The 57,671-nt window shown below is 35.0% G+C and carries 50 protein-coding genes and 1 pseudogene (1 of these 51 running past the window's edge); 9 read left to right on the top strand and 42 right to left on the bottom strand.

The features are described 5' to 3' along the window. The 15 genes from HOY35_RS09130 to nrdD all read right to left on the bottom strand — a co-directional run. On the bottom strand, positions 1-128 hold the 5' end (the start) of the coding sequence (locus HOY35_RS09130; protein ID WP_172212723.1) for a pyruvate carboxylase. It extends 3,298 nt beyond the left edge of the window; 128 of the gene's 3,426 nt are visible here — the first part of the coding sequence; its start codon is at positions 126-128; the stop codon falls past the left edge of the window. A gap of 413 nt (positions 129-541) precedes the next feature. Then, positions 542-1,747, bottom strand: coding sequence for an FtsW/RodA/SpoVE family cell cycle protein (locus HOY35_RS09125; protein ID WP_172212724.1), 1,206 nt, complete (start codon positions 1,745-1,747; stop codon positions 542-544). Then, complete coding sequence (locus tag HOY35_RS09120) at positions 1,747-2,025, bottom strand: DUF1507 family protein (RefSeq protein WP_172212725.1); 279 nt, start codon at positions 2,023-2,025, stop codon at positions 1,747-1,749. Before HOY35_RS09120 ends, HOY35_RS09125 begins: the two co-directional genes overlap by 1 nt. A 163-nt stretch (positions 2,026-2,188) precedes the next feature. Beyond that, positions 2,189-2,335 carry a 50S ribosomal protein L33 gene (gene rpmG / locus HOY35_RS09115; protein WP_172212726.1) on the bottom strand — a complete coding sequence of 49 codons (147 nt, stop codon included), beginning with the start codon at positions 2,333-2,335 and terminating at the stop codon, positions 2,189-2,191. Beyond that, positions 2,335-3,540, bottom strand: a complete 1,206-nt coding sequence (locus HOY35_RS09110; protein ID WP_172212819.1) for a multidrug efflux MFS transporter — start codon at positions 3,538-3,540, stop codon at positions 2,335-2,337. Before HOY35_RS09110 ends, rpmG begins: the two co-directional genes overlap by 1 nt. Continuing rightward, a complete protein-coding gene (coaE, locus tag HOY35_RS09105) occupies positions 3,540-4,130 on the bottom strand; it encodes a dephospho-CoA kinase (RefSeq protein ID WP_172212727.1) in 591 nt (196 codons plus the stop codon). The genes HOY35_RS09110 and coaE overlap by 1 nt, the downstream gene beginning before the upstream one ends. A 40-nt stretch (positions 4,131-4,170) precedes the next feature. Continuing rightward, entirely contained in the window at positions 4,171-4,998 is an 828-nt protein-coding gene (mutM, locus tag HOY35_RS09100) for a DNA-formamidopyrimidine glycosylase (RefSeq protein ID WP_172212728.1), read from the bottom strand. Positions 4,999-5,022: 24 nt separating this feature from the next. Next, positions 5,023-6,114 (bottom strand): undecaprenyldiphospho-muramoylpentapeptide beta-N-acetylglucosaminyltransferase, encoded by a 1,092-nt coding sequence (gene murG / locus HOY35_RS09095; RefSeq protein WP_172212729.1) that lies wholly within the window; start codon positions 6,112-6,114, stop codon positions 5,023-5,025. Positions 6,115-6,230: 116 nt separating this feature from the next. Then, on the bottom strand, positions 6,231-7,601 hold the full coding sequence (gene murD / locus HOY35_RS09090; protein ID WP_172212730.1) for a UDP-N-acetylmuramoyl-L-alanine--D-glutamate ligase: 1,371 nt from the start codon (positions 7,599-7,601) through the stop codon (positions 6,231-6,233). 142 nt (positions 7,602-7,743) lie between these two features. Next, on the bottom strand, positions 7,744-8,247 hold the full coding sequence (locus tag HOY35_RS09085) for a type II toxin-antitoxin system Phd/YefM family antitoxin (RefSeq protein WP_172212732.1): 504 nt from the start codon (positions 8,245-8,247) through the stop codon (positions 7,744-7,746). A 24-nt stretch (positions 8,248-8,271) separates the two neighbouring features. Next, positions 8,272-8,973 carry a hypothetical protein gene (locus HOY35_RS09080; protein WP_172212734.1) on the bottom strand — a complete coding sequence of 234 codons (702 nt, stop codon included), beginning with the start codon at positions 8,971-8,973 and terminating at the stop codon, positions 8,272-8,274. Between the two features lie 11 nt (positions 8,974-8,984). Beyond that, complete coding sequence (locus HOY35_RS09075; RefSeq protein WP_172212736.1) at positions 8,985-9,557, bottom strand: HTH domain-containing protein; 573 nt, start codon at positions 9,555-9,557, stop codon at positions 8,985-8,987. Positions 9,558-9,697: 140 nt separating this feature from the next. After that, positions 9,698-10,450, bottom strand: a complete 753-nt coding sequence (recO, locus tag HOY35_RS09070; RefSeq protein WP_172212738.1) for a DNA repair protein RecO — start codon at positions 10,448-10,450, stop codon at positions 9,698-9,700. Positions 10,451-10,457: 7 nt separating this feature from the next. Then, complete coding sequence (gene nrdG, locus HOY35_RS09065; RefSeq protein WP_172212740.1) at positions 10,458-11,057, bottom strand: anaerobic ribonucleoside-triphosphate reductase activating protein; 600 nt, start codon at positions 11,055-11,057, stop codon at positions 10,458-10,460. 128 nt (positions 11,058-11,185) lie between these two features. Next, a complete protein-coding gene (nrdD, locus tag HOY35_RS09060; RefSeq protein WP_172212742.1) occupies positions 11,186-13,378 on the bottom strand; it encodes an anaerobic ribonucleoside-triphosphate reductase in 2,193 nt (730 codons plus the stop codon). A gap of 261 nt (positions 13,379-13,639) precedes the next feature. On the opposite strand from nrdD, the gene HOY35_RS09055 reads away from it, so the two are divergent. Beyond that, positions 13,640-14,713 carry a M42 family metallopeptidase gene (locus HOY35_RS09055; RefSeq protein ID WP_172212744.1) on the top strand — a complete coding sequence of 358 codons (1,074 nt, stop codon included), beginning with the start codon at positions 13,640-13,642 and terminating at the stop codon, positions 14,711-14,713. Positions 14,714-15,846: 1,133 nt separating this feature from the next. Here the strand turns inward: HOY35_RS09055 and HOY35_RS09050 are convergent. The 14 genes and pseudogenes from HOY35_RS09050 to rimM all read right to left on the bottom strand — a co-directional run bounded on the left by HOY35_RS09050 (position 15,847) and on the right by rimM (position 33,925). After that, positions 15,847-18,816, bottom strand: a complete 2,970-nt coding sequence (locus HOY35_RS09050; RefSeq protein WP_172212746.1) for a BspA family leucine-rich repeat surface protein — start codon at positions 18,814-18,816, stop codon at positions 15,847-15,849. Positions 18,817-18,879: 63 nt separating this feature from the next. Beyond that, positions 18,880-19,317 (bottom strand): hypothetical protein, encoded by a 438-nt coding sequence (locus HOY35_RS09045; protein ID WP_172212748.1) that lies wholly within the window; start codon positions 19,315-19,317, stop codon positions 18,880-18,882. Positions 19,318-19,551: 234 nt separating this feature from the next. Next, positions 19,552-20,658, bottom strand: coding sequence for a site-specific integrase (locus tag HOY35_RS09040; RefSeq protein ID WP_172212750.1), 1,107 nt, complete (start codon positions 20,656-20,658; stop codon positions 19,552-19,554). A gap of 1,085 nt (positions 20,659-21,743) precedes the next feature. Next, positions 21,744-22,234 (bottom strand): annotated as a pseudogene (locus HOY35_RS13495) (DDE-type integrase/transposase/recombinase); the annotation flags it as partial. 143 nt (positions 22,235-22,377) lie between these two features. Next, the gene (locus HOY35_RS09035) at positions 22,378-22,740 is read right to left on the bottom strand and encodes a hypothetical protein (RefSeq protein WP_172212752.1); all 363 of its coding nucleotides are present in this window, start codon (positions 22,738-22,740) and stop codon (positions 22,378-22,380) included. A gap of 131 nt (positions 22,741-22,871) precedes the next feature. Continuing rightward, positions 22,872-24,254, bottom strand: a complete 1,383-nt coding sequence (locus tag HOY35_RS09030) for a cell wall metabolism sensor histidine kinase WalK (RefSeq protein ID WP_172212754.1) — start codon at positions 24,252-24,254, stop codon at positions 22,872-22,874. Continuing rightward, positions 24,251-24,910 (bottom strand): response regulator transcription factor, encoded by a 660-nt coding sequence (locus HOY35_RS09025; protein WP_172212756.1) that lies wholly within the window; start codon positions 24,908-24,910, stop codon positions 24,251-24,253. Before HOY35_RS09025 ends, HOY35_RS09030 begins: the two co-directional genes overlap by 4 nt. 65 nt (positions 24,911-24,975) lie before the next feature. Beyond that, complete coding sequence (locus HOY35_RS09020; protein WP_172212758.1) at positions 24,976-26,187, bottom strand: ABC transporter permease; 1,212 nt, start codon at positions 26,185-26,187, stop codon at positions 24,976-24,978. An 18-nt stretch (positions 26,188-26,205) separates the two neighbouring features. Next, positions 26,206-26,865, bottom strand: coding sequence for an ABC transporter ATP-binding protein (locus HOY35_RS09015; protein ID WP_172212760.1), 660 nt, complete (start codon positions 26,863-26,865; stop codon positions 26,206-26,208). Between the two features lies 1 nt (position 26,866). Then, positions 26,867-28,093: an efflux RND transporter periplasmic adaptor subunit gene (locus HOY35_RS09010; protein WP_172212762.1), complete on the bottom strand. Its 1,227-nt coding sequence runs from the start codon at positions 28,091-28,093 to the stop codon at positions 26,867-26,869. A 1,095-nt stretch (positions 28,094-29,188) separates the two neighbouring features. Next, on the bottom strand, positions 29,189-29,494 hold the full coding sequence (locus tag HOY35_RS09005; RefSeq protein WP_172212764.1) for a hypothetical protein: 306 nt from the start codon (positions 29,492-29,494) through the stop codon (positions 29,189-29,191). A gap of 807 nt (positions 29,495-30,301) precedes the next feature. Continuing rightward, complete coding sequence (locus tag HOY35_RS09000) at positions 30,302-32,194, bottom strand: metallophosphoesterase (protein ID WP_172212766.1); 1,893 nt, start codon at positions 32,192-32,194, stop codon at positions 30,302-30,304. A 497-nt stretch (positions 32,195-32,691) separates the two neighbouring features. Continuing rightward, positions 32,692-33,414: a tRNA (guanosine(37)-N1)-methyltransferase TrmD gene (trmD, locus tag HOY35_RS08995; protein WP_172212768.1), complete on the bottom strand. Its 723-nt coding sequence runs from the start codon at positions 33,412-33,414 to the stop codon at positions 32,692-32,694. Then, positions 33,404-33,925: a ribosome maturation factor RimM gene (rimM, locus tag HOY35_RS08990; protein WP_172212770.1), complete on the bottom strand. Its 522-nt coding sequence runs from the start codon at positions 33,923-33,925 to the stop codon at positions 33,404-33,406. Before rimM ends, trmD begins: the two co-directional genes overlap by 11 nt. Positions 33,926-34,245: 320 nt before the next feature. Here rimM and HOY35_RS08985 point away from each other — a divergent pair, with 320 nt between their 5' ends. The 6 genes from HOY35_RS08985 (at position 34,246) to HOY35_RS08960 (ending at position 41,053) form a co-directional block, all read left to right on the top strand. After that, entirely contained in the window at positions 34,246-36,102 is a 1,857-nt protein-coding gene (locus tag HOY35_RS08985; RefSeq protein WP_172212772.1) for a cation-translocating P-type ATPase, read from the top strand. Positions 36,103-36,898: 796 nt separating this feature from the next. Next, positions 36,899-37,309: a hypothetical protein gene (locus HOY35_RS08980; RefSeq protein ID WP_172212774.1), complete on the top strand. Its 411-nt coding sequence runs from the start codon at positions 36,899-36,901 to the stop codon at positions 37,307-37,309. Between the two features lie 376 nt (positions 37,310-37,685). Continuing rightward, a complete protein-coding gene (locus tag HOY35_RS08975) occupies positions 37,686-38,357 on the top strand; it encodes a response regulator transcription factor (protein ID WP_172212776.1) in 672 nt (223 codons plus the stop codon). Then, positions 38,354-39,475: a HAMP domain-containing sensor histidine kinase gene (locus HOY35_RS08970; RefSeq protein WP_172212778.1), complete on the top strand. Its 1,122-nt coding sequence runs from the start codon at positions 38,354-38,356 to the stop codon at positions 39,473-39,475. Before HOY35_RS08975 ends, HOY35_RS08970 begins: the two co-directional genes overlap by 4 nt. Then, complete coding sequence (locus tag HOY35_RS08965) at positions 39,450-39,980, top strand: hypothetical protein (RefSeq protein ID WP_213173268.1); 531 nt, start codon at positions 39,450-39,452, stop codon at positions 39,978-39,980. The genes HOY35_RS08970 and HOY35_RS08965 overlap by 26 nt, the downstream gene beginning before the upstream one ends. 305 nt (positions 39,981-40,285) lie before the next feature. After that, positions 40,286-41,053, top strand: coding sequence for a hypothetical protein (locus HOY35_RS08960; RefSeq protein WP_172212782.1), 768 nt, complete (start codon positions 40,286-40,288; stop codon positions 41,051-41,053). A 574-nt stretch (positions 41,054-41,627) separates the two neighbouring features. Here HOY35_RS08960 and HOY35_RS08955 read toward each other — a convergent pair. The 11 genes from HOY35_RS08955 to upp form a co-directional block, all read right to left on the bottom strand. Continuing rightward, the gene (locus tag HOY35_RS08955) at positions 41,628-41,885 is read right to left on the bottom strand and encodes a KH domain-containing protein (RefSeq protein WP_172212784.1); all 258 of its coding nucleotides are present in this window, start codon (positions 41,883-41,885) and stop codon (positions 41,628-41,630) included. Between the two features lie 11 nt (positions 41,886-41,896). Continuing rightward, positions 41,897-42,172 (bottom strand): 30S ribosomal protein S16, encoded by a 276-nt coding sequence (rpsP, locus tag HOY35_RS08950; protein ID WP_172212786.1) that lies wholly within the window; start codon positions 42,170-42,172, stop codon positions 41,897-41,899. 107 nt (positions 42,173-42,279) lie between these two features. After that, complete coding sequence (locus tag HOY35_RS08945) at positions 42,280-44,559, bottom strand: InlB B-repeat-containing protein (RefSeq protein ID WP_172212788.1); 2,280 nt, start codon at positions 44,557-44,559, stop codon at positions 42,280-42,282. 577 nt (positions 44,560-45,136) lie between these two features. Next, positions 45,137-46,834: a proline--tRNA ligase gene (locus HOY35_RS08940; protein ID WP_172212790.1), complete on the bottom strand. Its 1,698-nt coding sequence runs from the start codon at positions 46,832-46,834 to the stop codon at positions 45,137-45,139. 130 nt (positions 46,835-46,964) lie between these two features. Then, positions 46,965-48,224, bottom strand: coding sequence for an RIP metalloprotease RseP (gene rseP, locus HOY35_RS08935; RefSeq protein ID WP_172212792.1), 1,260 nt, complete (start codon positions 48,222-48,224; stop codon positions 46,965-46,967). A gap of 5 nt (positions 48,225-48,229) precedes the next feature. Further along, positions 48,230-49,372 (bottom strand): 1-deoxy-D-xylulose-5-phosphate reductoisomerase, encoded by a 1,143-nt coding sequence (locus HOY35_RS08930; protein ID WP_172212794.1) that lies wholly within the window; start codon positions 49,370-49,372, stop codon positions 48,230-48,232. 9 nt (positions 49,373-49,381) lie between these two features. Next, a complete protein-coding gene (locus HOY35_RS08925; RefSeq protein ID WP_172212796.1) occupies positions 49,382-50,173 on the bottom strand; it encodes a phosphatidate cytidylyltransferase in 792 nt (263 codons plus the stop codon). 34 nt (positions 50,174-50,207) lie between these two features. Then, positions 50,208-50,966 carry an isoprenyl transferase gene (locus HOY35_RS08920; RefSeq protein ID WP_349627501.1) on the bottom strand — a complete coding sequence of 253 codons (759 nt, stop codon included), beginning with the start codon at positions 50,964-50,966 and terminating at the stop codon, positions 50,208-50,210. A gap of 210 nt (positions 50,967-51,176) precedes the next feature. After that, on the bottom strand, positions 51,177-51,461 hold the full coding sequence (locus tag HOY35_RS08915; RefSeq protein ID WP_249641518.1) for a LapA family protein: 285 nt from the start codon (positions 51,459-51,461) through the stop codon (positions 51,177-51,179). A gap of 710 nt (positions 51,462-52,171) precedes the next feature. Next, positions 52,172-52,618, bottom strand: coding sequence for a CoA-binding protein (locus HOY35_RS08910; RefSeq protein ID WP_172212798.1), 447 nt, complete (start codon positions 52,616-52,618; stop codon positions 52,172-52,174). A 37-nt stretch (positions 52,619-52,655) separates the two neighbouring features. After that, entirely contained in the window at positions 52,656-53,285 is a 630-nt protein-coding gene (gene upp, locus HOY35_RS08905) for a uracil phosphoribosyltransferase (RefSeq protein ID WP_172212800.1), read from the bottom strand. A 160-nt stretch (positions 53,286-53,445) separates the two neighbouring features. Between upp and tyrS the strand changes: the two genes are divergently transcribed. Next, complete coding sequence (tyrS, locus tag HOY35_RS08900) at positions 53,446-54,711, top strand: tyrosine--tRNA ligase (RefSeq protein WP_349627502.1); 1,266 nt, start codon at positions 53,446-53,448, stop codon at positions 54,709-54,711. Positions 54,712-55,430: 719 nt separating this feature from the next. Here tyrS and HOY35_RS08895 read toward each other — a convergent pair. Next, a complete protein-coding gene (locus tag HOY35_RS08895; RefSeq protein WP_172212804.1) occupies positions 55,431-56,279 on the bottom strand; it encodes an aldo/keto reductase in 849 nt (282 codons plus the stop codon). A gap of 90 nt (positions 56,280-56,369) precedes the next feature. Next, complete coding sequence (locus tag HOY35_RS08890; RefSeq protein WP_172212806.1) at positions 56,370-56,918, bottom strand: cysteine hydrolase family protein; 549 nt, start codon at positions 56,916-56,918, stop codon at positions 56,370-56,372. Positions 56,919-57,029: 111 nt separating this feature from the next. Between HOY35_RS08890 and HOY35_RS08885 the strand changes: the two genes are divergently transcribed. Beyond that, the gene (locus HOY35_RS08885) at positions 57,030-57,422 is read left to right on the top strand and encodes an Lrp/AsnC family transcriptional regulator (RefSeq protein WP_172212808.1); all 393 of its coding nucleotides are present in this window, start codon (positions 57,030-57,032) and stop codon (positions 57,420-57,422) included. Positions 57,423-57,671 lie beyond the last annotated feature (249 nt).

The raw sequence follows: 57,671 nt of genomic DNA, 5'->3' as shown, positions 1-57,671 counted from the left end.
TTAAAACGATGAACTGAATACTCATCTTCTTGGGCATAAACAGCGACCGTCTTAATACCTAACTCACTACATGCTCTAAATACTCGAATTGCGATTTCGCCACGATTGGCGACTAAAACTTTTTTCATCAAGTGTACTCCTCCACAGCATTTAATATTTAAGGGTAATCGTAATAGTAAATATAAAACTAAATTTAAATTAACACAAACAATAAACTCTGTTTTTGATGTTTTATTTATCAAAAATAATTTACTACATTAATTAATAACTAAAAATTTTATAAAAATTACGATTAATTAATTATAAGCAATCCAATCTTGAACGTCGTCAACTCAGGCTGATATAATCATTAATTTCATTGCTTTTTCTATTTTATCAAACTTATTATGAAAATGTTTAAATTTTCCGAAAATTTAGCGAAAAAAAAAATGGGCTGTTCGTTTTTAACAGTCTGCAATGTATAATTAATAATTTAAAATTAATCTGCTTCTGTATTTCAAAAGACAGCTGATGTAATTACTACATCAGCTGTCTTTTATAATTAATATTCATTATTAATATAACCACTATTATAGAGAATTCTCTCTTTCTTTTCGCTAGCCGATATATTTAAAACAAAAGCGACTGCGACCCCCAGAACCAGTAGATTATTTCCACCCTGTGACAGAAATGGGAAGGTAACACCTGTACTTGGAATTAAGCCAGAAATACCACCCAAATTAATAAATAGCTGAATCAGGAACATCCCGCCAATACCAATTGCCATCATCGAATTGAACGGATCGTAGCTTCTGATACCGACTTGAATAATTCTTAATATCAGAAAAATCAGAATAACTAAGATTAATATGCCACCTAATAAGCCCAGCTCCTCAATTACAATGGAAAAAATAAAGTCTGTGTGCGCCTCCGGTAAATAGCCTTTTTTCTCAATGCTATTTCCTAAGCCGCGACCAAACCAACCGCCATTATTAATCGCATAATAGGAATTGGCGAGCTGCAGCCCATCTCCTTGTAAATCCTTAAAGGGATTAGTAAAGGCATTAAATCGTGCATAGATATATCTTGGGATAAACTTACCATTAGTAATTTCAACAAATTTAATGAAAAAGATACTAAAAACAACGGCAATTCCTGTAGTAAAGTAAGCCCAGCGATAATTAATGCCGCTAGCAAAAACCATTACTAATGTAATTAGGATTAAAATAACTGCATTACCCATATCTGGTTGAATCGCAACCAGTAAAATCATAATACTGGTTAAAACACGCCAATCAGTTAGTTTTAATTTGCCCTTCGTCAACGCAAACATGCCATCATACGCAATATTTTCCTGACGACGAGAAAAAACAAAGGCTAAAAACCATATTAGGATGATTTTCAAATATTCTGCTGGCTGAATGCTGAAGCTTCCGATATATAGCCAGCCAGCTGCACCATTCGTAACCTCTGCAAATAAGCGTGTTAATACTAAGAGAACGCCCTCAACTAGCATTACAATTAACATGACAACTTCATTTTTTAAGAAGGTTAGCTTTAAGCGGTAAACAATAAAAATTAGAAAAAGACTCACAATCCAAAAAAGTGACTGCTTAATGACCGAAGACATTGAATTGGCGCCAACTTCAATCAAATTTGAGCCTGTTGATGAATAAACCATAATCAAACCAATCAAAGAAAGCACAAAATAAGGTACTAAAATAGAATAGTCTAACAAATGTATTTTTTTGATTTTTGAGCTAGGCATTAATCTTCGTACTCCTCATAAATATCATTATACATTTGATTAAGCTGTCTTTCTAATTCAGCCATTAGCTGTTGGCCTTCAGTGCGGGATAGTAGGTTTAGACGTACCGCAAAATCAACCTCCTTTGAAAAACCATACATATGGGTATCTAAAACTTCCTCAAATGCTTTGCATTGTGCAATACAATTAACATTATTTTTATTTTCAATAATTTGTTTAATTTTCTCTGCATCCTGAAAAAGCACTTCGCGAGCTTCAGCCTGATTTAATATTGCCATTATTATAATCCTCCCACTTGATAAAATTACCATATCAAAGGATATCTCATTTTTATCAGTTAATTAATAATTTGTAAATGCTTTAAATGACTTCAATTATACCACATTTCCCACATATAAGATGATTTTTTTAAAAATTAAAGGTTAAATTAAGCTAATTATTTTATACCTCTTGGTGAACGGTCACTTTTCGTTCGTTCGGACAATATTTATTTGTAACTATTTTTTCTTGATTATTTGCTTTATTTTTTGAGCTAATATAATTCACTCGACCACAGCTTGTACATTTCAAATTAATTTTAACCCGCATCAGCTATTAATTTCCCTCTGTTTTAAACGTTTCCCAAAATTGATTATAATTAAGATTACATTAAATAATAAAATAATTGAAGTAGCTATAAAGACACTTGCATAGCCGAAATAGCCTGAAACAATGGAGCCGACTAGCGGCCCCATCACCTGACCAAAATTAGTAAACATTTGGTTATAACTAAAGATACGACTAATCCCGCTTTCTGGTACAATCTTAGTTAAAATTGCATTGACGCTTGGCATTAATGCGCCAGTTCCAAACCCCAATAAAAAGCGTAAGAAGCCTAACTGAAAAGGCGTTTTAACAAAAGCCATCGGCAAAAAGACTAAAAGGCAGAAAACCAAGCCCGCTACTAATAAACGATGGTTACCATATTTGTCACCTAGTCTACCTAAAAAGGGTGATGAAATCATTGCTGAAACACCGACTAGGGAAACAATTAAGCCACTTATAAATAGGATATTTGCTGGATTACCAGAAAGCTCACGAATATAAAGCGTCAAAATTGGTGCGATACTTTGAACGGCAACTTGGATAATTAAACTTGTTATAAATAAAGAAAAAAGTATATTTTTATGTTTGATTTGCTTAAAAATGGCTTTTGTAGACTGTAATTCACTACGTTTAATTGGTTCAAAATCTTCTTGAACCTTAAAAATTGTAAGTAAAAGGACAAGTAATAGCATAAAGCCAGTTATTATAAATACATTTTCAATACCAAAGGTCTGTGCCAAAACACCACCAAGCAATGGGCCTAACAAGGTCCCTCCGACTAAACCAGTAGATAAAGTGCCAAGCGCATAGCCAGACCTCTCCTTAGGCGTCTGCGAGGCAATCAAGGCAGTTGCATTAGGTATGTAGCCCGCAAACAATCCATTCAGTAAGCGCAAAATCAAAAGCCAAGTGACATTCGGAACAAAGGCTAAGCCGCCCATCGTAAAGGTCATAACAAAGCTGGCTCGAATCATCATTAGCTTGCGTCCTTTTTGGTCAGCCAGTCTACCCCAAATTGGCGCAACCAAGCCTGAGGCTAAGGCTGAAATACTAATTGCTAGGCCTGAGTATAATTCTACCCTATCCTTTGGCACACCCAGCTTTTCAATATAAATCGGCATAAATGGCATCACCAAACTAAAGCTTGCACCTGTGAAAAAGGTGCCAATCCATGCAATCCATAAATTTTGTTTCCAATTTACTTCAATTAATACGCCTCCAATCTTTCTAATTCAGCCATAACAGCTGATCTGGTTTCGGTCAGTGATTTTGAATTATCAATCACTACATCTGCTAATGTTGCCTTTACTTCAATCGGAAGCTGTGAAGCGATTCTTTGCTTGGCCTTGAAATCAGCTAAATGATCACGCCGCATCAGGCGTTCCAACTGAATCGACTCTGGTAAATAAACAACCCAAATCTCTTTAAATAAATCCTGATAGCTTTGCTCATATAAAAGTGGAATATCAACAAAGACCAAGTCTTCGCTTTGATGCTTAGCAATTTGATTGCTGATTTCAGAACGGATTAGCGGATCAAGTAATTCGTCCAATTTTTTACGTTCAGCAGCGTCACTAAAAATAATACTGCCCAGTTCGGTGCGATCCAATGCCCCAGCTTCTGTCAAAACACCAGTACCCCATTGCCCAACAATTAATTCTAGCGCTTGACCACCCTTTTGCTGCATTTCAAAAACTATTTGATCCGCATCAATAACCGGATAGTATTCAGCTATAATTTGAGCAACTGTTGACTTACCAGTAGCGATGCCACCTGTTAAACCGACACAATAAACCATAAGACCTCCGTTCATCTGTCAAATATAATCATAGAAATTACTAGGCCTTCAGTTGTTGGCAATGCGGACAAAAATGTGTCCCTCTGCCACCAAGTTTGATTTTTTCAATTGGCGTGCCGCAACGATGACAAGGTAAGCCTGTTCGACCATAAACATTTAATTGCTGCTGAAATTTTCCAGCCTCTCCGAGCGCGTTCTTATAGGTCCGAATCGTTGATCCGCCCATTTCAACAGCAAGAGCTAAAACAGAAATGATTGCATGGTGTAGCTTTTGATATTGCTTATTCGTTAAATGACTAGCTTCAAGCTTAGGATGAAGCTGAGCCTGCCATAAGCTTTCATCCACATAGATATTACCCAGCCCAACTACAACGTTTTGCGCTAGTAAAACAGGCTTTAAAAGACCACGAGACTTTTTTAAAGCATGGCTAAAGTAGCTCAAGGTAAACGCTTCACCTAAAGGCTCAGGTCCGAGCTTTCTCAGATTGGGTTGCTTTAGCGCCATACCCTTATTAACCAATTGTAATCGACCGAATTTTCGGACATCATTATAAACTAGACTTGTACCATCAGTAAAATGAAAGAATACATGATTATGCTTATTTGCTGGGATTTCAGCACGATAATAATCATATTTACCTTCCATTCTCAAATGACTGATCAGCTGGTAGTCAGTTAAATTAATAATTAAAAACTTGCCTCTTCGAGCAACTGATTCAATTTGTTGATTAATTAACATTTCTTTAAATAGAACGGTATCGCCAAGGATTAGGTTATCCCATAAAACCTCAATTGATTGAATGGTTTTATGATGAACTAACTGATTAAGTCCTTCTTTGACTGCTTCAACCTCTGGTAATTCAGGCATTAATAACCTCCTCTTTTTCTGTATCTAGCTAATTAGCTGCTGAACTATCGCCAGCAGCTCAGCTGAGGCCTGAGGATGTCCCTCTGACAAGCAGGCCTCTGACATTTTTTGATATTCATCTTCATCACTTAACACCTGATTAATCAAATCAATTAGGCTACGCCCTGTTAATTCGCTATCCTTAATCATTTTAACAGCGCCAGCCTTCACCAAGCTTTCCGCATTTTTTGTTTGATGATCTGCTGTTACATATGGGCTAGGAATCAAGATGGCAGGCAAGCCTAAGCTTGTAAATTCGGCAATCGTTGTAGCGCCGGCACGACCTACTAACAGACTGGCACTTGCTAAAACATCTAGCATATCGTCAATATAAGGTACAATTTTAACATTACTCAATTGATTTGCCCGTTCGAAATCAGCTTTAAACTCATCAAAATAGCGCTCTCCTGAAGCATACAGCAATTGATAATCAAAGCGATCAAGCTCTGGAATGGCAGCGACAATTGCTTGATTAATTTTCAATGCACCTCTGGAGCCACCGAAAACAACAACCGTTTTACGACTGGCATCAAGTCCATAATTTTCAAGTACCTTTGTTTTTGGCGTTTCGGCCACATCCTGAGCACGAGGATTTCCAGTTAAAATAACCTTTTCCTTTGGAAACGCTACTGCTGCCTCTTTAAAGCTAATCGCAATTCGACTGACGTATCGGCTCAAGAATTTATTGGTAACTCCAACGACACTATTTTGCTCATGAATGATAGTTGGAATTCTTAATTTAGCTGCTGAATAAACCATTGGCGCAGATACGTAGCCACCTGTCCCAATCACAACATCAGGCTTAAATTCTTGAATGATTTTTTTAGCATGATGAAGACTTTTTAAAAAAAGATATACTGTCTTTAAATTTTCTGGGCTAAGAGATCGGCGAAAGCCTTGAATTTCAATTTTTTTAAATGGAATGCCGGCCTTAGGCACTATCTTTTGCTCCAATCCCTTGTCGGTACCCACATATAAAAATACCGTATCAGGATATGTTTTTTTTACATAGTTAATAAATGCAAGTGCTGGATAGATATGTCCACCAGTTCCACCACCCGTAACTAAAATTCGCATATTAATCAATTCCTTTTCTAAAAAGCTCGAGAACTTTCCGCCTAGGCCTAAAAGCAAGGCTGCCTTAGGGCTGCCCATGCTGGCAAAGCTAAATTCTGATGCTGACTTACTTTATACTATAATACTTCCGCTTGCTCTTTATACTTTTCAAAAAGACTAATAAATTCCTCACCTCGAATTTCAAAGGTTTTATACTGATCCCAGCTTGCATTAGCAGGTGATAATAAGATTGTATCCTCAGGTTGAGCTAAGCTGTAAGCATAATCAGTCGCCTCAGTTAAACTAGCAAATTGCTTGACCTGTGAAATACCAGCCTTCTTAGCTGCTTCAGCTAGTTTTTCCTTTGTTTCTCCAAAAACAAATAGACCTTTTAAGCCTCGAATTGCCTCGACTAGCTCATCAAACGAATTCCCTCGATCTAAGCCACCAGCTAATAAAAATACTTTTTCATTATTAAAGCCGCTTAGAGCACGTTCTGTTGCCAAAATATTTGTTGCCTTAGAGTCATTATAAAAACGAATGCCCCTGACTTGTCCCAAGTATTGCGTCCGATGCTTAACCCCACTAAACGTAGAGAGCGTTCTTTTAATCTCTGCATTATCAATACCGATTAGCTTGGCGACAGCAATAGCAGCAAGGGCATTCTCAATATTATGCTGTCCAGGTACACCTAAATCATTTGCTGGCATAATTTTTTCAGCCTTATAAAATAAATTACCAGCCTCAAGATAGGCACCTTCTACACGTTCCACGGTTGAAAACGGAATCACCTGAGCTTGCGCTTTTTCAGCCAGCTGACGCAATTCTGCCTGATTATAATTAATTACTAAAAAATCATCTGAATCTTGATTTTCCTGAATACGCCATTTCGCTGCTACATAGGCTTCGCGCGTACCGTGATAATCTAGATGAGCAGAAAAGATATTGGTAATCACTGCAATATTAGGTCTAAATTTTTGGATACCCATTAATTGAAAGCTCGATAATTCAGTTACCATATATTCGTCTGATTTAACGTTTTCAGCAACAATACTTGCTGGGAAACCAATATTACCGGCAAGCGCTCCAATACGACCACTAGCGTTAATGATCTCGCCAATCATCGTAGTTGTCGTTGTTTTACCATTAGTACCAGTAATTCCGATAATATCGCCCTCACAAACTCGATAGGCAAGCTCAACCTCGGTGATGACTGGCATTTGCTTTTCAATCGCTCGCTTAATCATGGGATTGCTATATGGAATCCCGGGATTTTTGACCATTAAATCAAACGACTCGTCTAATAATTCTAATGGATGAGAGCCTGTAATCACTCGAATACCAAGTGTCATTAAATCCTGCGCCTGTGGATTGTCAGCGAGGGGCTTGCCATCGTTTACTGTTACCAAGGCGCCTAAATCATTTAATAGCTTTGCAGCACCAAACCCGCTTTTAGCGAGACCTAAAACTAATATTTTTTTATTTTTATAATCAGTGATTTGCTTCACAATGACAGCCTCTTTCTTGTTTACTCCATTTAAATTAATTAATAAATTAGTATATCACTAAAATAAAAATCCAGAGCACTCAGCTTAAAAATTAACCAAACTGAGTACCGGATTATTATTATAAATTATTGAACATCATAAATTATTGAACATCGGCAATTCTGAAATGTGTAGCTGACTCTGGAATTAGCGAAAGTAGCAAACACTGTGAACTACTCCGATTGCGATAAGCTAGCTGCTCAGAAGCCATCAGCTCATTTTCCATGAGATTAGTGCCACCATAGCTGGACTTTTTAGTGATGAAGCCTAAGTCAACAAGCTCATCATCTAAGGCTTTCAGTGTAAAAGAATGATGAGAAAACTTTTTAAAAACTTTTTCAGCTTCAAGACTTTTAAAAGTCTTTTCTTTCATAGACTGCTCTGGCGCTACTTCCTTTGATGCCCTTTTAGGTAATTCTAAATCGCCCTGCAGCTGACCAACCAAGATTTCGTATTGAGCTTGGCTAATCATTACACCAGCAACTTTTTCTCGATTAAAAATATAAACACCCGTTTGAGTTTGTTCAGCAATCTTAAATACTTCTGTAGGTGATTTTTTTACATCCGTAATGGATGCCGTCGGTACTTCGAGTTTTTTAAAAGTCATTTTGTATACCCCCATTTCATTCTATCACAAACGCTTACTTTGGAAAATTAAAATCAGCATCTGTGTAATTTTTTTTCGTTCAAATGGACATTCTAGCTGCTCAATAAAAATTTGCTTATCAAATTGAAACTGGCTAAAATTATTTTCGACCTTAGATATTAATAAATCTACTTTATCATCAAAGGGCAGATAAAAAAAATCAAAATTAAAAATTTCGCCATAAATTCGGCTAAATTGATCTATTTCAGACTTTGAGACATACTCCGTAAAACCGATATTAATTTTAGGGTTGATTTTTTCCTGCTCAAAAAGTCGACAATAATGCTTTTGAATTTCAGAAAAGGGCAATTTTAAATGCAGCAATTGCTTACTAGCTTCAAGCCATTGATCTATTCCCTTAATCAATCTATTTTTACAAGTCGTTTGGTGCCCATAAATAAATAGATCAATATGTAACTCATAAAGTGCCTCTTTAAGCTGAGGCCATTGACCTGCAATCGTTTGTGTTAAATTTTCTATTTGACGCGAATGCTGCTTAAACTGAAAAAATTGATAATATTCTCTGAATGCCTCATGCTTTAATAATAATAAAAATAAATACTTCATTTCTTCCAATGATAATTCAAAGCAAATTTGAATTGGCTGTAGCTGCTTTAAAAACTGATTAAAACTGGAATTTTTCTTAAAATACTCTATTGTATGACGCAAATGCTTAATTCGATGCATACACTCTCTTCTTAAAAAAAAATTGCCATCGCTTGCTGATTGACAGTTGGAAAATAATTGACGTTCATTTTAATTTTAATATATTCATAAATTGACTGACTATAGCTATGACGATATTCCATTAAATGAACCTTCATAAAGTCATAAATAAATTTTTGAATACATTCCTCCTTCCCCTTTATGTAACCTCGTTTACAGGTCAGTCGATAGCGTTTTAATTCCTTTTCCAGTTGTAGTAAAAAATCAAAGCCAACAGCGAGGTTACTAGAATCCTGTAATATCATTTGCTTCATATATTCAAAGGCCCTTGAATCATGAATTAATTTTTTTTTTAGAATAATTAACGCAAATTGGTGGTGTACGATAAAATAGACTCTCAAATGTTTGATTTCTAATGAAAATGATTGAATTAAACCTAAAATAATTATTTGCTGCTTAAGTAGCTTAATTTGAGCTCGAACTGTTTTATGACTATAGTCCAAATAATTAGCCAATTTTTCTAAGCTGCTGCTTGAACGATGTGTAAAAAATTCCAAAATTGAGAGCAACTTCAAATTTTCTTTACTACTTGCGAATACTTTCATTACCTTCCCCCTAAAAAATACTTCCCTTTTCTTCAAAAATAATCTAAAAAAATGTTTCCCTTTCCATTTTATTAATCGATTACAACCCTAATCGATTAGCAAATATGATATCATAAAAAATTAAAAAATGACTAGTTGAGTCAGCTCAACCAGTCATTCATATGATCAATAAATTTTTTGCTTTTTAAGCTTAAGCCAACATATTCTCCATAAATTAAATCAATAAAAATTCTAATTTTTTTCTTCATTTCTGGCTTAATTTTTATTTCATTGAGCAACGCTAAATCAACCTTGGCAAAAAGACCTAGAAAATAGAGAATATTCGGATCTTCATTGGCTAAATTGAGACCTTGCTCTTGATGCTTTTGACAAACAACACCCTGTAACGCCCATGAAAAATCAAATGGCTGTGCTATTTTACCACAAATTTGGCAGTGCTCAAAATCAAGATGAATACCGAAGCGTGACAAAATTTGAATTTCAAAAATAAAAGTCACTACCTCCGCATCCATCCCTGCTTCAATTAAGCGGATAGATTCTAATAAGAATGAAAATAAAGCTTGATCGCACAATCGATCTTCAATTGCCATATCAACTAAATTAAGCATATAAGTCACATAGCCTGTTAAAAAAATATCTGATTGAATCTGCCTAAAAAACTTAGTGTCAGAGTGGGTTCTAATAAATGACAAGCCCTGACTATTTAAATTAAGTACAAATTGCGATACCGCCATCGGCTGAATCATATCCTTAGACTGGAAACGGGCGCCATTTCCCCCCTTAACGAAAATCATCTGCTTACCAGCATTAGCAGTAAATATTTTAACTAGCTTATCTTTTTCTTTATAGTCGCGATTATACAAGACAATCCCTAAGGTTTCTATTTCTTTCACATTTCACCTAAATCAGCTTTTCCTTGTGTAGCTGCTCATATTTTTGCTCGCCATCATTTAGCTTATCCCAAATTACAACCTGATGTGCTTTTAACGAACGCTTCACATCGATAATTCTCTGATTGCTTGAGCCTCTAAATTGTAGCATTAAATTCATTTTATCTTTTTCAAAGCGACCATCGACTAAAATATCAATTAGCGAAAGTAATTCTTGCTTGTCGGCCGTTTCTAATTGTAATTCTTCCCAAGTATAACCAGACCAAGACCAAATATCTTTTTCAGGCAATTCTTGTCTGATTCGCTTCACCAAAGGTAAAACGACATCTGTATTTAAAAAAGGCTCGCCACCTAATAAGGTTAACCCCTGAACATAAGGCTCGGCCATATCCTTCATAATCTGAGCCTCAAGCGTGGCATCATAAGGTTTTCCATATCTAAAGCTTTGTGCTGCTACATTATAGCAGCCCTCGCATGCAAAGGGACAGCCTGAAACATATAATGAATTGCGAACGCCTTCACCGTCAACAAAATTAAAAGCCTTATAGTCCGCAATATAATTTTGAGATAAATTCTTACTTTGCCATTCCTGTGGTTTTGGATTACGCATTTAAGCCACCCCTTTATCCTAACTAATACTAATTACTCTCTTAGCTTGAAAAAGGACCGTCGCTTCCAAAAGATAACTAGGAAAGACCATCCAATTTCAAAAAACTACATTTAATTGTTAATTATTAATTACATATTCCCCGTTTTACCAGACATATGCTTCACACGGCTAGAAATTTCCTTATGACGACCATGAACCATTGGTCTCGCCTGAGGATTGCCTAAATAGCCACAGGTTCTCTTTACAACATCTACTGTTTTGGGATCATTATTGCCACAGTTTGGACATTCAAAGCCACGTTCTGTTGGCTTAAAGTCTCCTTCAAAGCCACAGGCATAGCATTTATCTATCGGTGTATTTGTGCCAAGGTAGCCAACCCGATCATAAGCATAATCCCAAACTGCCTCTAAAGCCTTAGGATTTTGTTGTAAAACAGGATACTCACAATAATGAATAAAGCCACCCGAGCAATACTTTGGATAATCCTTTTCAAAATCTAGCTTTTCAAACGGCGTTGGATTTTTTCGAACATCATAGTGGAAGGAATTGGTATAGTATTCCTTATCTGTAATATCCTTAACCAAACCAAATTTTTCAGTATCCAAACGGCAGAAACGATCCGTTAAGGATTCTGAAGGTGTTGAATAGACAGAGAAATGATAGCCATACTCATCGCCCCATTGATCTGCCATTGCTTTCATCAAGCTTAAGATTTCAATCGTAAATTGCTTGGCCTCTGGATTTTGCTCCCATTCACCACCATAAAAGGCAGTTGCGGCTTCATATAAACCAATATAGCCCATTGAAACCGTTGCACGTTTATTTTTAAAGAGTTCATTAACCGACTCAGATTTATTCAAACGTCTGCCAAAGGCACCATATTGATATAAAATGGGCGCATTGGCTGGTGTTGCTTCCTTGCAACGCTCAACACGATAAACTAAAGCATCCTTTAAAACTTCTAAACGCTCATTTAGGATTTTCCAGAATTTTTGCGAATCACCATTCGACTCTAAGGCGATTCTTGGTAAGTTTAGCGTGACAACACCTAAATTCATTCGGCCTGAATTAACCTCTACACCATTACTATCCTTCCAGCCTTGTAAGAAAGAGCGACAGCCCATTGGCACCTTAAAGGAGCCTGTCAATTCGACAATTTTGTCATAGCTTAAAATATCAGGATACATCCGTTTAGTCGCACATTCCAAGGCTAATGCTTTGATATCATAGTTTGGATCAGAAGCTGCCATATTCAAACCACGCTTCAACGTAAAAATTAATTTAGGGAAAATCGCTGTTCGATGTTCGCTACCGAGCCCTTTGATTCTGATTTCTAAAATGGCACGTTGTATTTCACGCTCAAACCACGAAGTACCAAGACCAAAGCCTAATGAAGTAAATGGTGTCTGACCGTTTGAAGTAAATAATGTATTTATTTCATACTCCAAACTTTGCATCGCATCATAGATGTCCTTTTTAGTCTTTGTCCGCGCATAGTCTTCTTGTTTTTCTGGTAAAATCCATTCCTTAGCATCTTCTAAATGCTTTTGATAATTTTTTGCCGCAAAGGGTGCCAATAATTCATCTACTCTATCTGCTGAACAGCCACCATATTGACTAGAGGCTACATTGGCAATAATTTGTGAAATTTGTGCCGTTGCCGTTTGAATGGATTTTGGTGGTTCAACATCAGCGTTTCCAATTTTAAAGCCGTTATTCAGCATCCCCTTAAAGTCGATTAGACAGCAATTTGTCATTGGCGTATATGGATGGTAATCTAAGTCATGATAATGAATTTCACCCTTTTGATGCGCATTTGCTACATGAGGTGGTAACATTTTTAAACCAATTGACTTGCCAACAATCCCTGCCGTTAAATCACGCTGTGTATTAAAAACATCGCTATCCTTATTAGCATTTTCATTGACCACCGCCTGATCCTTAGATATTAATTTACCAATCGTAAAATTAATATCTGTTGCCTTTGAACGTGAAAAATCACGCTTTGTTCGATAATTTATATATTCCTCTGCCAGATCATAATGATTATATTCAAGCAAAACATGCTCAACAATATTTTGAATTTCATAAATTTTGACATTTTTCTCAAAGCGCTCATAAATCTCGGCAACAACTGAATCCGTAATATTCTGAAGCTGCTGATGACGAATTGAATCAACCGACCCAATCGCCGTTTCCAATGCTTTATATAAAGCATCGTAAATTTTAGAGGCATCGAAATCAACTAAACGCCCGTCACGCTTAATTACCTTAATGTCCTTCTCTTCATTTGTTTTTTTTGTTTTCTCTAATATCATCATATCAAAACACTTCTCCCTCTGTTGTACCTCTCTATTCTATAAAATTTCCAAAGAATTTACAATAGGAAATACACTATATATTGTGTTCTAATTTATCAAAACTAAAAAACAAACACTATATATTGATATCAATGCTTTTATTGCTTAATAATGATAACCGCTTCATAAAAATTTAATTACAGATATAATTTAACTAATCACTTATTCATTTATCACAATTTTCCTTTTATTTTTGTTATAATTACAAAAGAGGTGATAGCTATGTTAAATGTAAATTTGCTTGAAAAATTAGTCAATGCCGACGCCATTGCAGGTAATGAAAAAGAAGTTAGAGATATATTCAAAACAGAAGTGATAACTCATTCCGATAATATAATCTATGATGGCCTTGGCTCAATAATTGCACAAAAAGGTAAAAGCGGTAAAAAAATTCTTTTTGCATCTCATATGGATGAGGTTGGATTCATGGTCACCAAAATTACCGAAAAGGGTTTTATAGAGTTTCAAACCATTGGTGGCTGGTGGGCACAGGTTATGCTAGCCCAGCCTGTTAGAATCACAACACGTACAGGGCAAAAAATTAAAGGTGTAACAGGCAGTAAACCGCCACATGTCCTAAGTCCAGAGGTCAGAAACAAGGTTTATGAAATAAAGGATATGTTCATCGATATTGGTGCGTCCTCCAGAAAGGAAGCTGAAGATTGGGGCATTCGTCCTGGTGATATGATTACGCCAGATACAAAATTTGAACGCCTGAATAACAGTAAGCTTTTACTTGCTAAGGCTTGGGACAATCGGATAGGAACCGCAGCTGTTATCGAAGCCTTCAAGCAGCTCAGCCAAGAAAAATTAGAAACACAACTCTTTGTCGGTGGCAATGTCCAAGAAGAAGTCGGACTTCGTGGCGCCACGACTGCGACTCACTTAGTCAATCCTGATATTGCTTTTGCGGTAGATACAGGTACTGCTGGCGATACTCCGGGGATGACTAGCAAGGAGGCTGATAGTATTTTAGGAGCAGGACCACAAATTTTTATTTATGATGCTTCAATGCTACCTCAACGCGAATTACTTAATTTTGTGACTGACTTGGCTGACCAACTAGAAATTCCATATCAGCTAACCGTCATTGCTGGTGGCGGTACTGATGCAGGCAAAATGCATTTGACTAAAAATGGCATTCCAAGTCTTGCCCTTGCCGTACCCGTACGTTATCTACATTCAGCCAACTCAATCATCCACGAGGATGATTATCTAAACCTGATTAAACTAATCGTTGCAATTGGCAAACATCTGAATACCTCAAATATTCATTCAATTTTAAATTATGAATAATAAATAACAAATAAAGCATCCGTTTTTTGAAGAGTAATTCAATTAGCTGATGCTTTTTTGACTCGTGCTGACTAGCAATATTTACATAAGCGCATTAACATGATAATACCCGTGACTCTATAGCCGAAAAGTAATAGTGCTGAAATATATTGATTTTGAAACGATTCAATTAGGACAGAGGTTCGTGAGAAATCGGTTGGAAACTAAAATATAAAATGTGGGAGTACCTATAACCTAATAATTTACTCGAAAAGCACTTGTATTTTTACTAAAGTTAAAACTGATTGCATCGCGAAATGCTCGGCAGTCCAAATAAGCTATAACCCAATAAGACAGCGAAATTGATATTCACTGCCTTAGTATTATGTTTGAATCAATTTTTAAATGGTTCAATTTCAGCTTATTAAAATATTTTGTTAGTGAGTGAACTGTACAAAGACAATTAATTAAAGTAAGAACAGTGTTGTCCGATTATTCAATAGATCTAAATTTTAAAAAAAGAAGTACTTGTTAGAACCGAAAATAATATGCATCTGTTTTATTGACTGATTTTTTATGAAGACGAGAACACTGAGAATAACTATTTTTTTACTAATGCAAAACAATACTCGACTAACAAAAAATCATGCCACCTCATTGAAGAAGTGTACATCTATACAAATTTCTAAACTTTGTTTATATATGTATGACAAAGACAGGGACTTAATCTTGAAAATTATCCTAAAGAGAAAACTTTTTTACTGTTCGCTCCTTTCTCCAACATAGATGCATCAAGCATACGCGACTCTATTTGCAAGTTGTCGGTGATACAATGGGAAAATCTAATCTTATACTTTTACAAATTCGTTATGAAAAAGGCACTCCCAGTGGCAATAGCCGGCGTGCTTGATTTCTATAATCTCACTTTCATAAATCGCTTATATGCTTTTATAACTAATGTTACTAGAAATTTTTGATGAATGCTTTGTTGCAATCAATATTACAATCTAGCATATCTTAAAAATTAGTGTTTATAAGAAAAAATATCGAGATAAATATTAATTCACCACCCAACAAATTTGACTGGATGGCGAATTAATTATGGATTTTGAGTTGTCTTTCTTTTCAACAAGCCTTATTATCAATAGAACTAATTAGTTATTATTTTTTCTATTCTTAAAGCCTAAAGCGACTGCTAAGCCTAATATTAATAATCCAACTAAAATTTGAATATTTGTTTGGATTACATTTGTTTGAGGTAGTTTATCTTTTGAATGAGATAATTGTCCGTCATTATTTAATTTTCCAGAAGAATTATCTACTACTGGATTTTTCTTATAAGTAACTGTAAATGCCATATCTTCGGTACTTCCTGTTACATTTTCAATAACAGAAATAAATAATTGATCTGCAGTATAGCCTCCAATGGTTGGTGAATCTACTTGTTTAAAAGTAGCCTCACTTAATGAAAGCCAATCACCATAAGTATTTAAACCTGTAACATTATCAGTATAAACTGCTCGTTTAAAATCTAAGTTCGCTTTGTAATCATCCAATGCCTGACTACCATCTGAATAAATATAATGAATTATTTGTGTCACACGATGCGTTTCTTCTGATTGACTAATTGCATGCTTTAGATGAACCGTATAAGATTTTACAACACTGGGTTGATCATAAATAATACCACTCGATGGATAATCATCAGAAACTTTAAGATACCCCTTATCTTGATAGAATTGGATTTTAGTCGCTGTTCGATAGGCATCTGTTGTACCATATAAACCCGATAATTCATCAATTGAAAGTACCTCGCCGGTTGTATCATCGATATAAGTAACCGTTGCCTGCTCAGTATTGGGATGATAAGTAACCGTTTGATCAATATCAGCTGTCGTATTGCTTACATTATCAATTGCTGGCATTTCAGAATTATCTGGGGTATAGCCAGTAATCACCGGTGAAACCACTGAATCAAATGTTGTCGTTCCTTCGACTGATTGCCAATCCGTATAGGTAATTTCACCTGTTGCTTCATCTGTCGTTGCGGTTCTCACAAATGAAATTGTATTGACAAAGTCTTCTGCCGCTTTTGAACCATCCGAATATAGATAATGAATGGTACGGGTTACAGTCTTAGTTTCAACTTGATCGGATGTTTTATGCTCTAAATGAACTTCAAAATTTTGGACAGTTCCTGATTGATTATAGACGACACCATCTGATGGATAGTTATCTGAAACAAATTTATAACCAGCAGCCTTATACGTATCAATTGATGGTTTTGTACGGTATTCATCAGTTGTACCATATGATCCTGATAATTGAGCTGTGGAAAGCACATTACCTGTGGTGTCATCTATATATGAAACAGTCGCATGCTCAATATTGGCAGTATAAATAACTGTCGCTTCCTTGTTAAGAGAATCTCCTGTGATACTCTCTATCGCATTTATTTTAGACGGATTAGGTGTATAGCCAGTAATAGCTGGTGATTCTACTTCTAAAAATACTGTATTGGTTTTAGCCTCCCAATCGCCATAGGTCTTGTTATTAGTAACTAAATCTGTAGTAACTGAACGATTGAAATCAAGTGTAGCGGTATAATCATCAAGCGCTTTGTCACCATTGGCATAATCATAATGAATAGTTTGGGTGATTACTTGACTCTCTGTTTCTATTTTTGTGGCATGTTTTAAGTGTACTTCAAATTTTTGAACGATTCCGGATTGATTATAGACGACACCATCTGATGGATAGTTATCTGAAACAAATTCATAACCATTATTTATATAATTATCAATTGATGGCTTTGTACGATATTCATCAGTTGTACCATAGGGACCAGATAAATTATCCGTTGTAATAATAGTATTAGTTGTATCATCAATATAAGAAACAGTCGCCGATTCCTGATTCACAGTCCATTGGGCATAATAAGTCATACCACCTGCAGGCATAGTGATTGAATCTGGTAGCTTCGTACCACCTGTTTTATCAGTATACCAACCGTTGAACGTGTAGCCATCACGAGTTGCTGATTTGACATCTGTCAAATCAATCGTTGCATCAGTTTTACCAGTGATAGAGGTTTGTTCTGTAGTTCCGCCGTTTGCATCAAACTTAATAGTTTGATTGACCGGTTCCCAAACATAAGTATCAAAATCAATAGACCCATTATAATTATTCATCAAATCAGTAGAATGCCACACATTAGAACCAGCGGGATCAATAGCTGTCCCAGTTCCAATATTTCGCCAATTACCAGTATAATCACTTGTCTTAGTAATTTCTGGCAAATTTGAATTTATACCAAATTTAAAATTTTTCCCAAGAGTAAGTTTAAAAGGTAATGTTCCAGTAAATATGTTTGCCATATTAGTCACTTTTGAGGTATCAAAACTTGAAAGATCTAGATCCGTAAGGTTAGGACAATTATAAAACATTCCTCCCATATTAGTCACTTTTGAGGTATCAAAATTTGAAAGATCTAAACTCGTTAAATTAGTGTCTCTAAACATGGACAACATCGAATAAGTGACACTGGATGTATCAAAGGATGATAAATCTAGGTTTTTAAGAGCCTTACAATAATAAAAAAGTGAGCCCATATTAGTTACTTTAGATGTTTTAAAATTTGAAAGGTCTAGTTGAACCAAACTGCTACAAGCTGCAAACATTGATAGCATACTTGTTACATTTGATGTATCTAATAAATTTAAATTTTCAATATTAGTCACATTTTTTAATCCAAAAAAAAGATATTGAGAATTGCTGGCAGCCTTGACATTACCAGCAAAAACAATTCTATTAATTTGATCAATATAACTTTTCCATGGGGATGCGTTTAGAAGATTATCTGAAAACTGTCCCTCATTTATTGTTAAAGTACCTGTAGAATCAATTTCCCACTTACTAGTCCCAAAGGTACCTGAGGCAACTACTGAATTTGCCAATGTCGCTACCGAGAAGGCTGTACTGCCATCATCACTTGCTGATTCTTCTGTTGAAGAAACACCCCCAGAATCATCATTTGCTAATACTGCAGAACTCGATGAAATGAAAACATTTAATAGGATTAATAAAATGCCTAGAACACTTAAAAAAATTTTTTTCTTTTTCATTGATACATTCTCCTTAAATTTTTTAAAAAAACTACAAAATAATTTTAAGCTCAGATCAATAGCTTATATTTTTTTTAGCCAACAATCGTTATAATATTCGACTGAAATAGCTTTTTGAGCTAATTTGCCTTCCACTATTGCTTTTACTTGTTGTTCTTCTATATTACAATCAACGATCATAACTGTTGATGTGTTTCGGTTGTCATCTTCAAATTCAATAATATACTGACTGACATCCTCCCAGTAATCATCAATTCTTTCTGAATTCTTATTTTTTTTCTGAGTTATATAATCGGTAAGGATTTCAACCCTACCAACTTGCTGACAAGAAAGTATTTCACCAATATGCTTCAATGATTTTTTAAAATAATCAGTTACTGTAAGTAAACTCCAGCCCATAGGAAAAATAATAGTTCTTTGATTAATCTTTTTTTCAACTTTTGAAGTAAAATAAATAGTAAACTCTAACCCTTCATCCAAATAAATTCTATTACTAGCCATAGCACCTCTCCATTTGTTATCATAATTTTCTTAGAATATCCAGTTCCAAGTAATAACCGCAAATTAAGCGGTTAGACCATCTTTTGACGGCGAATTGACGGCGAATAATTGATTTGAACCTGCAATAATAAGAAAATAAAAGGATAAATGAAATTAGTTAATCAATGGGCATTTAAAGAATTGGGCAAAAAAAGGGGGGGGGGGCTAAAATGATAGCTGATTTTTTAAAAATTTTTAAGCCATCAGTCTATCCATACGCTTAATCAGTAATTTTCGTTGAATTAATAATGAATTAATATAAATATCTAGAGTCATTTTGGCAGAAGCATGACCAAGTAAGCGACTAATTGAAGCAATATCGCCTTTTGCTTCCATACACCTGGTGGCAAAGGTGTGTCGAAGCTGGTGAAAATGGATATTTAGTAAACCAGCTTTATCGGCGATTTTTTTGAAATGATAGCCTATTAGCCTTGGCTCCATGGGTTTATTATTTTTAACAAATAAATACTCAGAACTACTTTCATGCTTTAATCTATTTAAGATATCAGCTAGTCTTTTTGAAATCGGTATGAGCCTCTGAGAAGTGTTTGTTTTAGTATCAGTTAGTATAAGCATTGTTTTTTTGAATGCATTATTTTTTTGAATGCGTTGATAAGTATGATTCACTTTAATGACCTTATTTTTTAAGTCAATATCGGACCATTTTAAGGCTGCGATTTCCCCAATCCTCATGCCTGTATACAATGCAAATAAGATTGGATAGCCATTTTTATCTTGTAATGCGACACTTTCTAGTTTTTTTTGTTCTTTAAGAGAAATTGCACGAACTGCTTTTTTTTGACTCTTTGGTAAACGTATATTTAGGTTAATATTATGAATGAGATAGCCATTTTGTGCGGCAAAGCTTAAGCATTTTTTTATAATTTGAAAAGTATTGCGAATCGTTGTACTAGAAATCTTCAATTGATTTTTCCATGTATTTACCATTTCCTGAATATGAATATGATTTAATTTTGTAATATCAAATTGTCCAATGATTGGTAACACATAGCGTTCCATTTTATAACAATAAGTTGCATAGGTAGAATCTTTAAGTGTTTCCTGTTGGATCAGTAACCAAGTCTCTACTACTTTTTGAACCTTTTTTCCTTTAGCTGGAATAGTCTTTGTTTCCTGCAAATATTGATTTTTTAATGGCAATAATTTATTACGAACAGCCTTATAACTATATGCATAGACATAACCATAGCGGGCTTTACCATCATTATGACGACCTTTAATATAACGACCTTCCCAACGGCCATCTTTTCTTTTATATATATTTTCTCCTCTGCGACTCATTTTTCCTCCTTGCTTGACGGCGATTTTGACGGCGAATGAATTTACTACAATAACGCCATGTAATATAACCCTCTAACCTTATAAAATAACGAAATGGTATTGACATTAGCCTCATCATTATGTAGCATATAAGAAGAAAATATGTATGGTTTTTATCTTTATCTTGGAACTGGATATTCTAAGATAACAAATTAACAAAAATTAACTAGCAATATTCAATTTATTGAAGCAAAATAAAAAGAGAATTAAATTCACAATTAGATTTTCCTAGTTATATAATTCAAAAATATTTTTAATAATACAATAGTCTGCTGATAAAAGAAAAATCATAAAATTATGTTAATTGATTCTGTTGCAAAGTGCCAATATAAATTCAATTCCAGTCTAAATGGATTATTCAGACTGGAATTTCTAATAATATCTTGATTTCATTACAGTCTGTAAAGCCTATGAGCCTAATTTCTTTTCGGCTTTTTGGGAGCTCAATTCAAATCGAACTGATTTGACTAAAATGATTAATATGAATGTTAGGTGGTCATCTTCGGGTGACTGCCTTTTTTGGTGTTGCTCAAACTAAAATGGATGCTACAGCTATAGAAATACTTCTAAATTAAGCTTCACACTTCATGTCATACAGATTGCCCGATGTGTACCAAAAACAAATCCAAATTCACGGATTTAGTGCTATTGTATTGCGAAACCAGTAAATTTTCCCGGAAATACTGGATTATTCACAAATAGAAGTGTGATTTTATTTTAGGAAGATATGTTTTTTATCATTTATCATTGATAGACATAATCACTGTAATATCTATGTATGGATATAAGACATGTAATATTTCAATCTATATAATTTTTAGAAATTTTATTTAAACAGCAATCATTATAATATTCCTTGGGTGGTGATCCTGCTCAACTCGATTTTTGAATGTTTTCAGATTCAATGTTTTGTATATTAATTCAGCAAAATCTGAACACTAAGTGTACTCGTAATTTACTTATAAACTAATCTATTTTTATAATAAGCTTTTCAATTGTTCAACTTCATCCCACAGGAAAAAGTCGAAGAGTGCAATGGCTCTTCAACTTTCTTTGTATGAAGCAAAACAACCTCAATTCATTTAACCATTGTAACTGCCACATAAGTGGATTGGCGGTTAATCCCTAGGATCGTTTTAGTTTCACCAGACGCAGCACGTTCCAAAATATTATTAGGTTATTTGGATATCTAAGGTTTAACCATTTGGTCCAGAATGCCTTTATCTTTCAGTAAAGGGCAATATTTATCGATTACAATTGATCATGGTTGTCTATAATATCAAATTAGGTTTTTGTGGAAACCGTATTGCAATAGTTTCGCAGCCACATATCAAGAGTCTTTCCATTAGAAACGATGCGCAATACAGATAACAATTTTTCACTCCAACTTTAAGATAGCTTTCGTCAATATACTAGAGTTTCGATAAAGCTTTACGCTTGTTCCAACGATAAATCGTTGTATGATTTACAGGAATACTGCATAACCGCGATAAGTCAAAAAGAAGTGATAGTATAAGCCCGTGGCTTTAATAATGATTCGCTAATTGTACTGTTTTCATTTAAAATACCTTTTCATGTATGCGTCCTCAGTTTTTTAGAAGCTTTAACTGAAATTATATCGTAAAGCAATTTTCAGAAAAGCTTTGCAACATAACCCTTTATTTTACACTCTGGTGAATTTTATTTTTCTACTTCTTCTTTTGATGTTCCTACCTTTGGAAGAGTAGATAAATCAATTTGAGCTTCCTCAAGCGATACATTTTTTGGAAGAGCCACTGATTTATGCCCTTTAAATGTATAAAGGATATAGTCTTTTTGTTCAATCCTTGTTTCTTCTTTTTTTATTACATCCTCTTCAGTAGCATACTGACTCGTATCTCTTGCTTTATCGTTAGAATTAGATGCCTGATTTTCAGTTACTTTTTCTGTGGGAGAGGCTGTTAGATTTTTCGTTGATAATGCTTCTTTTTTTGAAACATTAACCTGGCAACCAGCTAAAGTTAGACCAGTTAATAAAAATAAGATAAATACTTTTGTTTTCACTATAAAACCTCCTACTGTATGCATAAATAATAAAATATAAAAATTAATGTATTGATATACAATCAAGCAATTCATTACAAAATAGTTTTTCCATATTCAAGTAATCTATATGCAGTTTTTAAATTTATTTATTATTTTGTATGATTTTCCTTAAATTCAATTATAAAAATCATGCCATTTTGCTCATCGTTTGGAGTAAATGAGTACGGATAATTGTTCGCATTCAAAATTTGCTTGACGATAAATAAGCCAAGTCCAGTTCCTCCTGATTTACGATTACGCGCATAATCTGGTCTATAAAATGGCTCGAATATTTTATCCAAAAATTCAGATTCTAAAGGCTCACATGAATTTTCAATAGAGAAACAATTGTTATTTAATGTAATATAAATTTCACCATCATCTTTACAATACTGGTAAGCATTCGTAATAATGTTAGATAGTAAGCGTTCTACTTGTTCGTTATTTGCTTCAATACTTACTTCATTTAAATTCAATACAAATTTTTTTTTATTTGTTTCTGAAATAATTTGATAAGGTTCAATTAAATCTTCAACAACTTTCTTTAAAGAAAAATATGTTCTTATCCCTTGTTCACTAAAATGCTCTGCTTTATATACCGATAATATATTGTGGATTAAATTTTGTTGAGTAGATAGTAACTCTTGACAGATTTCAAGGTATTTTTCTCTGTCTTGATAACGTCCTACATTTAGTCGCATCCCTTCCACAATACCTGACATAATGGTAATCGGTGTTTTTAATTCATGAGCAGCACTTTGAACAAAATATTCTTTGTTCCGCTCAATTTCTTCAACTTTTGAAATCTCTACCTCGAGTGCTTCTATCGCGCTTTTTAGCGTGCTATTTAATAAATTAATGTCCTTAGCTAATCCTGCAAGCTCGTCTTTTCCAGAAATATCACATGCCACATTCATTTTTTTCACCATTTTATTCGTTGTTTCAGAAATACTCAAAATACGTTTGGCAGAACTTCTTGAATAAACATACGTCGCTATTGTACCGATAATCAAGGTGATTATTAAAATTACAGGAATCAATTCCAGCATGACACTACTTGCTTCTATTATAGGTTGTGTAAACGTAAATCCACTTAAGAGATATTTATCACCTTTATTATCAACAAACTCTTTGACTACTCTTTCAGCCTCTATTGGACTTTCTGATGAATTAACGATATCGAAAGTATCAATACTCGCTTCCTCTTCTTCTTTGCTCCACTTAATCAACTCACCTGCATACAGCTGATTTCCCTGATCATCAGTTAATATCCAATTAGTATTATTAAAATTATTTTTTAAATAATTAACTGTATCCTTAATCGGTCGTTTTTCAATTTTTCCTATGATATCAGATAGTTCATTTCCAAGAGTCGCACTTTGCTTATGTTGATAATAAATAGGAACCAGAATATAAAAGAAAGTAATTGATGCTATCATAGTAGCCATGATAATAACCATTGTATAAAAAAAATTCTTTTTCCAAATTTTCATCGTACACCCTCAAATTTGTACCCAATTCCTTTGACAGTCGTAATTTTAGCATTTGGTATTTTTTTTCGTAAATTTCGAATATGGTTATCAATAATTCTCGTATCTACAAAATCATCATATGACCACACAAAGTGTATAATACTCTCTCTTGTAACGATGGAATTACTTTTTTTAACAAGGCAAGTAAAAATATCATGTTCTTTTTTGGTTAGTTCAATAGTTTCTCCTTTATACTTGACTTCACAGTTATCAATTATCACTTCAAGCTCTCCAATAACTAGTTTATCTTCTTTTTTCATACTGCGTCTATTTAAAATATTTTCTACTCTTTTTACTAAAATTGTAGGAGAAAAAGGTTTTGCTACATAATCATCAATCTTCTGATTAAAACAGATAATTTGAGTTTGTTCATCGTTCAATGCCGTCAACATAATAATAGGAATATCAGAATTATTACGAATCTCAGTAAGAATCTCCAAGCCACTTTTTCCTGGCAGCATTATATCTAAAATCACTAAATCAAATTTATTTTTGTCGAATCTTTCCATCGCTGTCTGACCATCTAAACAAACAGTGACATTGTAGCCAGCATCAACTAAAAAATCTTGAATCAGTTGACTAATAAGAATTTCATCTTCAACAATCAATACATTCATTATTTATTCTCCTTTGTCCTATGAAATGTTCAGACGAATAATATCTAAATATTATAAAGGGAACACTATTCAAAACGCAATGCTTCGATAGGATTTAATTTTGATGCTTTGATTGCTGGTAATAATCCGAATATAATTCCAATTAAACAGCAGAAGGCTAAACTTCCAAGGATTGCCAGCACAGATACAATATAAGGATATCCTAGTATCATGATAATAACCCATCCTGCAATTATTCCCGTGATAATACCAATCACTCCTCCGATTAAGGTTAATAAGACAGACTCCACTAAAAATTGTTGAAGAATCAACGCTCTCCGTGCACCAAGCGCTTTTTTTACTCCAATTTCTCTTGTACGCTCTGTAACCGATACTAGCATAATGTTCATTACACCGATTCCACCAACTAATAAGGAAATACTAGCAATTCCTGCTAGTAAATAAAAGTTTGATTTGTTAAACTCTTCCATCTGTTGTGTATATTTGTCAAAATTTTCAATACCAAAAACATAATCGGATTTAGGAAAATCTTTATTCAATGTTTGTGCGACTTTAGTGGCTACTAATTGCAAGTCATTTATATTTTGTGTTTGTACTAAGACCGTTGGTTGATTATCAATTGTCTCAAAAATATTGTTCCATTGATCATATGGGACAAAGGCTGTTTTTTCAGAATTATATACTTGATCATTCATTTTTTCTTTGTATATCCCTATTAATTGAAAAGGTACGCCATTAATTTCTATATAGCTACCAATTTGCACCTCTTCAGGCAATTGTTTTTTCATTTCTTCATTTATGATGATTACTTGCTTACGTTGCTTTTGGTCCTCATCACTAATCATATGCCCTTCTAATAATTTTAAATTTTTCATACTGATATAGCTGGACGTTGCTGCTGAAAATTTACCATAAATCGTTTTATTTTTATAAAACGTTGCTTTGTTCACAGCATAGCCAACACCAATGCTTTTTATATGATTAATTGCTTTTAGTTCTTTTATAGATTCTTTTGATATTTCAGGTATATACAACGGTTTTTTTGCTTGACTATTACTCGCTTTCCCTTTATCAAATCTAGATATTTGATCATATAGCACTTCCATTGTGTTATTTGTTCCACCTAGTAATTGTTGTTTCATATTTGCAGTATTTCCTTCTATAATGCTAAAAATGCTAATAATAGCTGCGATACCAATAATTACACCTAGCATAGTTAGAATTGAACGCATTTTATGTGCAAAAACAGAGCGTATTGAAATAAGTAACATTTCCATCTATTTCGTCTCCTATTCTTATTGGATGATACCATCTCGTATCACAATGAGCCTTTCGCAATAATCGGCTATTTCCATCTCATGTGTGATAACAATAATTGTTTTTCCTTTATGGTTTAAATTTTTTAAAATAGCCATAATTTGATCTCCGGTCATCGTATCTAATGCCCCTGTAGGCTCATCTGCCAAAATAATAGGCGCATTTGTAACCAGTGCACGAGCAATTGCTACTCGCTGCTTTTGTCCACCTGACAATTCTGCCGGGAAAAAATTTTTTCGATCAGAAAGACCTACTTCTTCCAACATATTTAGAGCTCTGATTTTTCGTTCTTCTTTTGGAACTTTTGCATAAACTAATGGTAACTCAACATTTTGAAGTGCGGTTAAACGTGGCATTAAATTAAAATTTTGAAAAACGAAGCCGATTTTTTGATTTCGTATATCAGCAAGTTGGTTTTCAGATAACCCTGCAACATTTCGTTCGTCGAGCTCATAGATTCCTTCAGTTGGTAAATCTAAACAGCCTAAAATGTTCATTAATGTCGATTTCCCAGATCCTGAGGGACCCATAATTGCACAAAATTCTCCTTGATTGATTGTAAGCTGAATCCCTTTTAATACAGCAATTTGAGTATCACCCTGTTTGTATGATTTAGAAATATTAGTTAATTTTAACAAGCTAACTAACCTCCATTCCTTCTTTCAATCCTTCTGTAGCTTCAACAATACTATCTTCTTTACTTATTCCACCAGTAATCACTGTCCCTTTTTTACTAATTTTAGCTTCATCAATCGTTATCTCTTGTTTTTTTATTTTTCCATCAACAACCTTCCAAACAAAATATTTTTCCTTATCCTGTCCATCTTCTGTTGTCTTTTCTTCTATTATATATTTTTGGGGGATTTTTAATAATGCTTCATCGTCTGATAATAACTTGACATACACATTCGAACCAATTAGAGGTATATTGTCCGTTTCATCTAATTTAACTGTATAAGGATATTTTGAAAGATTAGGATTCTCTTCCTCTTTTTTATCATCTGATTTTCCATTTTCAGCGACTAAATAGCCAATTTTGGTGATTTTGCCTCTCCAAGTATTTTTAGGATTTTTTCGATCAATAATTTCTACCGGCTGTTGTAAAGAGGCACTTTCTCGATCAAATTCATTAATTTTCCCTTTCACATAAACACTGCTACTATCAACAATTTCAATAAAATTATCACTATTTTTCTCATCATCGGATTTTTCCAAAATTTCTTTATTTAAGCTTTTAATCTGACCATCAGTTGATGCTTTAACAACATTGTTTTCTAATTTTTCAACTGCTGCTTGATACGTTATTTGAGCAGTATCAACAGCTGCTTTGGCATTTGCAATATCATTACTAGCAATCGTGGCTTGCCCTTTTAAATCAGCCAACTCAGATGCTTGATCTGCTGTATACGTTTTACTTGCTTTATTGTATAAGTCCCATTTGATTATTGAATTACTTTCTGCACTAGACAATAATTGTTTTTTTTCTGTTAAAACTGCTTCTGCTTCTTTCATCTCTAGTTCCATACTTACATTTTTATAAGTAAATAGCTTCTGTCCCTTTACAACTGTATCTCCTTCATTTACTGCTAAATCTTCTACGATTCCTTTAGAAGGATCAATTTTTATTTTAGAAATATTATTCGCAGTGATTGCTCCTGCCAAGGTTACTGCTGATTCGTTACCTTGCTCACTTTTTTGAAGTGACTTAACTGAGACTTTTTTAAGTATAGTCTGTGCTTCTTTTTTATCAGCCGATACTACTGAGCTTTGATTGTTAGTTTCATAATAGTAAAAACTTACTATAAAACCGACAGATAGTACGATCACGAATAAAAGTAATATTTTTTTTGATGTTTGTTTAGCCATATCTATCTCCTCAACTATTTCATTTGTTTTTTCTAGTCTTTTTCGTTTTAAAACTAAATTAATCCGAATTGCTAGTTAATTATAAAAACGGAAAACACAATAATTTTTCGGTAGAATCAACTCAAAACTACCGAGAAACGAGTAAATATTCCACGCAAAATCAATCAAAGAATATCCAGCTCTATCCAAACGTTCGAATAATGTACAAATTTATTAGAAAAATCAGTGAATTATATATAAAATTTTTTCTAAAGAAAATTCGTCTTTGATGAAATATCAATCGACAAAAACAGACTGATATAACGATTATTGCTACGAATATGAAAGGATTATGACCGTGGTCAACGCAAAGCAGTATGCGTCAAGCTATTGGGACATTCTTAAGCCTTAATGGATTTTCCTAGTCACTCTCGTCATAATCACTTAAGCATGAACTTAAAAGAAACGTTAAAAATTTTCGCTATAAACGTTAGATAACCATCCAAAATATGCCGTTATAGAAAGCATTTCTTGTCCGTTATGCGTCATAATTCACAACAGACAAGAAAAACTTTTTCTGAAATAACCAATATCGGGCGCAAGTCTACGAAAGTTCTTTTTTCTTATGGATTTTCAGTATAAGTATTGATTCCAAAGGATTGCCGCTCACCTATATTATAAGCTCGCTTCCATCCACGATGTAAACCAGGTGTCTGAACTTGTCACGCAAGTATTGGCGGATAAAGGTTATACTAGCAATAGATTAAAGAAATAATGCTATACCATTGACATAGACTGATGGACACCACATAGAAAAAACAACAAAGGAGCAAGAAAGCTGATATTCGCCTGTTATCTAAATTTCATAAATAATTGAAACAGTAATTTCTAGTTTAAGCTTACCCAGAATTCAACAGTTCAAAAATAACTCCTTATCAGGTTTTGAGGATCGGTTAGAATTATTTTTACTATCTTATAATTTTATACTTGAGCAAGCTTAAAATATTAGTTCTAATACGTTCAAATATGCACTTGATCATTTTTAAAATTAACTAGCAATTCGGTTTGAATTCAATTATGATTATTCTAAAGCTAATTTTTTATACTTAGATGTTATCAGTCATCTGTTTTTGAATCCTCTAGGGAATCTGATTTGATATTTTCTTCCTCAGGTACGACTGCATCTACATCATCCATATTAACTCCTCTTGGCAATACAATATTAGATCCGTCTTTCATTTCATATATCGTCACTTCTTCTCCATCAAGTACATCATTTTTTTGGCTGACAACATCTTTTGATGTGAGCTTTTGTCCTTCTTGATTCTCTTCGGATTCTTTTTTGCCATTACCTCCACTACAAGCGGTTCCTACAAGCATTAATGAGAACAAACTAACAGCTAAAATTATTCTTTTTTTCATAACTATCATTCCTTTCGTTTTATGTGAATCAATCATAACAAATCAATCTACAGAAAATTTGTTGTCTATCTCCTTTTTATCTCCTTTTTTATATAGAGTTGAAGGGCGTCTATGTCAATAATCCGCAGAAAAAATAATTATTCATTAGGAGTAGCGTCTAGATTTTTACAACTTTGTACGTTACAAGTTGAATTAATGAACAATATTCAATCGATGGCATTGCTTGAAAGTATCTTTAGAAGAAAATGTGCCACACTTTCTTTTTAGCTTACTTTCGCGCTTTTTGGCGTTACCGAAAATAAAAAGCTGAACGAAGGTATTTAAATGGTTTCGAACAAAGCATGAACAGGTAATTTTGGATATATTATTGTCTAAACAAATACCTATGCAACAAAAAAAGAGAGCAACAGATCAATATTTAATTGACCATCCTATGCTCTCTATCAAATGCTTGCTACTTATCTTTAAATTATTTCAAAAAGTTGATAAATAAAAAATGTCCCGAAAATTAGCTTGCCAGATTTTGAATTTAAAAAATGGCACTAATGTGTACCAAAAGATTATTATAATTCATTTTTCTTCATCTCGGGGTTGGGACAAAAGTTCTAATTTTCTTCATATTGTTCGTAATTTACGGGGGACAATGCGACAACGACTAGTCAACGCCTAAGCGGAAAATCCGCTAAGGCACGTTGCCACTAGCTTTTCCGTAAGTCGCTGAAGCGACAACTTCAATGCCATAGGAAAATAGACAAATTTCCGAACATTTGCAAGCAAATGTCATCAATTTTCTAATTTTCTACGCCGTTAAACGTCTTTTGTCCCACCTCCATTTTTAATCACTTTTCTTACCCACTGATTACTTGATTCGTCGGGCAACAAATCGGCTAATTCAAATCCTGTATTTATATTTGAATAAATTGAACAGACAACAAACAGTTTTTTTCCTGCAAAATTAACTATTTTCGACCTGCCAGACGAAGCTGGAATATGATGATGACCATGAATTGCGCCAATGATATTAAAATCATTGAATAAATTAAGTATTCCATCATTTTCACAATGATATTCTTTTCGATAAGAACGACTATTCGGTGACAACATACTTAGTTCATTGAACAAAGGAGCGTGCGAAACAATAACCGTTGGAGTCGTTGTGTCACCGCCCAGTAGTCGCTTCAACTGATTGAAGATAAACGCTTGTAGCTGCATTTTTCTAGCTACTAAAGCAACCGGGATAGTCAATCCAATGTATCGAACACCTTTATATATTGCAGTCTCATTATTCAAAATAATCATTTTAGGATATCGAGACGAAATCTCTGCTTGTATTATCTGATAAAAATAATGGTCTCCTAACGGTAGTTTTGGCCATGATTGGTCTGGGTCTATTATTAAGTCCTTAAACCATTCATATTCACGAAAAGTATCCCACTCCTTTTTCATTAATATTTCAGCATTAGAAAGTATATCGGATAGCTCATGATTTCCTATTAAATACAACCCTCTAATATCTTTGTCGCTTGAATTTGAATCCGAAACATCACCCACCAATATATTGAAATTACGATTTGTAAATGGTAGTTTACCACTTAATGTATGAATGTCTGAAACGACGTTAATTTTATTCTTATTTTCTGTTGAAAGTACATTGTCAAAGTATTTTTCAAGCTTTTGGGGATGTTGGCTATGTGCCACATAGTTTTTTCTTACTGCACTTACTTGTTTCCCCACATCTGAACGTAAAAGTGGCCGATTGATCATATCTTGAGGTGAAGAGATAGCTTGAAAAGCTATCAATTCATTTTTTAGACTACTTGGCATCAACTCTGCTCCAGCCGATATATCTGAATCTCTATTTAAATAATCTTCGATATCAGCACTTTCTCCTTCAATCAGATGGACATTTCTGCCATCAGTCGTTATTGGTAGCTGCTGTGTTAGTTCAACAACAAATTTTAAATATTCAGCGACATAAGCCGAAATTCCGGTATTTACATTTTCAGAGAACAAAAATTTTCCAGGTAAATTTGCTGAAATAGGTCCTGTTTCATCATGCTGCATCAGTCTGCCAAGAATTTGTATTTGAAATAGCGGATTTTGAAATATCATCTGATAGGCGTCATGCACTGCTTTTGAAGCTGTACTTACTCTCTTGCTAGATATCTGAGAAAGCGAAAGAGCTAAATACTTCTCTAAGTTACTTCTGTGCCTTTCAATATACTTACGAGTGCCATCTGGGTGTAATAACGACTGGATAGCTGCTTTTTGAATATAATTCCGAGCAGTATCATATGGAATAGCAGAATAAATTAAATCCCCTTTGTTTTCAATAGTTAAAGCATTATTTTTAGTATTATAAATCAAATGAAAAAAACAATTTTCATATACTTTTTTATTAACTGGTCTTCGTCTATTTTCAGGATACAATTCAAATCGATGATTCAAAGAAAACGATACAGGTGAAGAAGCATTTATTGCTTCTGAGGTGGTCATACTATTTTTTGGCACTATAGCATTTCTATTTAGCGAATCTACAGAATTATCAATCCGTTTAATCTCTCGCTTGTTATTTAAAGCTTCATCTTCTTTAACGCGTTCTTTATTTAGCGTATTTTCTTTTTTAGATAGCCCAAATAAACTTCGCACAGAATTTAATAGCCCTGTAATTCTAAAATCTTCACCCTCTTGTTCTTTCATATCTAACACGCTCCACTAATTTAATTATCAGAATTATATCAATAAAATCAACCCATTCACAACTAAATCTATCAATTAAATAGAATCCACGCTATTTGTTCCAATATCTAACCCAATCGTGTATTTTAAATCTTTCTTTACCATCCGTTACCCTCCCAGTGGATTTTTGTATTCAATTTAGCTTAATAGTTTTATTATAGCATTATGGGATTGGATAATTGTTATTTTTATATACATTGTTTTTATTTCAATTATAAATACATTATATCTATTTGTCCCTCTGTGATAAAAATTAGTTCCTAAAGGCACACTTCATATTCCAATTAAATAATTATTAATAAATCGTGGCTGTAAATTCAATCCAGTTTTACGTATTAAGAAAATAACAGATTAAAGCCTCAATATACAGAAAAACAGTTGTCTTACGACAACTGTAAAGATATATTTTACTATCAAGCAGTCAAAAAACTAAGCCATAGCTGATTGAATAAGAATATCTAGCCCTTTTCTACTTCAATTTCAGCTAAGATTTGTTTCATTTCATCTGAAAGTGAATAATTTTCCAATAAATCTGGTCTTCTTAGCTTCGTTTTTCTCAAGCTCTCCCTTAAGCGCCATTGACGGATTTTCTCATGATTACCTGATGTCAAAACCTCTGGTACACTCATACCTTTAAAGCTTGCTGGTCGTGTATACTGTGGATATTCTAGTAATCCACTTGAAAACGAGTCATTTTGATGCGAGGCTGCCTGCCCCAAAACCTCTGGAATCAAACGAACAGTCGCATCAATAACTGAAATTGCCGCCATCTCACCACCAGTTAAAACAAAATCGCCCAGCGAAATCTCGTCAGTAACCAAGGTCTTAATCCGCTCATCATAGCCTTCATAATGTCCACAAATAAAAACAAGCTGATCCTCTAAAGCAAATTCCTCAGCTTTTTTTTGGGTAAATTGTTCGCCAGCCGGATCCATTAAAATCACACGTTTCTTTGCACCGTCAATACTCTCAAAAGCATCAAAAATCGGCTGCGGTAATAATAGCATTCCCTCACCACCACCATATGGATAATCATCCACATGCTTTTGGTTATTTGTCGCAAATTGCCGAAAATTAACCGTTTCAAGCTCGACAAGACCTTTTTCCTGTGCCTTACCAATCATTGAATGATTCAGAACATCAAACATTTCTGGAAAAATGGTCAAAATATCAATTTTCATCGATTAACCCTTCCATCAACTCAATCGTAACCGTATTTTCATCCAAATCGATTGCCTTAACAACTGATTCAATATAGGGAATCAAGGCGTCCTTTTTACCAGAACGAGCAATTACCCATACATCATTTGCACCAGGTGACAAAATTTCCTTAATCCTGCCAATTGTTTCACCCGTTGTTGTAATTACTGCTAGGCCAATAATTTGATGATAATAATATTCATTTTCTGGTAGCTCACTGCCATCAGATTTTTCAACTTTCAAAATACCATCACGATATTTCTCAACATCATTAATCGAATAATGTCCTTCAAAACTCAATAAATCAAAATTTTTATGCTTTCTATGACTCTTAACTGTCAATTTTATAGGCTGTTTATCAGCTTGAAACAACGTTAAAGTATTTCCGGTTTGATAACGTAGCTCGGGAAAATCTGTTTGAGAAATTACACGTACTTCTCCTTTTATACCTTGCGTATTTACAATTTTACCTACATTTAAATATTCAGTCATATGCCGTCCTCTATGTTAATAATTGTCTTGACTTCATTATAACAAAAAATACATTAAAAATTGTAAATAGATAATAAATAAGCCTCGATCCATTTTAAATCTCTCTAGCTTCAGCAAACATCTTTATCAATAAGCACTTTTTAAAATTAATTATTTGTGCCGACTAATCAAGCACAAGACCGGTATTCATTATCACTTCTTAATTCTTGAAAAATCTTGACTTCGATATAAATGAGGATTAACATTATAGGGTATAGGGGTATTTTTATTATATTTTACACAATAAATATTCCTTTAGCAGAAAAATATGGAGGTAAAACATGAATAAACAAATACTTTTATCAAGAATTGATCCTAAGGATATATATCGTGTTATTTTTACAGCGCTAATTGCTGGTCTTGTATTGACAATCAGTATGACTCAGCCAAGTAATAAAATATTAATAATATTGTTAACAGCAATTGGTTTAATCGTTGGTTGTTGGCCAATTATCATGGAATCATGGGAGGATATCCAAGCGAAAAAAATGAGCATGGATTTATCAATGCTCATCGCTATCATTGCAGCTGCTTCGATTGGTCAGGGTACTACTTCATTGGTGATTACCCTGTTTGTATTAGTTGCTGAAATATTAGAAGATTTATGCATGGCACAGGGTGAAGCGTCTTTAAGTAATTTACTCGCTTTTTTACCGCAAAAAGTAAAGATTAAGCAAAAGGATACAGCTGAAATCACCACTGTTTCACTCGATGATGTTTCACTAAATGATATTGTTATTATTTCACCCGGTGACCGAATTCCTGTTGATGGAATCGTTTTGACCGGCTTTTCTACCGTCAATCAAGCTAGGATTACTGGAGAATCAATGCCTGTTGACGTAACCAAGGATGACTATATTTATGCTGGCTCTGTTAATGGAAATGGGATCTTAGAGGTGCGAGCTGATCGAATTGGTCCAAATTCTTCATATGGACAAATCATTTCTGCTGTCAGAGATGCGCAGGCTTCTAAGGCGCCCGTTCAGCGTTTAGCCGACAAATTTGCGGCCTATCTTGTCTATACTGCTGTTATTGGTGCGATTTTAACTTGGATCATAACAAGAAATTTACACAGCGCCATTGACGTAATTATCGTTGCTGGTGCTTGCGGTATCGCAGCGGGCACACCGTTGGCACTACTAGCTTCAATTGCTAGAGCAGCAAATAATGGCGCCTTTGTTAAAGGCGGAGAATCTATGGAGACGCTCGCTAAGATTGATACCGTTATTTTCGACAAAACTGGAACATTGACCAATGGTAATCCAAAAGTAGTGGCTATTGAAGGTACTGGCAAATTTACCGAAGATGAGCTACTTCAGCTTGCAGCAAGTGCTGAATGGCACTCTGAGCATCCCTTAGGAAAAGCCATTATTGCTTCGGCTCAGGCCCAAGGATTAGAATTAATTGAGCCAACTTATTTTGAAAATCAACCGGGCATCGGCTTAAGGTCCATTGTTAATGAACAACAAATTGAAATAGGCAATGCAACCTTAATTAATGGTGCTTCAATTGATACTGAGTCAAATCATCAGCACAGCATTGTCGTTTATATTGTAATCAACGATCAGTTTAGTGGAAAAATTTACTTGACCGATGAAATTCGCGAAACCTCAAAGGAAGGCATCAAAAGCTTAAAAAAGCTTGGATTAAGAGTAATTATGCTGACTGGTGATACTAAAAAAACTGCGCTGGAGATTGCCAAAGCGCTGGAGATTGACAAGGTATATGCACAATTAATGCCAGTCGATAAGCTCGCAATTATTGACAAAGAAAAAAAACAAGGACATCTGGTTGCAATGGTTGGTGATGGGGTTAATGATGCACCTGCCTTAGCTCAAGCAGATGTAGGCATTGCAATGGGAAGTGGTACTGCCATCGCCAGAGAGTCAGCCAAAATTATTCTCGTTAGTTCAAAAATAACCGATTTAACCAATCTTTTAGTGCTTTCAAAAAGGGTCAATCGAATTTTAGTGTTTAATTTTTTAGGAACATTAACCATAGATATCATCGGTATGTGCCTTGCAGCATTTGGCTTTTTAACACCAATATCGGCAGCATTAATTCATGTAATCAGTGAGTCAATTTTTATACTGAATTCTGCTCGGCTAATCCCTAAGCCAAATTGGCATCATAAATAATTCTATTTGCTTTAAATAATGCTCTTAAAGCACTATCAAGAATACTCAGAGCCTCAAATGCAATAATTTGAAACCCAACTGTTTGACCTGTGGGGTTGGGACAAAAGTCCTAACCCCTTTCGTATTATTTTTAAATTACGGGCTTTCTCTCTCAAAACGGTTCAAATAGATATGTCATTCGGTCAGACAGAAAACGTCTGACTGTATAAATGAATGACTTGTCTATTTTTCACAGTTTTAATCAGAGAGAGTCTGCACCTTTTTTCTACGTCGTTAAACGTCTTTTATCCGATCTTCTTTTTTCGATGTCATTGATATCATAATGACGCGCACTTTGCATGCGCCCTCAAAATCGTCGATTTAACATACAACTTTGCAAGTACAAAGCTGCGAATACACCAATAGAGCGACCAAAAATATTTTTAAATAACAGCTCGTCCAGCATGATATCGTCAAAGATACCATTATGACAAGTATTGTTAACAAATACCCTATCATCTAAGCAGACTTATGAATATTTTTCAATTATCAATAACTTCTTTTCTCCATCCTTCTTACCCAAAAAATCAAAATATAGAAAATCATCATTATTAATATTTCCGAAACAAAATTGCATTAAATTTCTAATAAATAATTTTTAAACTTAGTTTATCAAATATAAGGAGGTAACTTAAATGTAAATCAACTTAATTATAATCTATGCAATATCCTAATAGAAATATGTTGATTATTTATTAATTATCACAAGTAGGCTAGAAATATGTGATAAAAAGCAGAATTAAGAAAGGAAACTCAGATGAACAAAAACACTGAAAATTTATTAGAGGCTCAAATTAAAGATCGCTTGGAAACTGGTTTTAAAAACTGGAATGGCGGCTATGATAATTGGTTAGAATGGTGTAAAACCTTATATGAACCAGATGCTCATTACAATGTCTATGGGCAGCGCTTAGACATGGCTGGTTATCAAAAGCTGATGGGTGACTTCTTTAAAAATTATGATATCAGAATGGGTGAATTTCATAATATGATTATTAAAGATGATTGGTGTGCAATTCGTTATCGAACTTATATTTGGGACAAAAAGCAGGAGAAAGAATTTGAACAAGAATCATTTGAATTTGTTCATTTTAAGGCAAATCCGTCACCAATCGGTGTTCGTGTAATTGAGGGATGGGCGACTTCAACAAATCCGTTAGAAGCGTAATTTTTAACCTTAAATTTAGATGGTGATCAATTCGCCAATTAAAATTTTAACAGTCAAGTCAGCTAAATAATAATAACCTCCAAAAGTTAAATTTTAAAATTCAACTTTTGAGGTTTTTTAGGTTCAGCTATAATGCCAATAAAACTTATTCACCCGATAGCGCCGATGAATATCAGCTATATGAGAAGAACATGCTTTTACATTTCAAGCTATTTAACAATTTTGAAACAATTCCAAAACACAATATGAATATTTCCAAATTATACTTATAATAGTTATTAGATTTTAAATATAAATGATAAATTAAATAATGAAATGAATTGTAAACAAATGAATGATATGCATAGCTAGAAAGAATTGAGAGGATGTAATAATCATGGTTAATATATTAGTCGTTGAGGATGACTTGAAGCTAAATCAAACAGTATGTACTTATTTAAATGATAGCGGCTTCCAAGCAAAAGGCTGCTTAAGTGCCAATGATGCACTTGAAGAAATGTATAATAATCTTTATGAAATCATTATCTCTGATATTATGATGCCAGAGGTTGATGGTTTTCAGTTTGCAGAAAGTGTCAGGCGTGTTAATAAGCAAATCCCTATTTTATTCATGTCTGCAAAAGAAGATTTGACTTCAAAGCAAAAGGGGTTTCAGCTTGGTATAGATGATTATATGGTTAAACCAGTTGAGCTCGGGGAGCTACTTTTAAGAGTGCGCGCCTTACTGCGACGTGCAAACATCGAAATGGCACGTAAATTAATAGTTGGTAATCTTGAGCTGGATGCAGATGCAATGACCGCTGTTATCCAAGATGAGGAGCTACCGATTACAACTAGAGAATTCAATATTTTATATAAGCTATTATCCTATCCCAAGAAAACATTCTCAAGAGCACAGCTAATGGATGAATTCTGGGGAATAGAAAGTGATACAAGCTTGCGAGCAGTCGATGTTTATATTACTAAGCTAAGAGATAAATTTTCAGAGTGCGATGCCTTTGAAATCAAAACTGTTAGGGGCATTGGCTACAAGGCGGTACTGCTATGAAAAGGAAAAAAACAGATCAGCCTATCCAACACGGACATTCTCTATTTTCCCTTTCACTTTTTACAACCTTTTTTTTAGTACTGCTTCTCATGTCAGGTGTTCACATCGGCTTGATTGTCTTTATGAATAAATATAACATCAATAGTCTAATCCAAGTCTTTATACCAACAATCTATTGGGCAATCGTCGCATTATCTCTAACGCTTTATACAGGAAAACGGGTAAAATCTACCTATGAAAAGCCGATGCTTCAATTGGCAGAAGCAACTAATAAAGTAGCAACGGGCGATTTTTCGGTTTATGTATCCCCCTTACACACCGCTGACAAACACGATTATCTGGATATGATGATATTAGATTTTAATAAAATGGTTGAAGAGCTCGGCAGTGTAGAGGTTTTAAAAACTGATTTTTTTTCTGATGTTTCCCATGAGATTAAAACACCCTTAGCAGTTATTCAAAATACCACTGAGTTATTGAGAAATCAAAAAATTTCACAAACAGGGCATGAAATATATCTAAATAGCATCACACAAGCTACAAAGCGTCTTTCTGATTTAATTACAAATATGCTGAAATTAAATAAATTAGAAAAGCAAACCATTCAATCAATGCCTGATACTTTTGATCTGAACGCCCAGTTATGTGCTTGTGCCATACAATTTGAAGATGAATGGGAGAAAAAGGAAATCGAGTTTGAAGCAGATATTGAAGAAACAGTGAAAATTGCTTCTGATGAGGGGCTGCTTGCTCTGGTTTGGACTAATCTTTTATCCAATGCTGTCAAATTTACTGATAAAGGTGGCTCGATTAGATTAACACAGCATTCTAATGAAAAAGAAATTCAAGTATCAATCTCCGACACTGGTTGTGGTATGGATGAAAACACACGTAACCATGTTTTTGATAAATTTTATCAAGGTGATACCTCACGCTCAACTGAAGGGAATGGTCTTGGTCTCGCTCTAGTTAAACGGATTATTGAAATTGTGGGTGGCTCGATCAAAATTGATAGTATCTTAAATCAGGGAACGACATTTCATATTATTTTACCGAAAACAAATGATTATTATGCGAAAGAAGATGAAACAGATGAAAAAAAATCAACAGCTGAATGATTATATTTTCTATGATTACAAAGAAATTACCGTTGATAACAATCAGGTTTCTTTATATTTAGATGGCTATGAAAATTTTGGTTGGGAGATTGATCAAAACGTTCCATTTGATAAAAAAAACTCAGAAACAACTTTGAGACTTAAACGTAATCGAAAAATAATTAATAAAGTTGAGTTAACTAGACTTCAACGAAACTTTGAATCTAATTTAGAGGAAATTCAAAAATTAGAGAAATCTAAAAATAGTTTGGCAACCTCGATTGCATTATTCATTGCTGTATTGGGAACTGCTTTTATGGCAGGATCAGTTTTTGCCGTTACACATCAACCTCCTATTATATGGTTAAGTATTCTACTAGCAATCCCCGGATTTATTGGCTGGATTTCGCCATATTTTATTTATAAAATAATCTATACTAATAAGGCAAAAAAAATACAATCATACATCGATGAAAAATATGAAAATATCTATAGATTATGTGAAAAAGGGTATTCGTTACTTTAAGTGACACTACAGTCATAAATAGAGTGTAGGTGAAAAATATATGAATAGCTTATACTTTTATAGGAGTAACTGTGATTTTAGCTAAAAATCGTAGCGATTATTTCACTGATAATAGTTTTATTATTCCTTCAGAGAGTGGATTACTCTCAATTAATTTAATAGCTTTGTTATTTTATTTTGTCAGGAGCCGTCAGAGGCTTAAACATCAATTGCTACATTTTCTCAATAAGGCCGTTAGATATAAGCAAGTAATATGATTTAGTGACATCAATAATAACCGTCTCAAAAATAAGCAAGGAGGGTATATGCTAGACATAAAAAATCAAATCATCCGCTTAAAATGGTCCTCATTTGGAAGCTATAGCCTGGCTGCTGGTAAATTAATCCTAGCAATTTTTAGTTTATCATTTTTTTTATTAATCAACGCTTTATATACTGCGATTGTTGGTTATGGCAAGCATCAAAGCGTTATCGGATTAACCAGTCCCCAAAAGCATAATCAACTCTGGTACTATAAACGAATTGGTAGCTTGATTATGGGCGCCAGTCTAGTCTATATGCTTTATTCAACTCGACTTTTCATCAATCATCAAGAAATTTACTTTGAACAAACACCCGCGTTAGCAATTGCCGCTATAACATTTACTGAAATCGTCGTGAGCCTGCGGGGTATTATCAAAGCACATCAAAATAAGGATTTGATACTAAAGGCTGTCAAATTATTAAATTTTTCCGCCGCATTAATTGGTTTAGTCTTAACTCAAGCAGCCTTATTATCATTTTCAGAAAAGCAGGTATACGCTATTCCCAATGCCATTTTAGGTCTATTTCTAGGAACAATCACTCTAGCTATCGGTCTGAAAATGGCTACCAAAAGTAAAGTTGAGACAACAAAGCCTAAAACAGTAAAAATTGCACATTCACTATTAAGCAAAACAAGAAAAATTGGTAACAGGATTGGTGGACAATTTACTCGATTTATAAATAAACAATTTCACAAAGTATTATTAATTAAGAGCCCACACTTGAAAGCAAATCGGAAAAAAAATAAAGTCCGAAAATCGAAAAAATAGAAGCCTAATTACCAATTCAGAAAAATTTCGATAATATAAACATAGCACTAAAGATAATTACGCCATTTGTCTAAGTAGCTTATTAAATTTTCCACTGCACTATGGTTTCACAGCCATTAATTAAGACAACATATTTAAACCTAGCGCAATATGATTTTTTCTCTATATATTGGCAAACCAATTAAAATGTAATCGCAAGATATATAGCTGTCGAAAAACATTTATATTACTAAAAAAGGGTTCAATCTCAAGTCAGACTGATTTTACTAAAAGGATCAATATGACTGTTAAGCAGCCGTCTTCGGAGCACTGCCCTTGGTGTTAATCAAACTACATAGAAGATTGCAGCTTTAAAAATAATTCTAAATTAAGCGTCAGGTCATCATATTTCCCGAAAACAAAACCAAATTCACGCAGCTTAGGATATTGTGTCTTTCTTATCACTTCAAGATAAATAAATAAAAATTGAAGCGAAAGATTTAGCAGTCCAATATATTATAGAGTCAAAAAAAGTGAGCAGCTTAATTATAGCTCCTCACTTAATATTAGATTAACGGCCATCGTAAATTTATACTTAAGCCTCTTCTTTTTTGTCTAAGATATTTAAACGTATTTTTTTATCGCCTTCGATACGAACACTATAAACGATTGTCCGAATTGCTTTGACAATCCGACCTTGCTTACCAATCACACGCCCAATATCCTCTGGATTAACCGAAAGATTATATTCCAAAAAATCATCAGACTCACCAATTTCTAGTTGAATTTCATCTGGAAAATCAACCAATGGTTTAACAATTGTTAAAACTAAATCCTTAACGTCTTGCTTCATAAGACACCTTCTTATTTTTTAGCGTACTTAGCTTCGTGGAATTTCTTCATCACGCCTTCTTTAGATAAAATATTACGAACAGTGTCAGAAGGTTGCGCACCTTTGCCTAACCAATCAATAATCAAATCTTCTTTGATATTAACTTCAGCTGGATCTAACAATGGATTGTAAGTCCCTACTGTTTCAATAAAACGACCATCACGAGGTGAACGTGAATCTGCTACAACGATACGATAAAAAGGTTTTTTTCTTGAACCCATGCGTTTTAAACGAATTTTTACTGCCAATTTGGCACCTCCATAAATTATTTACTCTATTAGTATATCAAAAATAATTAGACTGTCAAGTTTTTTTCTTTACACTTAATTTAACATCATTATCTATTTTATAACCACTAATTATCAAGCGTCAGCCAGAGTGCAGGGCGGACATACCATTTATGGAAATTAGTCCAAACGCCACCGATACTGCCCCCATTGACCATCGCTACGAATAAAGCATCCTCACCTGGTGACCGAAGGTAGTAGGCATTGATATTAGAACCAGTAAAATTTAGTAAATTACTATATTGCCCGATTAGATTGATATTTGCAACTATATCTCCAACACTCAGTGCGAATGCTTGTGGCTTTAATTGATTGACACCACTAGGGTTATGAAAACTGTCATCATTAGACAACTCAGTCAGCGAAGCACTAAAGCGTGGATCTGTATAGCCAGTTACTTTATTTGTCCATTTCCAATTGATATAGGACATCGGTCTCTCATCTCTTGAATAACCTGTAAAGCCGTCTCCAACATACTCGTTATAAATCGGTAAATTCAAATCAATAGGTAGAACAGCAGCGCTTGCATTAGCAGTGATATAATTAGCATAATAGCTATCAATCAATGATTTTAAATAGGAATCGCCATATCCAGTTGCAGTGGCGTTATCGTATGACCATGTTGTAAAATAAACACTTTTTCCTGAAAACTCTGTTATATATCTGCCAGTAGTCTCTCCCAATCCAGTTGCTTCAGCTTCTGTTAAAGCATTGGCCTTAAGCACCAAACGATTCACACCACTTACTCCAATCACTCGCCAAACAGAATCATTCCAAACGAACTCCTCTTTCAAGGGTGCGGCTTCACTTGGCATTTCTGTTACGGGTAAAGTTTTAATATATACGGCATATAAGGTCGTATTTCCAGTGACAGTAAAGCTATTACCATCACCAGTACCACCCAGATATTTTTGATCAGGTATATTTAATGTTGACTTAATACTTTGCTGATAGTCATTATCCGTTGGAACATATAAATTGGGTGCTTCACCTCTTCCCATATTCACCACCGTTGACCACCCTAAAAAATACTGTCCAGCTAGCTCAGGGGCATCTGGAACTTCGTAATTACTATTTTTTGCAACAACTATCGAACTGACATCATCAATCAATATATCATTAGAACCATCATAAGTTTTATAATCAATAATCACAGGCTCTTCCCACTTGGCATAGAAGGTCCTATTTCCCGTTGAGCCTTTTAAAATCGAAGTCTCAATATTTTCAAAAGTAGAGTCAGTGTACCAGCCCGAAAAGACAAAGCCTGACCTAGTCGGTATGCCAAGTTTAATCGTTTCAGTTAACACTGTGTAGACTGAAGGTGCATTTTCATCAAGAGTACCTCCAGCTAAGCTATAACTAATATTATACTCAATTATCGTCCATCTGGCATAAAGCGTTCGATTACTTGTAATTACCGTTGAAAAATCAAAGCTGACTTCACTACCTGCTTCAAACCAGCCATCAAAGCAGTAGCCTTCGCGAGCTGGTACTTCCGGCTCTTTAGCCTTCTCACCCTTAACAACGCTCTGCGCATTTGGGGCACTAGCCTCGGTCTCGTAGTCCAGATCAAAGCTCACCTGATACTTGACAACAGGTGGAGTTGGCGGCTCCTCTGGTGTCACTGGTTCTTCTTCAGAGCTTGACGAAGTTGAGTTGCCAGTTGGACTTGATGGCAATGACGCATCAGTTGAGCTGGCTGAACTCTCTGATGAGCTACTTGATGTACTGTCACTAGCAGCTGCCAATTCAAAATCACCTCCTATGATGGTTTTAAATGCCAGCTTTTCACCAGCAACGACCGTTTGATGATGATGCACTGCCTCATGGGTATAGCTGCTCGCTGCGCTGACAATGGCTGTCCCAGCAAAACCTAGGACAAGAACGCTCAAAACAAAAAACTTCCGTTTGCAGAAAAGTAACACCGCCATTGCCAACAAGACAAAGCCAATAACCGCAATTATTTTGATGATTTGCTCACTGGTTGTTGGCAATACTTTGATTGATCCATCAGAAAGCCTGATTAAAAATTGACGACTGGCACCTGCTTTTAAAGTGCCGATGTTTTCAGTGACCGTTGCTTTACCGAGCCTTTTGGCAAATTTCTCTGGCAAAACAACCTTGGCGACCGTATTAGTTGCGGTCTGGTTGAAAATATTTTTGACTGTCACGCTGACTGCTTCGGCACCTGACCGACTATTTGACGTTTCAATAATGTCAACTGCGAAATGCGTATCGGTATCAGTCGTCTCAGCAATGACACTAGCTGGCAATAAGCCAAATGAAAATAGTGTCAAAGCACTTAAAAGTAGGTACCATTTTATTGTAATTGTCTTCATCTTCCTCATCTCTTTTCTCTTTTTAATGGCACGTTAATAAACCAACCGCTCTAAATTAATTCACAATTAATAATATATAATTGTGAATTAGTTGAAACGCTCAGTGAAGTCATCTATTCAGCTATCATCATAAAAGCTAATTTTCGTGTCGTGTCGTGTCGTGTCGTGTCGTGTCGTGTCGTGTCGTGTCGTGTCGTGTCGTGTCGTGTCGTGTCGTGTCGTGTCGTGTCGTGTCGTGTCGTGTCGTGTCGTGTCGTGTCGTGTCGTCCAAGTCTAAGCATCGGTAAACCTCCTGTCAAGCATTTTTACAATCGAACCTCATTATTTTATAATCTAATTATAATTTAAAACTCATTTAAATGCAATAGCATTAAAATAAAAGCCTAAGCGAATAGTCCAATCATTCCTAGAATGATTGGACTATTCGCTTAATTTCAAGTTATTTTACGTGAATTCGGGATTCCTTCTCAGAAAGATTGCGTTATTAGTATGAAAACAGCACCTAAAGCGTGAATAATATCATTATTATAAAGAATTTCCCTCAAGCTTAAACAAAAAAAGATGAGCATGCGCTCATCTCTTTCAATTATTCTGCTAGATAGCCTTTGACCTTATCAATTAACTCAGTAACCGCAATCTCTTCTTTTTCGCCGTCTAGCTTCAATTCAACGATACCATCCGCGGCACGTTTACCAATCGTTACTTTAACAGGGACACCGATTAAGTCAGCATCATTAAATTTAACACCCGCTCGCTCATTACGATCATCCATTAAAACTTCCAAGCCGGCAGCTTCAAAGCTAGCCTCCAGCTTAGCAGTCAAGTCAGCCTGATCAGACTGCTTCAAATTAACAGGAATTAAATGGACATCAAAGGGTGCAATTGCCTTAGGTAAGATTAAGCTGTTTTCAGTCGCAAATTGTTGAGCTAATGCTGAAAGTAAACGGCTGACACCGATACCGTAGCTACCCATAATCACAGGGATTTCACGCCCATTTTCATCTAACACATTCGCACCTAGGCTTTTTGAATAACGAGTGCCAAGCTTGAAAATATGACCAATTTCAATACCACGAGCAAATTTAAGTGCACCATCGCCATTAGGTGCCATATCACCCTCTGCAACATTTCGTAAATCGACATACTCCGCAACGTTAAAATCACGCTCAGGATTAACATTCACAAAGTGATAGTCATTTTCATTTGCACCAACGGCAACATTCTTGACATCAGCCACATAAAGATCACCAATCACTAAAATAGCCTCATCAATCCCAACTGGTCCTAATGAGCCAAAATTAGCACCTAAATAGCGTTCAGCATCAGCTTCACTTGCAGGCTCTAAGAAATCGGCACCCAAATAATTTTTCAGCTTAACGTCATTTAGTTCATGGTCACCACGAAGCAAGGCTACGACAGGTTTACCATCTGCAATAAAAAGCAAAGTTTTCACTGTTTGTTTTTTGTCAAGGTTTAATAGCTCCGCAATACCCTCAATCGTCTTGACACCGGGAGTTGATACTTTTTCAAGTGTTCGCAACGCTTCGTCATTTACTTCGCTGATAAATTGTGAGGTTGCCTTTTCCAAATTAGCAGCGTAGGTTCCATGCTCAGAATAAACAACTGTATCCTCACCAATCTCTGAAATTGCCATAAACTCCGTTGAAGCAGAGCCCCCCATTGAACCACTGTCTGCCTGAATGGCACGAAAATTCAACTGCAAGCGTTTAAAAATTGCGCTATAAGCAGCCTCATACTGATCAAAAACCGCATCTAAACTCGCCTCTGTCGCATGAAAGCTATAACCATCCTTCATAATAAATTCACGACAGCGCAATAAGCCATTACGTGGGCGCTTTTCGTCACGATATTTAGGCTGAATTTGATAAATATTTAAGGGTAGCTTCTTATAGGAACTAATTTCATCACGAATCAAAGCAGTAAAGGTTTCCTCATGCGTTGGTCCCAAAATAAAGTCAGTCAAATCACGATTTTTAAGCTTATATAAATCCTCACCATAGGTTTCATAACGCCCTGATTCTTTCCATAAATCTGCATTTAATAACGCAGGCATCAGCATTTCAACCGCATCAATCTTATCTAATTCTTCTCGAATAATTGTCTTTATCTTCTCAAGTACACGATTGGCAAGCGGCAAATAAGCATAAATTCCAGCAGAAATTTGTCTAATATAGCCTGCTCGTAATAAAATTTGATGGCTCAATACCTGTGCATCATTTGGAACTTCCCGTAAAGTAGGAATCAATAATCTGGATTGCTTCATTTTTTCAAAACTCCCTAATCATATACTTTTATCTTTTTTTAATAATAACTATTAGATTATTAAATCAATAAATAATTTGTCTAATTCATTATAAATAATAACCACTCACAATTAAACTAAATAACAATATTTATCGGTTAAATAATCTAGAAATGTCATTCCAGGTTACAAGCACCATTAAAATAACCATAAAAACCATGCCAATAACCGTGATAATACCCTCTTTTTCTTGCGATAGAGGCTTACCACGTATCGCTTCAATTAAATTCATTAAAATTTTACCACCATCCAAGGCTGGAATTGGTAATAAATTAAAAATACCTAAATTCATTGAAAGTGCCGCCATAAGCGCCAGAACAGATTGCCACCCTTGTTTTGAGACTGTCGAGCTAAGCTCAAAAATCATAACTGGACCACCAAGCTTATCCAAATCAGGCTGTGCAATTAAGTTTCCTAAGGCCTTAAAAATATTCATTGAAACCTGCCAAGCTCGTGTAAAGCCGCCTGTAAGCTTAGCCAAAAAAGAACGATCCAAAGGCTGAGTAATACCGATTAGATAACTCTTTTGCCCATCAGCCTCTTGCAATTTTGGTGTCACAACAGCTTCAAATGTTTTATTATTGCGTTTGACCTGCCACGTCATTGGCTGACCTTCAGAAGCATTGATGTCAGAAACTAGGTCATTCCAATTAGAAATCTTGCTATCGTTAATTGAAATAATCTGATCATCTTCTTTTAGACCTGCCTTTGCCGCAGCACCATCAGCTGCGACTTGACCAATCCGATTGGTTGATGACGTTTCAACACCACCCTGCGCGAAAATCAGAATGATAAAAATAACAATACCTAAAATGAAATTATTCATCGGTCCAGCAAAATTGGTCATTATCCGATGGGAAAGCTTCGCAGACTGAAACTGAACATCAATCGGTGCAATTCGTAGTATCGTACCATCCTTTTCAATCATGGTCGCATCATGATTGACTGGAAAACGTTGACTTTCCCCATTTACCAGACCAGTAATGGTTAAATCATAAACTAAGTCATAATCCGTCACCTGAATTGGTAAGCCTTCTGAAAGCTGTTTTTCAGAGAGATTAATCTGTGTAACCTCACCCTTTGGTGAAATTTCCAGGCTGGCTGGAGTCCCTGTTTTAATTTCTTGATCATCTTCGCCCCAGCCTGCCATACGAACATAGCCGCCTAGCGGCAAGATACGAATCGTATAGGTCGTACCATCCTTACCCTGATGACTAAAAATTTTAGGACCCATACCAATCGCAAATTCTCGTACTAAGATACCCGATTTTTTAGCAAAATAAAAATGTCCAAATTCATGAATCACCACGATAACACCAAAAATAATAATAAAAGTTAAAATTGTTTGCATATTTTCTACCTAATCTTTCGAGAGACGCGTAATCTAGTTTCCTCGTCTATCTTTATAATTTTATCTAAATCTAAGTGCTCCACCTCTTGATGCTCAGCTACTGCTTCACTAATCAACTGCTCAATTTCCAAAAAAGTAATTTTATCTTGCAAAAAAGCAGCAACCGCAATTTCATTGGCAGCATTATAAACGGTTGGATAGCTGCCACCTTTATTACCAACCCAATATGCTAGAGCAAGCATTGGAAAACGTTCGTAATCCATCGCTTCAAAATGAAGCTGACCAATTTCTGCCAAGTCAAATGGCTTTTTGTGATTCATTTTTAAGTGCTCCGGATAAGTCAATGCATATTGAATTGGCTGACGCATATCATTAGCACCTAATTCGGCAAAGCTAGCACCATCTTTCATCGTAATCAGGGAATGAACAACACTCTCGCGATGCAAAATCGTTTTGATTTGATTATAAGGTAAATCAAACAAGAAATGTGCTTCAATCACTTCAAGCCCCTTATTAACCATCGTTGCTGAATCAATCGTTATTTTCTGTCCCATTGACCAATTTGGATGATTTAAGGCATCAGCAACAGTGACGCCTTCAAGCTCAGCTCTTGTTCGATCTCTAAAGCTCCCACCACTGGCCGTAATTGTTATTGATGTAATATCTTCACGGCGCACCCCCTGCAAGCATTGAAAAATCGCCGAGTGCTCACTATCTACGGTTAATAAATCAACATTATTCTTTTTAGCTAGAGCCGTAATAAAATCGCCAGCCATTACTAGCGTCTCCTTATTCGCAATCGCAATTTGACGCTTCAATTCAATTGCGCGAATCGTCGCACGGAGCCCTACAGAGCCCATTACTGCTGTTAAAATTAAATCATAATCTGTTGAGGCTAATTCAACCAAGCCTTCAAGACCAGAAAAAACAGTTAGCTCTGAAAACTCACTTTGCAATTCTTGCGCTAATTGAACATTGCCAGCCGCTACAAATTTTGGCTTAAAATCACGAATAATCTCACATGCACGTTCAATATTTTGATTAAATGAAAAGCCAGCTAGCGAAAAGCTTTCTGGATGGCTCTGAATGACATCTAAGGTGTTACCCCCAACGGAGCCAGTTGCCCCGAGTAAACAAATTTTTTTCAAGCTAAACTCCTAAAAAATATTAAATAAATGCATAATTGGAAAAACAAAGATTAAGCTGTCAAAACGATCTAAAATACCACCATGTCCTGGTAAAATATTACCTGAATCCTTGACGCCAAAGTGACGCTTAATAGCACTCTCAACTAAATCACCAAATTGTGCAAAGGCGCTAAAAAGAATTGTTAAAATCAACATGATCCACAATGAGTAAGGGAAGATTGATGGCTTTAAGAAGGCAAAAATCAAGGTAACTATAATTGCTGAAAAAATACCACCAAGCGAGCCTTCAATTGTTTTATTTGGAGAGATAGCTGGGTAAAGCTTATGTTGACCAAATTTCATACCAAACATATAGGCACCAATATCGGTCGCCCAGACAATACAAAGTACAAATAGTAAAATTGCAAAGCTACTCTGACGTGCGGTCACTAAATTTTGAAAACCGACACCACAGTACAGGCTGACGATTAAAGGAAAGCCAGCTTCATCAATTGTATAAGCATTTTTAGAAAATACAGCGCCACCAAGCAAAACAAAGGCGACTAGAGTAAACAAAAGCCATGAAGCGTCTTTTGGCATAAAGGTCAAATAATTTTGCACCGGAAAAGCAAGCACTACTGCACCTATCATTGACAAAATGCCCTCAAAGGATAATAAATCTAAATTTCTCATTTTAAATAATTCATAAACGGCGATACCCGCTAAAACAGCAGCCAAAATTTGTAAAATAATACCACCAAAATAAATTACCGGGATAAAAACAGCTAACGCAATCACCGCTGTAATAACACGTGTTCTCATTTATTTGTGCCCTCCAAAAAAATTACCTTTATTTTTATTTAGTTAAACCGCCAAAACGACGATCCCTGTTTTGAAAATCATTAATTGCTAAATCTAAAGATTTTTCATCAAAATCTGGCCAATATTCTTGCGTAAAGTAGAATTCAGTGTATGCCACCTGCCAAAGCAAAAAGTTGGATAATCGATGCTCACCACTCGTCCGGATTAGCAAATCTGGATTACGATACTCAATTGGCAAGCGGTTGGTCATTAGCGAGGCCGAAACCAAGGCTTCATTAATATCACCAGGATTAATTTCACCCAGCACAACCCGTTCAGTAATATCTTGGATCGCATCGACAATTTCCACACGACCACCGTAATTCAAGGCAAAATTTAAAATCAGACCAGTATTAAAACGTGTTGCCTCCTCAGCTTTTAATGCATATTCCTTTGTTTTAACAGGTAAACCATCTAAATCACCCATCATCTGTACCTTCACATTATTTGCTTTAAGCTCAGGTACAAAATTCTCGTAAAAATCTATCGGAAGTCTCATTATAAATTCAACTTCACTCTCTGGTCTTGACCAATTTTCAGTTGAAAAAGCATAGACAGTTAAAACCTTAACACCAATTTCATTTGCACGTATTGTAACTTTTTTTAAGGCGTCCATACCAGCCTTGTGACCAAATACTCTCGGTTTTCGTTTATTTTTAGCCCAACGACCATTGCCATCCATTACAATCGCGATATGATTGGGGATTTTACCAGTTGGTTGTTGAGATATTGTTTTCGTGAAAAAATTTAGCACTTTTCAGCCCTCCCATGCCTTTAATCATATCATAAATCAAAGTAATTATTAGCAAGTTTTCATAAATTAAAGAAAAATCAAAAAAGTCTGGCTCTTTTTCTCGCCATTCAATAAACGAAGATTTTGAAAAATTTATAAATTGAAATTTCTCCACTTTTATTCAAAAAAACCTCGCTTCCACGAGGTTTAAAATATGGCTAAAAGCTTAAATTATTTCTCTTTAAGCTGCTTTTGTAAATTTGAAATTTCTTTTTGCGTTTCAGATTGCACATCTGCAACAATTTTTTTGACATCATTTCTTTTAATCGACCAGCCAGTAAAGATGCCTAGAAAAAAAACACCTAAGATTAAAAAAAGTAATGGTAATTTAACCGAAAAGAAAATAATCATTAGCTCGACTGAATTCATATTTTGAAATGCAAAAATAGTGATTAAAATTAAAATAATAAGCGCAATAACTCTTTTAGGTGTTGCAATTTTCTTTAAAGTATCCAACTTAGTACCTCCTTCAGCGTAAACTTTAGTTGACCTGTAACATCCAATAATTTTAATTCAAACTGTGATTATGCGCCGTTGTGAATCGATGCTATTAATTTGATTATAATTACAAATAGAGCTGATAGAATCATAATAAAAATCACAATTGTTACTACAATCACCACAATTTGAATAATGAACACGTAGCACCCACCACAGACAAAAATCCAAACAAGGTTAAAAAAGAAATTAAGCTTAATGAAGGCAATAGACCTTATTAACACTCTCCAATAAAATTGAGCGAAAATACACCCCAATTCCATTTTTCAACTCAGCTGGTGGCTCATTTAAAATCTCAACTTCTTTATAATAAGAACATTAAACAATTTAAATATACACTATTAATCATATTTAATAAAACAAAAAGCCATTTTATTGCAAGATGGCACATTTTATAATACTTTTTGCGCTGCTCAAGCCTGCTTTGAATGTTATATTTTTATTGTAAAAACAGAGTTTTTCTGAGAAATAAAACCAAATTAGACCAATAACGAATGGATCGAAATATTTATCAGCCCAATTTATTGTAGAGCCAAAAAGAAAAAGCATACTTTGAAAGTATACTTTGTCTACATTCTGTGACATCCTATTCAAAATGGCAGTTAAAAAATAATTAATTTAAATTTTTTAATAAAATCAGTTGAGTAATTCTCAAGCTCTAAATTGAGTCATCCCTTATCCTTAAGCTGTCTTAGACCTGAATAGGCGTATTCAACTTTGATGCAACGATTCATGACAATATTATGACGATGGTTTTTCTGCAAAATATCGGCCGCTTCAGCACTTTCTAAGCCCAACTGAGCCCAAAAAACATCTGCATCAGTCGCAATAAAATCTTTAGCAATTTCAGGCAAAAATTCACTTCGCCGAAAAATATCAACAATATCAATATGCTCTGGAATATCCTTCAAATTAGCATAAACCTGTTCACCTAAAATCTTCTCACCAGCTAACACAGGATTAACGGGGAAGATACGATAACCATCCTTTTGCAAGCCTTCTGCAATTAGATAGCTTGTTCGGTCTGTTCGATTACTTAGACCAACCACGGCGATATTTTTCGCCTTTTTCAAATAACCAAAGATTACCTCTTGGCTTGGATTTTCAATGCCCATCAAAATACCTCCTGACCATTAATAATTAATAATTACACTACTTTGTGCCAAACAATCTGTCACCGGCATCTCCGAGACCCGGCACAATATAACCATGCTCATTCAAGCGTTCGTCCAAGCTAGCAGTATAAATATCAACATCCGGATGCGCTTTTTGCAATGCCTTAACACCCTCTGGCGCCGAAACTAAGCAGACAAATTTAATATTACCCGCACCACGTTTTTTCAAGGAGTCAATCGCTAGAATCGCAGAACCACCCGTAGCGAGCATTGGATCAACTACAAAAATCTGGCGTTGATCAATGTCTTCTGGAAGCTTCACCAAATATTCAACTGGCTGTAAGGTTTCCTCATCACGATACATACCAATATGTCCTACCTTAGCAGCTGGAATTAAAGATACAATCCCATCTACCATCCCAATACCCGCACGTAAAATTGGTACAACCGCTAATTTTTTACCAGATAATGTTTTTTGAACAGACTTAGTAATCGGTGTTTCAATTTCGACATCTTCTAAAGGCAGATCACGACTGACTTCATAGGCCATTAGCATCGCAATTTCATTGACAACCTCACGAAATACTTTAGTTCCGACATCCTTTTGACGAATAATTGTTAATTTATGCTGAATTAATGGATGCTCAATTACTTGAAATTTTCCCATTTGCAAGCTCCTTTTCTATTGTAAAAACTTTGCTCAGATAATATTAAAACATTGCCTAGAGACTTTTTCAATCATAACGTTATAAAATTAAAAAATTAAAGCCTTTTATTTATCAAAAAATTCAGTTAAAATGGAGAATGACTATTATTCTAGGAGGTTAATAATGCAATCATTTTTCGAAGAATTACAAGCACGTGGCTTGATTTACCAAACCACTGATGATGAGGCACTAAAGGAAAAATTAAATAACGAGAAAATTAAGCTATATATTGGCTTCGATCCAACTGCTGACAGTTTGCATATCGGCTCATTGGTTCCCATATTAATGCTTAGACGTTTTCAAATAAATGGCCATACGCCTTATGCCTTAGTTGGTGGCGGAACAGGCATGATTGGCGATCCATCCTTTAAAGATACTGAACGCAGCTTAAATACAACTGAAACAGTTCAAAATTGGTCAAATGCAATCCGTGACCAGCTTGCGCAATTTATTGACTTTGAGGCAAAAGAAAATCCAGCATCTATTGTCAATAACTATGATTGGCTAGGCTCACTCTCACTCATTGACTTCTTGCGGGACACTGGCAAAAATTTCACAATCAACTATATGATGAGCAAGGAATCTGTTAAGCGAAGAATTGAAACAGGCATTTCCTATACTGAATTTGCCTACCAATTGCTGCAGGGCTATGATTTTCAAAAATTATTTGAAGATTACGGCATTGAGCTACAGGTTGGTGGTAGTGACCAATGGGGCAATATCACGACTGGTACAGAGCTAATTCGTAAGGAAACTGGCAAACAGGGCTTTGGCTTGACTTTGCCACTGATTACAACTGCTGATGGCAAAAAATTTGGAAAATCAGAGGGCAACGCCATTTGGTTGGATGCCCAAAAGACAACGCCTTATGAATTTTACCAATTTTGGTTAAATACGACTGATGAGGATGCGGTTCGCTTCCTAAAATACTTTACCTTCCTCACATTAGAAGAAATTGCACAAATTGAGATTGAATTTAACGAAAATCGTGGGTCACGGTCAGCTCAAAAAATCCTAGCACGTGAGGTAACAGCACTTGTTCACGGTCAAGATGCTTACGAACAGGCTGTTCATATTTCAGAAATTCTTTTTGGTGGCGGCGATTTAAAAACCTTGAATGTGAAAGACATCAAGGTTGGCTTAAAAGACGTTGCAACCTATAATGTGACTGCTGAAACACCTTTAAATCTGGTAGATTTCCTAGTCGAGTCAAAAATCTCGCCATCTAAGCGCCAAGCACGTGAGGATATCACAAATGGTGCCATTTATATTAACGGCGAACGACAACAAAAGCTTGATTATACGCTCTCTGATGCAGATAAAATCGAAAATGAGCTGACCGTCATCCGACGTGGTAAAAAGAAAAACTTTTTAGTCCAATATTAATTAAATAAAAACAACTGCCTTAATTTGATGCAGCTCCTAATGGATAGACTAAAAAAGCTATCTTAGGAACGTATCTCATTAGCTCAGTTGTTTTTTATTGGCTCAATATCAACCAAGCCGATTTGACTAAAATACTCAAGATGGATATTAGGGTTGGGACAAAAGTCCTAACCTTTTTTGGATTGTTTTTAATTTACGGAGGACAATGCGACAACGACTAAGCAAAAAATCCGCTAAGGTACGTTAGATAGGTCATCCGGTCAGATAGAAAGCGTCTGACTGAATAAACGAATGACTCGTCTATTCTTCACAGTTTTAATCAGAGAGAGAAAGCACCTTGTTTGACGATTTTTTCACAAGACAATTTAGCATATTTTCTAAGTCGCAAAACATCTTTTGTCCCATCTCCGTAGTGTTACTCAAGCTGAATAGAATACTGAAACTTGAGAGATATTTCTAAATTACGCTTCATCTGCATCCCCAACGGTTTGCCCAATTTTTCGTAGAGAGAATACCGAATTCACGTCTTAGACAATGCTTTATTGCGAAAATGGTATTGTTTCGCAGAAAGATTGGCTTACCCGCAAATATTGACTGCATTAATTATAGAAAGATAGGTCTTTTTATCATTTTGAGACAAATAAAAATTGGACTGAAATATTTATCAGTCCAACTTTTATAACGCTTTTTATTAATTCTTTCAATTCAACGTATGAAAATTAATAAGTAGCCTCGTCAGGATTTCGTGCTAATCCAGCCGTACCGTGCAAGCCATCAATTAATTCAATATCCTCAGCCGACAGCTTAAAATCAAAAATTTTAGTATTCTCAATGATTCTTGCCTTGTGAACAGATTTTGGTAAGGGTAAATAGCCCTTAGCTAAATGCCAGTTCAATACAAGCTGCGCCACTGTCTTACCATACTTCTCAGCCAAAGCAACTAATTCTGGTACTTCAAAAATTTTACCTGTACCTAAAGGTGAGTATGCCTCAGTTAAAATCGATTTTGACTGATTATACTTCACAACCTCTATTTGCTGATCACTTGGATTGACAAAAATTTGGTTCACCTGTGGTAGAATACTTGCGTTCTTTAAAAGACTATCAATATGATGCTTGTGAAAATTTGAAATACCAATGGCTCTGACTTTTCCTGCCTTAACAGCCTCCTCCATTGCACGCCAAGCCTCAGCATTTGCCTCCTGCCAATGATCGCGAACTGCAAGCGGATTAGGCCAATGGATTAAATACAGATCAACATAATCTAATCCTAAACGCTTTAAAGAATCATCTAGTGCCTGCTTGCCGCCTTGATAGCTATGCGCATCATTCCACAGCTTAGTTGTCACAAATAATTCATCTCTAGGTAAATCAAATTTTTTAATGGCACGCCCTACTGATTCTTCATTGCCATATATCGCCGCTGTATCAATATGACGGTATCCAGCCTCTAACGCATCCAACACCGACTGCTCAGCCACTTCGCCATCAGGTGTTTGCCATGTTCCAAAGCCAACTATCGGAATTTTTACACCATTACTTAATTCAAATGTATCAGTTAAACTCATCCTAAAACCACCCTTTCTTATTTACCTACATTATATTTTGAAACATGAAATTTTACCAACAATTCGTTTGAAACAGCTAAAATCATATTCTTATTCAGCTAAAAATTCTTTGGTTGATACAACTTTGGCAAAGGTTTCAAAAGAAGCTAAAAAGGCAGTTTGTACCTCTTTTGCACTTACAATTTGCGAGTCAAAGGCTAATTCTCTTGTGGTTACTGCATCTAAAATTACAATTGGCTGATAGCCTAGCTCAAAGCTGGCTCTCGTTGTTGAATCTATACACATATGGGTCATCATACCAGTTATGACCAACTGCTCAATCTCAAGCTTGTCAAGAAGCTGCTTCAAATTTGTTTTATAAAATGAATTTGGAAATTGTTTTGTTACAATAGTGCTTTCTGGATTTATAATCAGCCCTTGGTGTAGCTTGACCCCAGAAGTGCCAGCCATAAAAAATGGGGCAATTTTGTGACGGCTGATATGTTGAATGTAAATGATTGGTTGATTCATTCTAATAAATTTCTTTTCCAATTGATTAATTTTTCTTAGTACTGTTTCTGGATGCTCTAATGGCAGTCTTCCATTTTTAAAATAATCATTCTGAACATCAATTACCAATAGTGCACGTTTTTTTTTCATTAAATCACTCCTCTAACTTTGATATAATTATCATATAGAAAAAATAAATGAATACACAGCGCTTACTGAAAAACAAAAAAGCAAATTGATTTCATGATGAAAGTAGGTAAAATGGATAACATTGATCAAAAAATAATTCAGCTATTAAAGCAAAACAGTAAAATGACAAACAAAGCTATTGGAGAGCAAATTCATATGTCGGGTCAAGCAGTCGGCAACCGCATTATTAAGCTACAGGAATCTGGAGCCATTAAAAATTTCAGTATCAGCATCAATTACCCACAAACACAGTTCATTCGCATTTTTATGAATTCTAACCGATTTAAACAATTTGAAAAGCAAGTCAATCAATTTGAACCAATTTCCGAATTCTATAAAATTTCTGGTGGTGCCTGTTACCTAATAATTGCTCATTTTGAAACCAAGCAGCTTGTCGAATTTCTTGAAATTATTGATAAATGGTGTCGCTATAGCATTGAGACCGTTATTGAGCCTTTGAAATAAGCTTTTAAAGCTTCCTCCATTTATCGCTTCTAAAAACAAGTTAGTCGGCATGACAAAAAAAGAAGCTAAGTTGCCGGTGGAACTGACACTATAATTAGATACAATTAAAAAAGAGCACCTCAAATTTAGTAAAATAAATTTGGAGGTGTTTTTCTAATGGCAAAACATAATTATTATCCGGAGACATTAAAAATTCAGATCGTTGAGAGATTATTAGCAGGAGAATCGGCTTCATCCCTTCGGGAAGAA

Source organism: Enterococcus sp. MMGLQ5-1, assembly GCF_013155265.1.
Classification (GTDB): domain Bacteria; phylum Bacillota; class Bacilli; order Lactobacillales; family Streptococcaceae; genus MMGLQ5-1.
Note: the sequence above shows the minus strand (reverse complement) of the source record. Positions and strands in the feature narration are given on the sequence as shown.

Bases quoted from the DNA above. Each gene is read 5' to 3' on its own strand.
- HOY35_RS09050 (WP_172212746.1), bottom strand. From the start codon at position 18,816: ATGAAAAAGAAAAAAATTTTTTTAAGTGTTCTAGGCATTTTATTAATC.
- HOY35_RS09120 (WP_172212725.1), bottom strand. From the start codon at position 2,025: ATGGCAATATTAAATCAGGCTGAAGCTCGCGAAGTGCTTTTTCAGGAT.
- HOY35_RS09080 (WP_172212734.1), bottom strand. From the start codon at position 8,973: ATGCATCGAATTAAGCATTTGCGTCATACAATAGAGTATTTTAAGAAA.
- coaE (WP_172212727.1), bottom strand. From the start codon at position 4,130: ATGGTTTATTGTGTCGGTTTAACAGGTGGCATCGCTACTGGTAAGTCA.
- upp (WP_172212800.1), bottom strand. From the start codon at position 53,285: ATGGGAAAATTTCAAGTAATTGAGCATCCATTAATTCAGCATAAATTA.
- rimM (WP_172212770.1), bottom strand. From the start codon at position 33,925: ATGACTGAATATTTAAATGTAGGTAAAATTGTAAATACGCAAGGTATA.
- nrdD (WP_172212742.1), bottom strand. From the start codon at position 13,378: ATGATGATATTAGAGAAAACAAAAAAAACAAATGAAGAGAAGGACATT.
- rpmG (WP_172212726.1), bottom strand. From the start codon at position 2,335: ATGCGGGTTAAAATTAATTTGAAATGTACAAGCTGTGGTCGAGTGAAT.
- HOY35_RS09075 (WP_172212736.1), bottom strand. From the start codon at position 9,557: ATGAAAGTATTCGCAAGTAGTAAAGAAAATTTGAAGTTGCTCTCAATT.
- HOY35_RS09085 (WP_172212732.1), bottom strand. From the start codon at position 8,247: ATGACTTTTAAAAAACTCGAAGTACCGACGGCATCCATTACGGATGTA.
- nrdG (WP_172212740.1), bottom strand. From the start codon at position 11,057: ATGCGTAATCCAAAACCACAGGAATGGCAAAGTAAGAATTTATCTCAA.
- HOY35_RS09005 (WP_172212764.1), bottom strand. From the start codon at position 29,494: ATGAAAAAAAGAATAATTTTAGCTGTTAGTTTGTTCTCATTAATGCTT.
- rseP (WP_172212792.1), bottom strand. From the start codon at position 48,224: ATGCAAACAATTTTAACTTTTATTATTATTTTTGGTGTTATCGTGGTG.
- HOY35_RS08955 (WP_172212784.1), bottom strand. From the start codon at position 41,885: ATGAAGCAAGACGTTAAGGATTTAGTTTTAACAATTGTTAAACCATTG.
- murG (WP_172212729.1), bottom strand. From the start codon at position 6,114: ATGCGAATTTTAGTTACGGGTGGTGGAACTGGTGGACATATCTATCCA.
- HOY35_RS09125 (WP_172212724.1), bottom strand. From the start codon at position 1,747: ATGCCTAGCTCAAAAATCAAAAAAATACATTTGTTAGACTATTCTATT.
- mutM (WP_172212728.1), bottom strand. From the start codon at position 4,998: ATGCCTGAATTACCAGAGGTTGAAGCAGTCAAAGAAGGACTTAATCAG.
- HOY35_RS08885 (WP_172212808.1), top strand. From the start codon at position 57,030: ATGGATAACATTGATCAAAAAATAATTCAGCTATTAAAGCAAAACAGT.
- HOY35_RS09000 (WP_172212766.1), bottom strand. From the start codon at position 32,194: ATGAAAGAACAAGAGGGTGAAGATTTTAGAATTACAGGGCTATTAAAT.
- HOY35_RS09025 (WP_172212756.1), bottom strand. From the start codon at position 24,910: ATGAATGTATTGATTGTTGAAGATGAAATTCTTATTAGTCAACTGATT.
- HOY35_RS08970 (WP_172212778.1), top strand. From the start codon at position 38,354: ATGAAAAGGAAAAAAACAGATCAGCCTATCCAACACGGACATTCTCTA.
- HOY35_RS08960 (WP_172212782.1), top strand. From the start codon at position 40,286: ATGCTAGACATAAAAAATCAAATCATCCGCTTAAAATGGTCCTCATTT.
- HOY35_RS08965 (WP_213173268.1), top strand. From the start codon at position 39,450: ATGAAAAAAAATCAACAGCTGAATGATTATATTTTCTATGATTACAAA.
- HOY35_RS08985 (WP_172212772.1), top strand. From the start codon at position 34,246: ATGAATAAACAAATACTTTTATCAAGAATTGATCCTAAGGATATATAT.
- HOY35_RS08980 (WP_172212774.1), top strand. From the start codon at position 36,899: ATGAACAAAAACACTGAAAATTTATTAGAGGCTCAAATTAAAGATCGC.
- HOY35_RS09055 (WP_172212744.1), top strand. From the start codon at position 13,640: ATGTTAAATGTAAATTTGCTTGAAAAATTAGTCAATGCCGACGCCATT.
- HOY35_RS09040 (WP_172212750.1), bottom strand. From the start codon at position 20,658: ATGAGTCGCAGAGGAGAAAATATATATAAAAGAAAAGATGGCCGTTGG.
- HOY35_RS09045 (WP_172212748.1), bottom strand. From the start codon at position 19,317: ATGGCTAGTAATAGAATTTATTTGGATGAAGGGTTAGAGTTTACTATT.
- HOY35_RS09010 (WP_172212762.1), bottom strand. From the start codon at position 28,093: ATGGCTAAACAAACATCAAAAAAAATATTACTTTTATTCGTGATCGTA.
- HOY35_RS09030 (WP_172212754.1), bottom strand. From the start codon at position 24,254: ATGAAAATTTGGAAAAAGAATTTTTTTTATACAATGGTTATTATCATG.
- HOY35_RS08895 (WP_172212804.1), bottom strand. From the start codon at position 56,279: ATGAGTTTAACTGATACATTTGAATTAAGTAATGGTGTAAAAATTCCG.
- trmD (WP_172212768.1), bottom strand. From the start codon at position 33,414: ATGAAAATTGATATTTTGACCATTTTTCCAGAAATGTTTGATGTTCTG.
- HOY35_RS09020 (WP_172212758.1), bottom strand. From the start codon at position 26,187: ATGGAAATGTTACTTATTTCAATACGCTCTGTTTTTGCACATAAAATG.
- HOY35_RS08945 (WP_172212788.1), bottom strand. From the start codon at position 44,559: ATGAGGAAGATGAAGACAATTACAATAAAATGGTACCTACTTTTAAGT.
- HOY35_RS08975 (WP_172212776.1), top strand. From the start codon at position 37,686: ATGGTTAATATATTAGTCGTTGAGGATGACTTGAAGCTAAATCAAACA.
- HOY35_RS08890 (WP_172212806.1), bottom strand. From the start codon at position 56,918: ATGAAAAAAAAACGTGCACTATTGGTAATTGATGTTCAGAATGATTAT.
- HOY35_RS08910 (WP_172212798.1), bottom strand. From the start codon at position 52,618: ATGGGCATTGAAAATCCAAGCCAAGAGGTAATCTTTGGTTATTTGAAA.
- HOY35_RS08925 (WP_172212796.1), bottom strand. From the start codon at position 50,173: ATGAGAACACGTGTTATTACAGCGGTGATTGCGTTAGCTGTTTTTATC.
- HOY35_RS08940 (WP_172212790.1), bottom strand. From the start codon at position 46,834: ATGAAGCAATCCAGATTATTGATTCCTACTTTACGGGAAGTTCCAAAT.